The sequence below is a fragment of the Pseudomonas sp. Z1-12 genome, assembly GCF_051132015.1.
In the GTDB taxonomy this organism is placed as follows: domain Bacteria; phylum Pseudomonadota; class Gammaproteobacteria; order Pseudomonadales; family Pseudomonadaceae; genus Aquipseudomonas; species Aquipseudomonas zanjanensis.
Genome location: NZ_CP071647.1, coordinates 4080563 through 4138094, shown reverse-complemented (window position 1 = coordinate 4138094; position 57532 = coordinate 4080563). Strand labels below are relative to the sequence as shown.

Annotated in this window: 51 protein-coding genes and 3 pseudogenes (2 of these 54 cut by a window edge); 36 read left to right on the top strand and 18 right to left on the bottom strand. The window is 57.7% G+C overall.

Translation table 11 applies throughout. From position 1 onward, the window contains the following. Both J3P85_RS17480 and J3P85_RS17475 read left to right on the top strand, forming a co-directional pair. Window positions 1–31 carry the 3' portion of a diguanylate cyclase domain-containing protein gene (locus J3P85_RS17480; RefSeq protein WP_434702664.1) on the top strand. Its footprint begins 1247 nt before the window's first position, so only the last 31 of its 1278 coding nucleotides appear in the window; the start codon falls outside the window, past its left edge; its stop codon occupies window positions 29–31. A 207-nt stretch (window positions 32–238) separates the two neighbouring features. Continuing rightward, on the top strand, window positions 239–1873 hold the full coding sequence (locus tag J3P85_RS17475; RefSeq protein ID WP_434702663.1) for a methyl-accepting chemotaxis protein: 1635 nt from the start codon (window positions 239–241) through the stop codon (window positions 1871–1873). A gap of 98 nt (window positions 1874–1971) precedes the next feature. Here J3P85_RS17475 and J3P85_RS17470 read toward each other — a convergent pair whose 3' ends face one another. After that, window positions 1972–3138, bottom strand: coding sequence for a pectate lyase (locus J3P85_RS17470; protein WP_434702661.1), 1167 nt, complete (start codon window positions 3136–3138; stop codon window positions 1972–1974). A gap of 299 nt (window positions 3139–3437) precedes the next feature. Here J3P85_RS17470 and J3P85_RS17465 point away from each other — a divergent pair, with 299 nt between their 5' ends. Then, window positions 3438–3827 (top strand): type III secretion system chaperone, encoded by a 390-nt coding sequence (locus J3P85_RS17465; protein ID WP_434702660.1) that lies wholly within the window; start codon window positions 3438–3440, stop codon window positions 3825–3827. Window positions 3828–3870: 43 nt separating this feature from the next. Here the strand turns inward: J3P85_RS17465 and J3P85_RS17460 are convergent, their stop codons facing one another. Continuing rightward, the gene (locus J3P85_RS17460) at window positions 3871–8988 is read right to left on the bottom strand and encodes an AvrE-family type 3 secretion system effector (protein WP_434702658.1); all 5118 of its coding nucleotides are present in this window, start codon (window positions 8986–8988) and stop codon (window positions 3871–3873) included. A gap of 218 nt (window positions 8989–9206) precedes the next feature. Between J3P85_RS17460 and J3P85_RS17455 the strand changes: the two genes are divergently transcribed. The 14 genes and pseudogenes from J3P85_RS17455 to J3P85_RS17390 all read left to right on the top strand — a co-directional run bounded on the left by J3P85_RS17455 (window position 9207) and on the right by J3P85_RS17390 (window position 20631). Then, a complete protein-coding gene (locus J3P85_RS17455) occupies window positions 9207–10517 on the top strand; it encodes a transglycosylase SLT domain-containing protein (RefSeq protein WP_434702656.1) in 1311 nt (436 codons plus the stop codon). Window positions 10518–11557: 1040 nt separating this feature from the next. Further along, window positions 11558–12496, top strand: a complete 939-nt coding sequence (locus tag J3P85_RS17450; protein ID WP_434702655.1) for a sigma 54-interacting transcriptional regulator — start codon at window positions 11558–11560, stop codon at window positions 12494–12496. A gap of 50 nt (window positions 12497–12546) precedes the next feature. Continuing rightward, on the top strand, window positions 12547–13455 hold the full coding sequence (locus tag J3P85_RS17445; protein ID WP_434702653.1) for a sigma 54-interacting transcriptional regulator: 909 nt from the start codon (window positions 12547–12549) through the stop codon (window positions 13453–13455). Between the two features lie 169 nt (window positions 13456–13624). Then, window positions 13625–13813, top strand: a pseudogene (locus J3P85_RS17440) (hypothetical protein); the annotation flags it as partial. A 58-nt stretch (window positions 13814–13871) separates the two neighbouring features. After that, the gene (locus tag J3P85_RS17435; RefSeq protein ID WP_434702652.1) at window positions 13872–14903 is read left to right on the top strand and encodes a harpin HrpZ family protein; all 1032 of its coding nucleotides are present in this window, start codon (window positions 13872–13874) and stop codon (window positions 14901–14903) included. Between the two features lie 12 nt (window positions 14904–14915). Further along, a complete protein-coding gene (gene sctI, locus J3P85_RS17430; RefSeq protein WP_434702651.1) occupies window positions 14916–15290 on the top strand; it encodes a type III secretion system inner rod subunit SctI in 375 nt (124 codons plus the stop codon). 9 nt (window positions 15291–15299) lie between these two features. After that, complete coding sequence (gene sctJ, locus J3P85_RS17425) at window positions 15300–16106, top strand: type III secretion system inner membrane ring lipoprotein SctJ (RefSeq protein WP_434702650.1); 807 nt, start codon at window positions 15300–15302, stop codon at window positions 16104–16106. Continuing rightward, on the top strand, window positions 16103–16633 hold the full coding sequence (locus J3P85_RS17420; RefSeq protein WP_434702648.1) for a type III secretion protein: 531 nt from the start codon (window positions 16103–16105) through the stop codon (window positions 16631–16633). Before sctJ ends, J3P85_RS17420 begins: the two co-directional genes overlap by 4 nt. A 33-nt stretch (window positions 16634–16666) precedes the next feature. Continuing rightward, window positions 16667–17248, top strand: coding sequence for a type III secretion system stator protein SctL (sctL, locus tag J3P85_RS17415; protein ID WP_434702647.1), 582 nt, complete (start codon window positions 16667–16669; stop codon window positions 17246–17248). 80 nt (window positions 17249–17328) lie between these two features. Then, window positions 17329–17553: a type III secretion protein gene (locus tag J3P85_RS17410; protein ID WP_434702646.1), complete on the top strand. Its 225-nt coding sequence runs from the start codon at window positions 17329–17331 to the stop codon at window positions 17551–17553. Further along, window positions 17540–17968 carry a type III secretion protein gene (locus tag J3P85_RS17405; protein ID WP_434702644.1) on the top strand — a complete coding sequence of 143 codons (429 nt, stop codon included), beginning with the start codon at window positions 17540–17542 and terminating at the stop codon, window positions 17966–17968. Before J3P85_RS17410 ends, J3P85_RS17405 begins: the two co-directional genes overlap by 14 nt. A gap of 1 nt (window position 17969) precedes the next feature. After that, window positions 17970–20069: a type III secretion system outer membrane ring subunit SctC gene (gene sctC, locus J3P85_RS17400; RefSeq protein WP_434702642.1), complete on the top strand. Its 2100-nt coding sequence runs from the start codon at window positions 17970–17972 to the stop codon at window positions 20067–20069. Continuing rightward, entirely contained in the window at window positions 20066–20269 is a 204-nt protein-coding gene (gene hrpT, locus J3P85_RS17395; RefSeq protein WP_434702641.1) for an HrpT family type III secretion system protein, read from the top strand. The genes sctC and hrpT overlap by 4 nt, the downstream gene beginning before the upstream one ends. 2 nt (window positions 20270–20271) lie before the next feature. After that, window positions 20272–20631, top strand: a complete 360-nt coding sequence (locus J3P85_RS17390) for a type III secretion protein HrpV (protein WP_434702639.1) — start codon at window positions 20272–20274, stop codon at window positions 20629–20631. Window positions 20632–20824: 193 nt separating this feature from the next. On the opposite strand, the gene sctU is transcribed toward J3P85_RS17390, so the two are convergent. From sctU to sctW, 12 genes are read right to left on the bottom strand one after another with little or no spacing between them, the layout of a single operon-like run. After that, the gene (gene sctU, locus J3P85_RS17385) at window positions 20825–21904 is read right to left on the bottom strand and encodes a type III secretion system export apparatus subunit SctU (protein WP_434702638.1); all 1080 of its coding nucleotides are present in this window, start codon (window positions 21902–21904) and stop codon (window positions 20825–20827) included. Further along, window positions 21901–22695: a type III secretion system export apparatus subunit SctT gene (gene sctT, locus J3P85_RS17380; RefSeq protein ID WP_434702636.1), complete on the bottom strand. Its 795-nt coding sequence runs from the start codon at window positions 22693–22695 to the stop codon at window positions 21901–21903. Before sctT ends, sctU begins: the two co-directional genes overlap by 4 nt. After that, on the bottom strand, window positions 22696–22962 hold the full coding sequence (gene sctS, locus J3P85_RS17375) for a type III secretion system export apparatus subunit SctS (protein WP_434702634.1): 267 nt from the start codon (window positions 22960–22962) through the stop codon (window positions 22696–22698). Between the two features lie 7 nt (window positions 22963–22969). Continuing rightward, a complete protein-coding gene (gene sctR, locus J3P85_RS17370; protein ID WP_434702632.1) occupies window positions 22970–23623 on the bottom strand; it encodes a type III secretion system export apparatus subunit SctR in 654 nt (217 codons plus the stop codon). Continuing rightward, window positions 23620–24009 carry a FliM/FliN family flagellar motor switch protein gene (locus J3P85_RS17365; protein ID WP_434702630.1) on the bottom strand — a complete coding sequence of 130 codons (390 nt, stop codon included), beginning with the start codon at window positions 24007–24009 and terminating at the stop codon, window positions 23620–23622. The genes sctR and J3P85_RS17365 overlap by 4 nt, the downstream gene beginning before the upstream one ends. Beyond that, window positions 23999–24715 (bottom strand): type III secretion system protein, encoded by a 717-nt coding sequence (locus J3P85_RS17360; RefSeq protein WP_434702629.1) that lies wholly within the window; start codon window positions 24713–24715, stop codon window positions 23999–24001. Before J3P85_RS17360 ends, J3P85_RS17365 begins: the two co-directional genes overlap by 11 nt. Beyond that, window positions 24712–25269, bottom strand: a complete 558-nt coding sequence (locus J3P85_RS17355) for a type III secretion system HrpP C-terminal domain-containing protein (RefSeq protein WP_434702627.1) — start codon at window positions 25267–25269, stop codon at window positions 24712–24714. The genes J3P85_RS17360 and J3P85_RS17355 overlap by 4 nt, the downstream gene beginning before the upstream one ends. A gap of 6 nt (window positions 25270–25275) precedes the next feature. Beyond that, window positions 25276–25722 (bottom strand): type III secretion protein, encoded by a 447-nt coding sequence (locus tag J3P85_RS17350; protein ID WP_434702625.1) that lies wholly within the window; start codon window positions 25720–25722, stop codon window positions 25276–25278. Between the two features lie 2 nt (window positions 25723–25724). Continuing rightward, entirely contained in the window at window positions 25725–27074 is a 1350-nt protein-coding gene (locus J3P85_RS17345; RefSeq protein ID WP_434702623.1) for a FliI/YscN family ATPase, read from the bottom strand. Continuing rightward, entirely contained in the window at window positions 27071–28039 is a 969-nt protein-coding gene (sctD, locus tag J3P85_RS17340) for a type III secretion system inner membrane ring subunit SctD (RefSeq protein WP_434702622.1), read from the bottom strand. Before sctD ends, J3P85_RS17345 begins: the two co-directional genes overlap by 4 nt. Window positions 28040–28071: 32 nt before the next feature. Continuing rightward, window positions 28072–30171, bottom strand: coding sequence for a type III secretion system export apparatus subunit SctV (sctV, locus tag J3P85_RS17335; protein ID WP_434702620.1), 2100 nt, complete (start codon window positions 30169–30171; stop codon window positions 28072–28074). Further along, window positions 30171–31277, bottom strand: a complete 1107-nt coding sequence (sctW, locus tag J3P85_RS17330) for a type III secretion system gatekeeper subunit SctW (protein ID WP_434702618.1) — start codon at window positions 31275–31277, stop codon at window positions 30171–30173. The genes sctV and sctW overlap by 1 nt, the downstream gene beginning before the upstream one ends. A 240-nt stretch (window positions 31278–31517) precedes the next feature. Here sctW and J3P85_RS17325 point away from each other — a divergent pair, with 240 nt between their 5' ends. The 3 genes from J3P85_RS17325 to J3P85_RS17315 all read left to right on the top strand — a co-directional run bounded on the left by J3P85_RS17325 (window position 31518) and on the right by J3P85_RS17315 (window position 35834). Continuing rightward, window positions 31518–32072, top strand: a complete 555-nt coding sequence (locus J3P85_RS17325; protein WP_434702616.1) for an RNA polymerase sigma factor — start codon at window positions 31518–31520, stop codon at window positions 32070–32072. Between the two features lie 85 nt (window positions 32073–32157). Further along, window positions 32158–34446, top strand: coding sequence for a type III effector HrpK domain-containing protein (locus J3P85_RS17320; protein ID WP_434702615.1), 2289 nt, complete (start codon window positions 32158–32160; stop codon window positions 34444–34446). A gap of 20 nt (window positions 34447–34466) precedes the next feature. Next, a complete protein-coding gene (locus J3P85_RS17315; protein WP_434702614.1) occupies window positions 34467–35834 on the top strand; it encodes a membrane-targeted effector domain-containing toxin in 1368 nt (455 codons plus the stop codon). 106 nt (window positions 35835–35940) lie between these two features. Here J3P85_RS17315 and J3P85_RS17310 read toward each other — a convergent pair. After that, window positions 35941–36140, bottom strand: a pseudogene (locus J3P85_RS17310) (IS5/IS1182 family transposase); the annotation flags it as partial. 182 nt (window positions 36141–36322) lie between these two features. Between J3P85_RS17310 and J3P85_RS17305 the strand changes: the two are divergent. The 8 genes from J3P85_RS17305 (at window position 36323) to J3P85_RS17270 (ending at window position 44603) form a co-directional block, all read left to right on the top strand. Next, complete coding sequence (locus J3P85_RS17305; protein WP_434702612.1) at window positions 36323–37219, top strand: nitrilase family protein; 897 nt, start codon at window positions 36323–36325, stop codon at window positions 37217–37219. A gap of 39 nt (window positions 37220–37258) precedes the next feature. After that, window positions 37259–38419 carry a substrate-binding protein gene (locus J3P85_RS17300; protein WP_434702611.1) on the top strand — a complete coding sequence of 387 codons (1161 nt, stop codon included), beginning with the start codon at window positions 37259–37261 and terminating at the stop codon, window positions 38417–38419. A gap of 97 nt (window positions 38420–38516) precedes the next feature. Beyond that, window positions 38517–39314: a branched-chain amino acid ABC transporter permease gene (locus J3P85_RS17295; protein ID WP_434702609.1), complete on the top strand. Its 798-nt coding sequence runs from the start codon at window positions 38517–38519 to the stop codon at window positions 39312–39314. After that, complete coding sequence (locus J3P85_RS17290) at window positions 39307–41118, top strand: ABC transporter permease subunit (RefSeq protein ID WP_434702608.1); 1812 nt, start codon at window positions 39307–39309, stop codon at window positions 41116–41118. Before J3P85_RS17295 ends, J3P85_RS17290 begins: the two co-directional genes overlap by 8 nt. Continuing rightward, a complete protein-coding gene (locus J3P85_RS17285) occupies window positions 41115–41822 on the top strand; it encodes a branched-chain amino acid ABC transporter ATP-binding protein (protein ID WP_434702607.1) in 708 nt (235 codons plus the stop codon). The genes J3P85_RS17290 and J3P85_RS17285 overlap by 4 nt, the downstream gene beginning before the upstream one ends. A 5-nt stretch (window positions 41823–41827) precedes the next feature. Then, a complete protein-coding gene (locus tag J3P85_RS17280) occupies window positions 41828–42829 on the top strand; it encodes an asparaginase (protein ID WP_434702606.1) in 1002 nt (333 codons plus the stop codon). 9 nt (window positions 42830–42838) lie between these two features. Next, a complete protein-coding gene (locus J3P85_RS17275) occupies window positions 42839–43990 on the top strand; it encodes a transporter substrate-binding domain-containing protein (RefSeq protein ID WP_434702605.1) in 1152 nt (383 codons plus the stop codon). A gap of 4 nt (window positions 43991–43994) precedes the next feature. Further along, window positions 43995–44603: an ANTAR domain-containing response regulator gene (locus J3P85_RS17270; protein ID WP_092254720.1), complete on the top strand. Its 609-nt coding sequence runs from the start codon at window positions 43995–43997 to the stop codon at window positions 44601–44603. Window positions 44604–45342: 739 nt separating this feature from the next. On the opposite strand, the gene J3P85_RS17265 is transcribed toward J3P85_RS17270, so the two are convergent. Next, on the bottom strand, window positions 45343–45582 hold the full coding sequence (locus tag J3P85_RS17265; protein WP_434702604.1) for a hypothetical protein: 240 nt from the start codon (window positions 45580–45582) through the stop codon (window positions 45343–45345). 501 nt (window positions 45583–46083) lie between these two features. Between J3P85_RS17265 and J3P85_RS17260 the strand changes: the two genes are divergently transcribed. Both J3P85_RS17260 and J3P85_RS17255 read left to right on the top strand, forming a co-directional pair. After that, window positions 46084–47742 carry a bifunctional 3-(3-hydroxy-phenyl)propionate/3-hydroxycinnamic acid hydroxylase gene (locus J3P85_RS17260; RefSeq protein WP_434702603.1) on the top strand — a complete coding sequence of 553 codons (1659 nt, stop codon included), beginning with the start codon at window positions 46084–46086 and terminating at the stop codon, window positions 47740–47742. 2 nt (window positions 47743–47744) lie between these two features. After that, window positions 47745–48398 carry a TetR/AcrR family transcriptional regulator gene (locus J3P85_RS17255; protein ID WP_434577295.1) on the top strand — a complete coding sequence of 218 codons (654 nt, stop codon included), beginning with the start codon at window positions 47745–47747 and terminating at the stop codon, window positions 48396–48398. A gap of 16 nt (window positions 48399–48414) precedes the next feature. On the opposite strand, the pseudogene J3P85_RS17250 reads toward J3P85_RS17255, so the two are convergent. Continuing rightward, window positions 48415–49644, bottom strand: a pseudogene (locus J3P85_RS17250) (NADH:flavin oxidoreductase/NADH oxidase family protein). A 256-nt stretch (window positions 49645–49900) separates the two neighbouring features. Here J3P85_RS17250 and J3P85_RS17245 point away from each other — a divergent pair. From J3P85_RS17245 to J3P85_RS17225, 5 genes are all read left to right on the top strand, one after another. Then, the gene (locus J3P85_RS17245; protein WP_434575553.1) at window positions 49901–50515 is read left to right on the top strand and encodes a TetR/AcrR family transcriptional regulator; all 615 of its coding nucleotides are present in this window, start codon (window positions 49901–49903) and stop codon (window positions 50513–50515) included. Between the two features lie 83 nt (window positions 50516–50598). Beyond that, entirely contained in the window at window positions 50599–51690 is a 1092-nt protein-coding gene (locus J3P85_RS17240; protein ID WP_434702601.1) for a VOC family protein, read from the top strand. Between the two features lie 93 nt (window positions 51691–51783). Then, entirely contained in the window at window positions 51784–52740 is a 957-nt protein-coding gene (locus J3P85_RS17235; RefSeq protein ID WP_434702600.1) for a fumarylacetoacetate hydrolase family protein, read from the top strand. Next, entirely contained in the window at window positions 52740–54644 is a 1905-nt protein-coding gene (locus J3P85_RS17230; protein ID WP_434702598.1) for an acyl-CoA synthetase, read from the top strand. The genes J3P85_RS17235 and J3P85_RS17230 overlap by 1 nt, the downstream gene beginning before the upstream one ends. Window positions 54645–54819: 175 nt before the next feature. After that, on the top strand, window positions 54820–56127 hold the full coding sequence (locus tag J3P85_RS17225; protein WP_434702597.1) for an outer membrane protein transport protein: 1308 nt from the start codon (window positions 54820–54822) through the stop codon (window positions 56125–56127). A 177-nt stretch (window positions 56128–56304) separates the two neighbouring features. Here the strand turns inward: J3P85_RS17225 and J3P85_RS17220 are convergent, their stop codons facing one another. Then, complete coding sequence (locus J3P85_RS17220; RefSeq protein ID WP_434702595.1) at window positions 56305–57033, bottom strand: nitroreductase family protein; 729 nt, start codon at window positions 57031–57033, stop codon at window positions 56305–56307. 97 nt (window positions 57034–57130) lie between these two features. Between J3P85_RS17220 and J3P85_RS17215 the strand changes: the two genes are divergently transcribed. After that, a protein-coding gene (locus J3P85_RS17215; RefSeq protein ID WP_434702594.1) for a TetR/AcrR family transcriptional regulator crosses the window boundary here: on the top strand, window positions 57131–57532 show its 5' portion. 228 nt of this gene lie beyond the right edge of the window; 402 of the gene's 630 nt are visible here — the first part of the coding sequence; its start codon is at window positions 57131–57133; the stop codon falls past the right edge of the window.

Genomic DNA, 57532 nt, shown 5'->3' with positions numbered 1-57532 from the left:
GGAGATGGAGGGCGGCTCGGTCAGCCCATGAGCCTTGATCGCCACGAAACATAGGGCACGCCCTACCTGAAAATCAGGCCCCCCCGATGGAACTGAAAAGGGCTCACCCCCAAGCTGGACCGTGAATGAGCCAGTTCTTGTGGCCCCCCCTACACGGACGTAATCCACTGAGATTGAAGCCCTGCCCCTTCTCGATAGCGGGGTTGCATGGCTTGATGAATCATAAAGTCAGAACCCCATGATGAAACTCAATGTCAGCACCCGGCTAGGTTTTGGTTTCGCGTTTATCTTGGCGCTGTCGACCGCGCTAACGTGGCTAGCGACCTCTCAAGTAACCTATATCAAAAACACCCTTTCCGGTATCAACGACGTCAATAACGTCAAAGCCCGCTATGCGATTAACTTTCGCGGCAGTGTGCATGACCGAGCGATTGTGTTGCGCGATACATTGCTGATCGCAAACGACGCAGAGATACCACCAGAGCTGGCAAAGATAAAAAAGCTCTCGGAAGACTATGCTGCCTCGGCTGAAAAGCTCGATCAAATGTTCGCCAGTCGCAATGACATTACCTCTGAAGAGCGCAATGCACTGGCGAAGATCAAGGCCATTGAGGCGAAAACCCTGCCCCTGATCGAGCGCGTGGTGGAAATGCGCCTGAATGACCAGGGTGCCCAGGCCCTTGGGCTGTTGCTGACTCAAGCCCGTCCTGCGTTCGTGGAATGGTTGTATCTGATCAACCAATTGATCGATCTCGAAGAGGGCATGAGCAAACAGGCCGCCAGTCAAGCTTATGCGGTGGCCAGCGAATTCAGTCTTGTCATGTGGGGGGCGACCATTGCGCTCATCGTCTTGGGAGGCGGTGTGGCTTGGGTGTTGGCTCGCAGCTTCTTGAAACCGCTGGCCCGTGCGCTGGCAATGGCCGAGTCGGTCGCGGTGGGTAATCTTACCTCCACACAGGACATTGAAGGGTCGGACGAGCCGGCTCGTTTGCTCAAGGCCTTGGAGCGTATGCAGCAGAGCCTGCGTAACACGATCAACAGCATTTATGTGTCCGCCGACCATCTGTCGCATACCTCCGAAGATATGAAAACCCTTTCCGAGCAAAGCTCGGCGGGCTTGAACCGGCAGAACCAGGAAATCGAGCAGGCTGCCAGTGCGGTGACGCAAATGAGCGCAGCGGTGGAAGAAGTTGCCCGTAATGCACTCTTGGCCTCGCAGGCTTCAGGCACCGCCAGCAGCTCTTCGAAACAGGGCCGGGAGATGGTGGTAGCGACCGTCAACGCGATTCAGCAAATGATCGAAGAAGTACAAAAGACGTCGACTCAGGTCGGCGAGCTCGCCCGAAAGAGCCAGGATATCGAAAGGGTCCTGGAAGTCATCCGCTCCATCGCCGAGCAGACCAATCTGCTGGCTTTGAACGCTGCCATCGAAGCGGCTCGCGCGGGTGATGCGGGCCGCGGTTTTGCGGTGGTTGCCGACGAGGTGCGGGGCCTGGCTTATCGCACCCAGCAATCGACCTTGGAAATCGAAGAGATGGTCGCGGGGATCCGTGGCGATATTGAAGATTCCGTGCTGCTGATGAAAGGCTGCACGCTAAAAGCCGACGGTACGCTCGACGTTGCTCGTTCAGCAGGCGGGGCATTGGATGAAATTACCCTTGCCGTGGAGCAAATATTGGAACGCAATCACACCATTGCCAGTGCGATGCAGCAGCAAGCGGTGGTGGCTCGAGAGGTGGACCACAATTTGCTAAACATCAGAGACTTTTCCGTCGGGTCCCGGGAGGTCGCAGCCAAGGCATTCACCACCACTAACGAACTCAACCAAGTGGTCAGCGACTTGCGTGAAACGATGAAGAGCTTTGTTCTCTAGGTTTCTTACGCGCAGGGAGCGCTGTCGTCTCGTCGAAACTCCAAACGCGCGCGTCTAGAAAACCGCCGCCCGAGAATTGGCGGCGGTTTTTCAGGGCGCTAGCGCTCCGTGTGCTGGGTCGAGGCCTTGGTTTTGTCATAGTGATGCTGGACGTCGGTCAGGCGGATGTTGCTGGTGGTCAGTTTCAGGTTTTCGCTGTCGCTTTTGACAAAGGCAAATTTTCCGTGCTCGGCCTGCACGTTATTGAGCTCGAGTTCCATTTTGTCGAACTGCTTGCCGCCATTGGTGCGCATGAGTGTGCCGAAGTCGCTGGCCTGGAAATTATCGAGCTTGACGTGGGCATTGGCGTTGAGTTGGAAGATCTTGTCATTGGCCCCTTTGGCGCTGCTGTTGGTGATGTTCAGGTTGGTGACATCTGCACCACCCTCAGGCTTCACGGTGAGAGCATCTTCACCGACGTCCGTCCAGTGCACATTATCGACAGTGACCGGCTTTTCGTTGGCGGCGCGGACATGGATGCCATCCGCTTCGTTGTCACCCAGAATGACATTTTTCAGCGTTGCGCCTTCGGCCAGTTCGAACAAGGGCTTCTGGTCTTCGCTCTGGTCGCCATTGCCCAACTTGGAGCCGGCCGTGAAGGTCTGGTTGTGACCATCGAAAGTCTCGCCCGGGCCTACCTTGATGGTTTCATTCACAACCTTGGCACCGTTGGATGCCGTGGGGAACCTCGTCGGATCTGAAAGGGTGCCGGTATCCGCAGCGGTGTTGTGCTTGGCATTGGCCAGCGGCGTGGTGGCAGGCGGCGTTACGCCGTCGCTGTCGCGGTCACTGCCTGTTCCATTGTCTCTACTTGTTGCGTCGTACGTCGTGTCGGTGTTCCCGCTGTCGGCCAGTTGCGTTCCGAGCCCGTTGTTCTGATGCGAGTCCTGACCCTCGGTTTGCTCCTGGTTCGGGTTCTTATCCGCAGACTTCATGAGCATCTGCAGCAGAGCGATGATGAGCGCGCTGAGCAACTGAATCAGGTTGGACTGATTGTCACCCAAACGGCTCTTGTCTCCCGGCGGCTGTAGGGTGTTATCGGGCGGCCCGAAATTGATCTCTTTTTGTTTGTCGCTGCCGAACAGCAGTGCGCCGGGACTTACTGCTTGCTGAGTGGTTTGCTCGCCAAGTGCATGGCCGCTATAGGGACGGCTACCGTCCAACGCTGAAAAATCCAGGTTGGATGGGGTGTGCTGAATCGGTCGTTGGGTAATGCCGATGCTCATGGTGCTTTACCTCGTTGGATGACAGGACGTCGCGCCAGTTCCTAGGTTTCCCTACGGGCTGGACGCGGAATCGCTTTCGTTCGAAGACGAAATCAAGGGATGGGTTTGACGTTGTTCGAAGTGAGTGGCAACGGGAGCCGATGGGTTCCCGATTCCGCGTCCCAGATATTGCTGCTGCACTGGGGACGGATTGCTGGCGTTGCGGCCCCACCGCAGGATTTGTCGTCGGAACCGATGCTGTCCTGCGACCACCAAGTGCATGGCGAACCTAGGCTTTTTCCTGTTGAAGGACTACGACGATGAGAACCCCAGCACCTGATTTCACCCGTTTCCTGACTGCTCTGGGCGCACAGCTCGGCACTTCATTGTCCCTGCAGAACGGCGTGTGTGCCTTGTATGACAGCCAAGAAAATGAGGCTGCTGTGATCGAGTTGCCCGAGCACAGCGAGATGGTGATCCTTCATTGCAAGGTAGGCCGCTGTCCGGAGCGACCTGCCGACTTGCAGCGCCTGTTGAGCCTGAATTTTGATGTCGCACGTTTGCATGGCTGCTGGTTCGCCATTGACCAAGGGGATGTGCGCCTGTGTGCCCAGCGTGAGTTGTTGTCCCTCGATGAACCTGGATTCTGTAACACTGCTCGAGGTTTTATCGCCCAGGCACGCGAAGCTCGGACGTTTTTGCAGGCTTGAAGCGAGAAAGCGCCGCCTTGCACCGGCGCTTTCCCCTGGACTGTCAGGTCTTGAGTTCAAACCCCTCCTGTTTCAATAGCTCAGCCGCATTCTTAAGTGGCTCTGACGGCCGTGACAGCTCACCGTCAAAGCTATAGCCAATGGGCGTGTCCTGGTCTTCACCGTAAATGAAATTGATACGCCCGAGCGTTTTGGTGACGCTCAGCGTCGCCCCGCTGTTATAGCTGACCAGCGGCGTTGGAGACGTGAAGGGCTCTGCCTGGGTGACCGAATGGAAAACCGTCAGCCGCATGATCCGCATGTTTTTGCGATTTTCCAATTGGGTCGCGAGTTGGCCCTGGGTCATCGTGCCGTTGCGGCTCCCCTCATCAATTTCGTCGATCAGTGAGTCCTTCGGCTCCAGACGGACGCGGGCAAGCGTACCTTCACTCGCTTGCATTTCCTTGAGCATGGCCTTGAGTTTCGGATCCCGGTTCATCAGGTCGGCGACCTTCGAGGCATTACCGGGAGCGCTCAGGTTGCTTACCGAGCTGATGATTTTGGTGATCATGCTCGGCTGATCCAGGCCCGAGAGATCGGTTTTGCTCGTCTCAAAGCGAGCGTTGCTCAATACGCTGTGGTTGTTGGTCGATGCCTCCTGTCGCGCCGTTGCACGTTTCAGCTCCCGCAGGGCCTTGTATTGCGCATCGTTCTGCGAAGACTTACCGGCAAACAGCTCGTTAAGACCATCAAGCTGCGCCTGAATCGCTTCCTCAGGGCTCTTGCCGGTGTAGCGTGCATTGAGTGGGTCGGCCAATTCAGCCAGGCTGGTTTTCATGGCATTGTCCTTGAAGGCGTCCGCCAGTTTGGTCGACAGTTTTTCGAGGGTTTTCGAGGTCATCGGCGTCGCGACCTCATAGCGGAACTTGACCCGTTTGGTGGTTCTTGCCTCCACGGTCACCGATGCGGCCACGCCCAGGTTGTTGGTGGCCGATTGCGTGCCTGGCGTGGGCGCCGGTCCGGAGGCAGGGGTTATCGTCGGGTCGGTGTGGGTGCCGCCAAGCTGTCCGCGCAGCCCTCCACCGAGGGCCAGGCTGTTGAACAAGCGTGGGCGATTCTTCCCGCCCTCGCGCAATTGGACCTTGTCATTCTTCTGCTCCAGGGAATAATCGGTGTAGGTCAATAGATTGACCGTGACATTCGCGGCGATTCCCAGGCGCGCCACTGCCGAGAGTGGCTTGCTGTCGTTCTCGGACAGGCCGAAACCGACGCGCAGTTCGGCGCTACCGCCTGCGGTGATATCGAAGTTGAACCGCCGGGCTTCGTACGTTTCGTGGTCCACTGCTTTTTTCAGGACGTCCAGTGGATTGAGCTTTCCTTCGAACAGGTCGTCGACGAATTCGTCGATGTTTTCATCGGGAACGCTGAAGACCACCCCGGCGCGTTGGCTAGCCGCCGCGGTGGCGGTCACGTCCACCCCCAGGCGAAAGTTTGGCCTCATCGTGCGGTTGTTACCGATGTCGACACTGCGAGCCGGATCGTTCTCGTCGAAAAAGCCCGGCCAGAAATCCTTGCCACCGCCGGTGCCCGCGCTGATATTACCCGCAGCCTCGTTTATCAGGTAAAGGGTGATGCCAGCATCGCTACGTTCGGCATTGAGGATGTAGTTGCGGTTGCCAGTGGCGCCAGCGGTCAGCCAAGGCCCCATTGCTTTATCGGCGAAGGTGGTGAACGGGCTGGTGAGGTTCAGCCCATAGCTGCGTTGCAAGGCGATTTCATCGTCGCCATGTTCCAATTGCTTGAGAATGCCTTTGAACTTGTCAGCGAGTTCTGCCTGGTTCTTGCTGCCGGTCGCGGCCCGCATGTTGACGCTGACGGCATGGTCGGGTTTTTTGAACGACTTCAGGAATGTCTTGACCGCATCATAGGCACTTTCCAAAGCGGCATTATCGGTGAAGCCCATGTCGGTGACTTCTTTGACCGGGTTCTCCCCGTAGGTGGTATCGCGTAGCGTGGCCAGTTTCTGTTGTAGCGCGTCCATGTCGCTCTGCGGCGTGAGCATTTCGACCTGGTCCAGAAGCGAACCAAGGCTTTTCAAGGTCACCAGGTCCAGGGCCATGCGCGCTTTGCTCAAGCCATGATCGTCGCCGGCATCGCGACGTTGCCCCAAGGGAATATCGGCTTTTTGATGACTGAGTTTCAGGCCGTGGTCCTTGAGCGTGCCTAGCAATTGCGCGGTGCGATTTTGCTCCGAAGGGGCGATCTGGGTTAGCGCGTCCTGCAGCTCCTTGACCAAGTCATGACCGGAGCTTTTAAGGTTGAGGCGGGTGCCGAGGTCAGCGAGTTTTGTGCCGAATTGAGTGCGTATCGACGGCTTCGCCAGTTCGCCGTGCATATTGAGCAAACCGTCGCGCTGACGCATGTTCTTATATTGACCATAGCCCTGACCGATGGACATCAGTGCCGTGTAGCTGTGCTTTTCCAACTCGTCGCGAAAAGCCTCCAATTCCTTGATCAGTGTGGCGCCCGCGGGCCCCAGTTCCAGCCGGGCGATGCGTGCCTTGAGGTCGTTGCCCGGGAGCGGGGGCCTTCCTCCGGTTTCATGAATCAGCTCCAGTTGCTTGAACAGGATCGACTGGCTGTCATATACGTCTTTCAGGCCGTCCCGGCCGTGATAACGGTGTTGAATATAGTTGCCGACATTCTTTGTCCAGCGGGGCATTTCCAACGTGTTCTTGTACACGTTGGCGCGAATGAATTCACTTTTGCTGGCCCGGTTGCCTTTTTCCATGCCGCCACGCCCTAGTACATTGACATCGACTCTGGCGGTCAGCCCGGTGCCTGGAATACGCGCGGTCTTATGCGTTCGCTTGATTTGGGCGTACGTATCGTTCAGGCCATTCTCTTCAACGGGCCGCGGCGTGAACGGCTGCCACTGGCCGCCCTTGAGCTGCATCGGCACGGGCTCCTCTTCACCCTCAACCTGGGCGCTGAGCACATTGTTATCGTTGCTGTAGAGCGCACTGACCGGTTGCCCCCCTGGCGTGGGCACAGGTGTCCACCTGGCTCGGAGATGGTCAGCCAGATTCACCGCCTGCCAATCCTCCTTGGAGAGGCGGAAAAGCTCGCCGGTGCTGGTGAGTGCGTGCAGGTTATGCTTCTCGTCCAGCGACAGCGTCTTGATATCACCTTGCAGCCCGGGAAATTCCAGCGTGATGGGCTTGCCGTCCTTGCTGTGAGCGGTCAGGCAATGGGTGTCGTCGAGTGCGACGAATTGTGTGTCGCTGACCATGGCGAAGGCCGTGATCACCCGGTCTTCGAGCCCTTCGATTTCTTTGCCCATGGCGACCTTGGTCGAACGCGGCGTTTGAGCCAGCGCTGTGTTGGGGCTGAACGCGACGCTGGGGTGTTCGGGGGTTACATCAAGTTTGAGGAGCTTGCCGCCCTTGAGCACATAGGCGTTGCTGTCGGCCCCGCGTTGCAGGCGATCGATGTCCTTGATTCCTGCGTCCTTCCAGCACTGAGCAGTGGCTTCCCAGCGCTGGACGCGTCCGGCGCTGAGGCCTACCAATCCTGACCTGTCCAGGTTGAGCCGGTCAGCTGCCGGGGGCGTTGCAGGCACCGTCAGCCCCCGTACATTCTCCAGAACCAGCGCGCTGCTCAGATTCCAGCCGCTTTCCAGGCGGGAGCCCTGTTCATCGAGCGCGTGGGAGTGAGTTTCACCCTGACGATTCTTGACCAACGCATGGACACGCCCATCGTCACCGCTGATGAACCCGCTGACGCTGTGATGGCCGCCCATCGCCTGGTCGGCCAACCGATAATCTGCCTGTTCGGGCGTGAGCTGCAGCACGGGTTCGTCGTTCTCAAAGGCGCTGCGGTCTGCGCTGTAGAGCCGGCCCTGGGTGTCAGCGACAAATAACCGGTCGGCGCTCAGGCCAACGGCAGCCGCCTGGGCTTGACCGCCGTCGAGTTCCAGGGTTTTTGTTGTTGCCTTGCGCGGCCCATCGATTCCAGCGCGCATATCAGCCAGTAGGATCACCTGGGGTTGATCGCCGCTAAGCAGCGCAGCTGTACTGTCTGATGCAATCGAAAATGACTTGAGACCAGTGACCTCAATGTGTGGCATCAATGGGCTGGAGAGATCGACGACGACATCATCACTTTTGGCGTAGATCGAGCCGTTCCCGCCCGTTGCGAGACTGTTGAAGGCGAGGACTTCGGTGCCTTCAGGCGCCTTCCAACGGGCGGCCATCGGATCAAACTGATACAGCCGGTCTTCATGCACACGCAGGCGTTCGCCATCGTGCTGATGATGCACGCCGGTGAGATGGGCGATGTGTGCCTTGCCTGGCAATTCCTGGGTCTGACTGCCGTCCGAAGTATTGACGTGGACCTGGTTGGCTTCGCGTTGCAGGCTTACGGCCTGTGGGCCGTTACCAGTGACCTCGAGTGTTTCCTTGCTGCTGCGGATTAACGCCAGGGCACTGTCGTCATGCGTCAGATGTAACAAGTGTCCATTCTGCTCCAGCAATTGATGCCCTTGAACGCCTTGCTGACTCTGATGGGCCAGATAAGTTTGTCCTGGCTTGGCGAGGACATTACTCAGCAAGGGCGCCAGGCCAGAGGTGCTGAACGTGGAGAAATCCGCCTTTCCATGGGCATCGAGCGCGATAGCGCCCTGCGGTTGTGCATGGCTCGCTAGGGTGTCTGGCGTCAGGTCGAAACGTCCGCCACCGCTGCGCTGCAACACAGGCCCTGCCGGTGGCGGGAGGGGAGGCGATTGATTGGATTGTTCTACCGCGCCCCCAGAGCCGCCGGCCACGTTCGGATCGGGACGCAGCAGTGACTGGCGCGTGCCATCGGCACCTTGCAGCCGGCTCTGGGGTGAGCGCGCCATGCGCGCTGCCTGCGTTGCAACCTGTTCATTCGACAGCGGGCGAGGGGGCTGGGTGTTTCTCGGCTCGCGCGGCTGGACAGGTTTTTGCCGAGGATGTGTGATTTTCTGGAACAGCTTGCCGGCGTTTTTCAGCATTCGTTTTCCCACGCCGCTCAGAGAGTGGGAGGAGCCTTGGGTCGGTTGTTCGGTTCGTTGTAGCAGACCTGAGTGAGGGCGTGAGCCTTCTAGTGGCTCTGGTTGAACGATATTACTGGTGGTGCGGTTGACTGTTGGTGCCGGCATTTCGTATCTCCCCGTCCATGTCATGGTCTGACATCAGCTTCGGTTGCGTTCTGGAAAGCTCCCTTTGTCGTTGAGTGGTGCGCAACGCTGACAGGTTCCGTGCAGCGATAAGTACATCAGCTGTCTGCGAAGCGTGGGGGCTACCGGGAACGCCTTCTTTAAGGGAACCGGAACGGCACGCACGCCACGTAGGGGGACACCACTTGGACATCCTGCCAATGCCAACCGCCACCGCTAACGCCCCGAACCCACGCTCGCTTGCCCGTTCGATTCAAATTGCTATCTTGGCGTTGGGATCCCTGTGTGCAGGCTGCCAGACAGTTGAATATTCGCAGCCTCGCCTGGAGCGCACGCCGCGCCTGGCGGCTGGCCTGGCTTATAAGCCGGATGGCTCATTGAATGCGGAGCCTGAGGCCTTGTTCAGCGACTTGCCGCGCTACAACGGCGAAGATGTCTGGCTGCGGATCGCCCAGCGAAGCGGGTTGGCGCAGGGGCAGAGCATCAATAAGCGGATCGCCGGCCAGCGTGACTGGCTGCTAAGCCATCCAGGTTTTATGCACGAAGCCAGCCGCAGTGCCGGCCCTTACCTGCATTACATTGTCGAGCGTCTGGATGAGCGCCAGCTGCCGCTGGAGCTGGCGCTGTTACCGATGATCGAAAGCTCCTACAACCCGACGGCTTATTCCCCGCGCGCGGCGGCGGGGCTGTGGCAGTTCGTTCCCGCTACAGGGCGCGATTTCAATTTGCACCAGAGCGCCACGTACGACGCACGTCGCGATGTAGTCGCCTCGAGCAAGGCGGCGATGGATTACCTCACACGCCTGCATGATCAATTCAACAATGACTGGCTATTGGCACTGGCGGCCTACAACGCTGGCGAGGGCACCGTCGGGCGGGCCATCGAAGCCAATCGCCGGCGCGGCTTGCCGGTCGACTATTGGCACCTGACATTGCCCAGGGAAACCGAGGACTACGTGCCTCGGTTGCTGGCGCTGTCTCTGATCGTCCGAAGCCCTGAAATTTACGGTGTACAGCTCAATCCGGTGGCCAATGCGCCTTACTTCGACGTGGTTGAACTTAACCACGCCGTGGACCTTGACCAGCTCGCGAGCATGGCAGGGGTCGGCAATAGCCAGTTGTTGAAGCTGAACTCGGCTTTTTTGCGCAAAAAGACCCTGGATGGGCCGAGCCGATTGCTGATACCACGGGCTCAGAGTCAGGCGGTGAAGGCGGGCATTGAGCGACTCACCGGCGGCTTTGCGGTAACCCCCGTTGTTTTTAAGCGCAACGAAAGTCCAGTGGCTGAGCGCCGGCCAGTGCGCCCGACATTGAAGTCAGCCAAGGTGGTCGAGCCTGCGCTGCCAGTCCCTGTGGTCGACAGCTCAACCCTGTCTCAGACGGCACAAGCGACACAGCCGATCGAAGACCGTTCGTCGCCACGCAGACGTGAATTCACTGAGTATCACGTAGAGGACGAGAGGATGATCAGCCCGCGAGTGGTGGTTTACGCCAGTGACCCGCGCCAATAAAAATCTGATTTTCGCCCTTTCTTAGTGCGCTTTTCGCGCCTGCCATCCAGATGCGGCTTTTGTGACGGGCTCCACTGGCCGCGTGCGATCGGGTTTTTTTGCCCGGGAGCTGATCACCGCAGATTTTTTTTGAACGAAAAGCTTTTGAACTTTCCTCGGTTTTTGTGAGCGGATTTTTACTACATATTTAGTAATACTATTTTTTTGCGAATGACCCACGCCAGAATATTACAGCGCGTATCCGCGATGCCCAAAACCTCCCGCTACGAAAATTGATCCGATTGTCGGGGTCAGCTGATTCCTCGGATCCAATATTTTCAATGTCGTCAGAGGACTCCCGGGACCATTCGGATTCCCGACTCCGTGATGGCGCAAAGCTATCGTCGGCTCGGCCCCCAAAAACCGGAACACCTTAGGTGCTTAAAGCAAGTATCTCGGTTTTCGTTCGGAAAACCGAATGCTCTATCGTCCTTCATTTTCCGTATTTAACTTTTGATGGGAAGTTGGAGAGTTTTTATCTGGCATGATTATTTGAGTTAAAGTTTTGGCTAGTAAAGCATCCACACTCAAGGGCTATCGAGTTATGCCGCTTATATGTTGTCGGGTTGAAGTGACGGCGGGCGAGGGCCGGCAGTATCTTGAACTTTTCAGTGCTATTTTTCAATTAACTCGGCCTTTATTGGAGTGTGATGTAGCTCACGTTATGTGCGGGCGTTGTTGATTGAGCCTGAGCCCTGTGTTAGCTGGAGCGCCGAGTGCGAACTCTTCTCAGGAGTGCTCCGGAGCCTGCGGGGGTAGGGGGAATCCTACTCTTTGCCGATGTGGGCAGAAGTGCTTGACTGGACCGAGATAACGTTTATTTAATTACCTGTCTTGAAGATCTCTCAGGCCTTGGAGCGTTCATCGGCAAATGATATTGCGCTGGGTTTTTATAGGAGAGTCCAAGATTTTGCTTGTTGGTCCAGGGAACTAAATTTGTATATTTCTGCCTTGTAAGGCGTGCGATTAATATTCGCCTACATCCACAGAGAGAGTGTTCGATGGGCACCAAAAACGATGTCACTGGTTACGAGGGTTGGGGCAGTACCGCATTTTTACCCAGTCATAAAATTGAAATAAATGATGCTTTTCTGGACATGGATCTGTTGTTGTGCGGAGAGACGGGCTCCGGTAAGGACACGTTGGCCAGCCATCTCCATGAGCGGTCCAGCAGGTCCGGGCCATTTGTAGGCATGAACTGCGCCGCGATTCCAGAACAGCTCGCCGAAAGCCAGCTGTTTGGCGTGGTCAATGGGGCGTTTACCGGCGTTTGTCGCTCCCGCAAGGGCTACATCGAAGCGTCCGCAGGGGGCACGTTGTACCTGGACGAGATCGACAGCATGCCGTTGAGCTTGCAGGCAAAGTTGTTGCGTGTCCTGGAAACGCGGGGTGTTGAACGCCTCGGCTCCACGACCTTCATTCCCGTGGATCTACGGATCATTGCATCGGCCCAACGGCCGCTGGATAAACTGGTGGAACAAGGGCTTTTCCGTCGCGACCTGTTTTTTCGGCTTAACGTGCTGACGATCCACTTGCCGGCCTTGCGTAAGCGCCGCGAACAGATCCTGCCATTGTTCGACCAGTTCACCCAAAGCATCGCCGCAGATTTTGGTCGTCCCGCTCCCATTCTCGATAGCGCTCGGGTGCAACTTTTGCTCAGCCATGATTGGTCGGGCAACATTCGTGAACTTAAATCGGCCGCCAAGCGGTTTGTGTTGGGGCTTCCATTGCTGGACGCGGAGGCGGTAGCAGTCCGCAGCCCGGCACCCGATTTGCGCGCTCAGTTGCGCATGATCGAGAAAACGCTCATCCAGGATGCGCTGAAGCGGCACCGGCAAAATGTGGCTGCTGTGGTTCAAGAGTTGGAGATCCCCAGGCGCACCCTCTATCACCGCATGAAGGAGCTGGGGGTCGAGGCGCAGCTCACTGCTTGGGCTTGAAACTGCAACGCTGCTGTATTCGCGCAAACCTGATGGGCTAGAGGTCGTGGATGAGTCTTGATGATGGGTTCGAAGAAGATTTTGCCGAAGAATGCATTCCCAATCTGGATATCGTCGCCGAAAGTATTTCACAGCTGGGTATCGATGTGCTGTTGTGCGGGGAGACCGGCACGGGCAAAGACACGATCGCGCAACGCATCCACGTGATGTCAGGCCGCAAGGGGCCGCTGGTGGCGATGAACTGCGCGGCGATCCCCGAGTCATTGGCCGAGAGCGAGTTATTTGGTGTGGCCAGCGGCGCCTACACCGGGGCGGATCGTTCGCGGGTCGGTTATATCGAGGCGGCACAAGGCGGGATCCTGTACCTGGATGAAATCGACAGCATGCCGCTCAGCCTGCAGGCCAAGTTGCTACGCGTATTGGAAACCCGTGCGGTTGAGCGGCTGGGCTCAACGTCAACCATCAAGCTCGATATCCGGGTAATAGCCTCGGCACAACGTTCGCTGGGCGATGCGGTGGAGCAGGGGCACTTTCGCCGCGATCTGTACTTCCGCTTGAACGTGCTGACCCTCAAACTTGCGCCGCTGCGTATGCAGCGTGAGCGCATCGTGCCGTTGTTCAACCGTTTTGCTGCCGCAGTCGCCAACGATCTTGACTTGCTGTCGCCCCATGTCACCTCTCTGTTGCAACAGCAACTGCAGGCACACGACTGGCCCGGCAATATCCGTGAGCTCAAGGCTGCGGCGAAGCGATTCGTGCTCGGCTTTCCTGTGCTGAATGCCGGGCCGGTCGAAGAAGAAAACCCGGCCGGTGGGCTCAAGTCACAGCTGCGAGTGATCGAAAAAGCCTTGATTCAGCAATCGCTCAAGCGCCATCAAAACTGTGTCGATGCGGTCAGCACCGAACTGGGCATGCCACGCCGTACGCTCTACCGGCGCATCAAGGAACTGCGCATCTGATTTTTTTGCGCAGGGGCTGGAACCGATCCGCCGCTCGTTGCCACCTAGTCAGTACCAAGCAATCACGCTGGTGCATACCAAGGGGTAATTTACGATGTCTAGAGTTAATGGCAACGGCGGTGGTCAACAGTACAACCTGCCTCCGAGCTCCAGCAACAACAACCAGGCTCTCGATGCACAGACAAAAGCCAGTAAGGAACAGGATGCCAACCAGGCAAAACTGATCGCGTTGCAGTCGGCGGAAACCATCAAGAAGCAGACCCTGGACGTGTACAACGCCATTCAGTCGGGCAAGGACGATTCTTCCAACAAGAAGATCAGTGCCACGGCCCAGAGCGCGAAAGGCGTTAGTTACTAATTCTTTCTGATTGCCCCCCCTCGTCAGAGGGGGGGTGCTACTTGAGGATGGACGTTCCATGCACAGTCCCAACAGCGTTAATTCACTGCAAGGCTCGGCGTTGGTGCTCGTCTTGCCGCTCGACAACAGCGCGACCGCTGGCTCAAGCAAGTCCAGCAAGGCGCTACAGGATGTGATCGCCCAGTTGGTCAAGGCGCTGACGAAAGACGGCCAGTTGGACGAAAGTTCGCCCCTGGGCAAAATGCTCGCCAAGGTCATGGCCGCCCTGGGCAAGCACGGGAGTGGCGCCGAAAATATCGCGGCAGCGCTCGACAAACTGATTCACCAGAAACTGGGGGATAATTTCGGCGCTGGCGCAGACATGGTGTCCGGTGACGGCGGTTCGGGTGCCGGGCAGTCCGATTTGATGGCAAAGGTGTTGAACGGCCTCGGTAAAGCCTTGCTGGATGATCTGTTGACCAAGCTGGGCGACGGTGCAAAGTTCTCCCGGGACGACCTGCCGATACTGGCGAAGGTCGCGCAGTTCATGGATGACAACAAGGCTCAGTTCCCACGCCCGGACTCGGGCTCGTGGATGAAGGAACTCAAGGAAGACAACTTTCTGGACGCCGATGAAACCGCGAAATTCCGTTCGGCCCTTGACCTCATCAGTCAGCAGTTCGGCCAGCGACAGAATGATGCGAGCCCCGTTGACGGTGGTCTTGGCAGCCTTGTAGGCAACACTGAAAATTCGCCCGTTTCGCTGGGGGATTCTGACCTCGATACCCAACCCGTTTCCAACCTCAATGGCAACGGTGACGCCAACGAAGGTATCGCTCAGGCCTTGGGCGAACTGGTGGAGCGTGGCGTGCAGTCGCTGTTGTCTGGCGGAGGTTTGGGTACGCCGCTCAATAACTCGCCGCAGCTGCAGGCCACCACCCCGGGTGGCGATACATCGAAGCTCGATCTGGGACGGCTATTGGGTGGGTTGGTCGAAAAGGGCTTGGAAGTCTCCCTGAAAGGCAATGACGTGCAAGACAGTGCAGCGCAAGCCGCGGCCCAGATAATCAACGTATTGCTGCAAGGCAACAATAAACAGTCAGTGGCCTGACGGAGAACGCATGTGAGCATTTCCCACGTTACTCACCTGAAAAACATTTCGCCGGAGCTTGGGCAGGATGTGCAACAAGCGCTCGTCTCCGAGCCGGTCCAGGCAGATGTCGATCTGTTCAACGCGGCGGTACGTCCGGATAGCTCACAGGCGGGTTCCCATCTGTCCGATCAGGTAGCCGGGGCATTGTCCGAACGCCTCGGCGATACCGAAAAGCTTTCGCAGCAGGCGCTGCGAGCGGTGAAGAAAGTCGCTGGTACTGAAGACAGTGCGGACATTCTCCAGATGGGCCGTGCGCTGTCGCAATGTTCGTTGCAAATGGCGTTAACGACCAAGGTCGTGAGCAAGAGTGCCCAGGCGCTCGATAAGCTGACCAATCTGCAGTAGAGGTTTTCCGTGAGATTCTTGAGCGCAGGACTGCTGCTGTTGTGCATGCTGTTGCTCGGCGGCTGCAGCGACGAAACTGATCTGTTCACCGGCTTGTCCGAGCAGGATGCCAACGAGATCGTTGCTCGCCTGGCGGATCAGCACATAGATGCGCGAAAACGCTTGGAAAAAACCGGGGTGGTGATCACTGTCGCCACACGGGAAATGAATCGTGCCGTGCGTGTGCTGGACGCTGCGGGCTTGCCTCGGCGTTCGCGTACCAGTTTGGGGGAGATCTTCAAGAAAGAAGGCGTGATCTCGACGCCTCTCGAGGAGCGGGCCCGTTATATCTACGCCTTGTCCCAGGAGCTTGAAGCGACCCTGTCGCAGATCGACGGCGTGATCGTGGCCCGGGTGCATGTGGTGTTGCCTGAGCGTGTCGCACCGGGTGAGCCGATTCAACCTGCCTCCGCCGCGGTCTTTATCAAATATTCCGCCGCGCTCGATCCTGATAGCGTACGCGGGCGTATTCAGCAGATGGTCGCGAGCAGTATTCCGGGGATGTCCGGACAGTCTGTCGACGCCAAGAAGTTTGCCATCGTCTTTGTGCCCGCCGCGGAGTTCCAGGAAACCACCCAGTGGGCCAGCTTTGGCCCGTTCAAGATTGACAGTGCGAACCTGGCGTTCTGGGACCTGATGCTCTGGCTGATACCCGCGGGCGCGGTGTTTTTTCTGCTGATCGTCGCACTGCTGTTGCGCGGTGACTGGCGTGCCGCCTTGTTGAGTCGAATAGGGCTCGCTCGCCGCAATCATTCGAACCTACCGGCCCGCGCATGACGAGCCTGACCGCTGAGGATCAATGGGTCCGTTGGTGGTGCAACCCCTGGGACTGGGCCCACCCGGGCTGGCAGAGCCGGTTTGCCGATTCGGTGGGCTTATCGACCCGTGCCTGCGAAGCGCTCATGGCCAGCCGCCACGGGGCGTTTCTGCAAAGCCTCGGCATCGATCCCAGCCAACCACCGATGGCCCCCGAGCCGGTGTTGCGTTGGCTCCAACTATCGACGTCACAGCGCGATCGGGCGTTGGCGCTGGCGCAGTGCATCTGTTTTGCCCAGATAGAACGTGACGGGATCGATGGGCAGTGGTGTTGGGCGGTGACCAGGGCGCTGCGCCCCGGCACCTGGCTGGACCCCGAAAGTGACGATGTTCGGCCTTTGCTTGGCTCCTGGCTCGGGGCCGCGTGCTGGTCGCGATTGCGCCTGGCATGGGCGCCCGGTGACGTAGCCGAGCGCCCGGCGCAGGCCCCTGAAAACAAACTCCAGACGTTGTGGCAGGCCATCCTTTGGCGCGTCATGTCGAGCTGAGCCCCTTTTTCCCCCGCGCGCCAGGAGTTGTCCATGCTCGCTAAACGCAGTATTGCTCTGACGGACGCAGCGGTGTTGCCTGAGCCGATTTTACGCCATGAAGACATCGCGGGCAGCCTGCGTGCGTGCGAGGTTCTCGTTGATGCGCGCCGACAAGCGCAGCAGATCTTGGTGCGTCAGCAAGAACAGAGTGACCGCCTTCATGCCCAGGCATTGGCCGGTTTCTGGGAAACGGCCAACGCTTTTCTCGCAGAACTGAAGGTCCAGCGAGACGCATTCGAGCAACAAGCAATGGACGCTTTGGAAACGTTGCTGAACGAGGCGTTGCGGCATTTGCTCGACGACACAACCCTGGCGGAGCGAACGCGGGCACTGGTAAAAAATCTGGCCGCCAGCCAGCCCGATAAAACCGTCGCGACGCTCAGCGTTCACCCGGATATGGTTGATCCCCTGGCCGAGTGGCTGGCGCAGAGCCGGTTTTCCGAGCATTGGCAGTTGCGCGGCGATGCAGCCATGGCGCTGGGCACTCTGCGCCTGAGCGACGCCAACGGCGCGTTCGACATTGACTGGGCAAGCCTTCGCGACGGATTGCTGAATGTTGATCGAGCCGATTGAAGACTACTTGAGCGGGCTTTGGAACCGCTTGGCCGTTTGCTCCACTCAAGGGATGAACCCTTCAGCAGGAGTACCGGTGAGTGATCAACTTCAAGAGCTTGCAAAACCACCTCGACCACTCGATGAGTCGCGCCCAGTCCGACATGGATGATGCGGCGATGGACGCCTCGGAGAGTGGTTCCGTCGAAGACCTGCAGGCGTTCAACGATGCCCAGCGGGAAACTGATGTCGCCAGCATCGCCGTCAATGAAACCCTGCGAGCCAAGCACGGCATCACCAAAGCGATCATCGATGGAATTCAGTGACTTCGCCGACATCCTCGACCAGTGGTTCAAGCAGCTTGCGCCGACGCCGCTGGACTGCTGGATCGATGACGCCAACGCACGGCTGGCGTTGATCGGCGGTGGGGTGTGCTGCAGCATCGATTTACTCGATCCCTATGATGCCTGCGACCCACAAAGGATCGGAGCCTTGCTCAGCCAAGGTGGCGCCAGTCTGGCGTGTTCCTGTGAGGGCGCGCTGGCCATCGATCCGCAAACCCGCTGTGTAGTTCTGGTCAGCTGGCTGCCGGCCCCGTGCAACGTCGATCATTTGCTGGACCGTCTGGAAAGCCTGGCCAACCAGCGTGCGGCCATGCTCAGCCTGATGCACGTTGCCATCCACAATCAGGCGCCATTGTCCGGCCGCACCAACCTCAATCACCGGCAATCAGGAGTGTGAAATGCGCAAGGCCTTAATGTGGTTGCCTCTATTGTGGATCGGAGTGACCCCCGCCACTTGGGCAGCCATTCCCGAATCCTGGAAACATACGGCCTATGCCTATGACGCCCGCGAGACTGAACTGGCGACCGCGTTGGCGGACTTTGCCAAGGAGTTTGGCTTGGGGCTGGACATGAGCCCTATCGCCGGCAAACTCGATGGCCGCATCCGCAGCGAGAACCCCGAGGGCTTCCTGGAGCGGCTGGGCCAGGAATACCATTTCCAGTGGTTCGTTTATAACGACACGCTGTACATCAGCCCGTCCAGCGAGCATACCTCTGCGCGTATCGAGGTCTCATCCGACGCGGTGGATGACCTGCAAACCGCCTTGACCGATGTGGGCCTGCTGGATAAGCGTTTCGGCTGGGGCGCATTGCCGGACGAAGGCGTTGTGCTGGTTCGTGGTCCGGCCAAATATGTCGAGTTGGTGCGTGACTACAGCAAGAAAGTCGAGCCGCCGGAAAAGGCCGACAAACAGGACATCGTGGTGCTGCCCCTGAGGTATGCCAACGCAGCGGATCGCACCATCCGCTACCGCGATCAGGAACTGACAGTGGCCGGAGTCGCCAGCATTCTCCAGGACCTGTTGGAAAGCCGCTCGCGAGGCAACGACATCAGCAGTGTCAAGCTGCTGTCGGGGCCCGTTGGCAACAGCGGTTCGAGCGTCGGCGCGCAGGGCTCCGTAGGACTGCCTTACAACATCGGCTCCGGCGGGTTGGACACCGGCATCCTGCAACAAGGCCTCGACAGGGTCCTGAGCTACGGCAGTCGCAAACCTGGCAAGGGCAAGGAAGGTGGCCGTGCGAGCATTCGTGTCAGTGCCGATATACGCAACAATGCCGTGCTGATTTATGACTTGCCTGAGCGCAAGGCCGTGTACGAGACACTGGTCAAGCAGTTGGATGTCCCGCGCAATCTGATCGAAATCGATGCCGTTATCCTGGACATCGATCGCAATGAATTAGCCGAGTTGTCCAGCCGCTGGAATTTCAATGCGGGCAGTTTCAGTGGCGGCGCCAATCTGTTCGACGCCGGGACCAGTTCGACGTTATTCGTTCAGAACGCCAGCAAGTTTTCGGCGGAACTGCATGCCTTGGAGGGGAATGGGTCAGCATCGGTCATCGGTAATCCATCGATCCTCACGCTTGAGAACCAACCCGCGGTGATCGATTTGAGTCGCACGGAGTACCTCACCGCCACGTCTGAGCGGGCTGCCACTATCCTACCCATCACCGCCGGTACGAGCTTGCAAGTGATCCCGCGCTCGCTGGACCACGAGGGCAAGCCTCAGGTACAGATGATCGTCGACATCGAGGACGGTCAGATCGATGTATCGACCATCAATGACGCGCAGCCGAGTGTGCGCAGGGGCAACGTCAGCACTCAAGCGGTGATCGCCGAGCATGGCTCACTGGTGATTGGGGGCTTCCATGGACTTGAGGCCAATGACCGGCTCCACAAGATTCCCTTGCTGGGCGACATTCCCTACATCGGCAAGTTGCTGTTCCAGTCTCGCAATCGTGAGTTGAGCCAGCGCGAGCGGCTGTTCATCCTGACGCCGCGATTGATTGGCGATCAAGTCAACCCGGCGCGCTACGTGGAGAATGGCAATCCCCACGACATCGATGACCAGATGAAAAAAATCAAGGAGCGACGCGACGGAGGAGAGCTGCCGACCCGCGGCGACATCCAGAGAGTCTTTACCCAGATGGTCGACGGTGTCGCTCCCGTGGGTATGCGCACCGGCGAAACCTTGCCATTTGAAACCGACAGCCTGTGTGACCCGGGCGAAGGCCTGACGCTAGACCATCACCGTTCGCAGTGGTTCGTGCAGAAAGACTGGGGCGTTGCGGTGACCGTGGCACGCAACAATACCGACAAGCCGGTACGTATCGACGAAAGCCGATGCGGCGGTCGCTGGGTCATCGGCGTTTCCGCCTGGCCTCATGCCTGGCTGCAACCGGGCGAGGAAAGCGAGGTGTACATCGCCATGCGCCTGCCACAGATCTCAAAAATGGCCAAAGAGAGCCGACCGTCGCTGCTCCGGGGAGTGAAACCATGAAGACCGCCAGTGTTGCCCTCCTGTTCGTGCTGTTGGCTGCCCTGACCGGGTGCGCCACGCATGGTTGCTCCGGGTACGCCTGCAAGCGTCCGGACTCCAATGACCGCGAGCTGGTCATCTGGTGGCCAGCGGATATGCGCGAAGGCTTGCAGGAAAGTGACAAGGATCGCGATTACACCGTCGTGCAATTGAAGGATTAGAAATGATCGAGGTCACGGAAAAAGCGGCTTTCTACGCACGGGTGGCCGCCCGGCGCATGGCGGTCTGGCCGGTAGCGAAAGGGGTCGTGTTTGCCAGTCGCTGTGAACATCATGACTGGGGCATCGCGCTCCACATTGGAGGTCGTGCCCTACGCCCCGAGCAACTGAATGATGCGCTGCAACGGCGGTTCACCCAGGCCGAGCAATTCAATCATTACTACCTGTTCCTCGATGTCCGTAACGATTTGGTCGTGTGGCATGCGGTGAGTGACGCAGCCGCCACCGTCGCAAGCCTGGATGAGATCCGGGGCCATGCCTTGCAGCTGGCAGGGTTGGATCACCTGGGCGAATCCACCCACTGACCACAGCCATGTTGGCTAACCACCGAACGCGTGGCTTCACGTTAATGCAAGTCAGTTAAACCGTGGGAGCAAAGCTTGCTCGCGATAGCGGTGGAACAGCCAGTGCAGTTGTCGATTGACTTGCCCCATCGCGAGCAAGCTTTGCGCCCACGGATTTTGCACCTTTTGATCGTTGATTGACCGGCATAAGGCTTCACGGTGTGTCGTCGATGCGAATCACTTCGTCGGTGACTTCATCGAGCTGGCGGACCATCTTGTAGATATGAGCGACAGCCAGCAGTGTGGGCCGGGGGATGTATTTGCCAGGCTTGACCTTGTACAGGGTGCGTGCGAGCCAGATGTTCTGTACCACCGGGATCCCGGCTTGTTTGGCGCGTGCGATCAGCGCCAGTGCGTCTTCGTCTTCGCCTTTGCAATGAATCCTGGGCAGTGGTGTTTCCCCTGGGCGGTAGTAAAGAGCCACTGCGTAGTGGGTCGGATTGACCAGCAGCATGTCCGCTTCCTCCACCGGCTTTGGCGCCGCGCTGGGTTCCTGGTTGAGGATTTCATGGGCCAGGTGCCGACGATGGCCTTTCACGTGGGGATCGCCTTCGGACTGTTTGTATTCCTTCTTGATGTCTTCATGACTCATGCGCAGTTTCTTGGCGTGGAAGTACTTCTGCATGGCGAAGTCGATCATGGCGATCGCCAACAGCAGGCCCAGGGTTACCCGCAAAATGTGCCGAAACAGCTCCACCAGCGCATGCAAATACGTCGTCAGATCGCTGTTGGCCAGCAGGACTAGGGTTCCCAACGCAGGTTTGACCAGTGCATACATCGTTGCGCCGATGGCGGTGGCCTTGAGTACGCTGAGCAGCAGGTTGGTGATGTTTTGTCCCGAAAACATCTGCTTGGCGTGGGAGAAGGGGTTGATCTTGTTGATGTCGACTTTCAATGCTTTTGGCGCGAACAGAAAACCGATCTGGACCCAGGTGCCGAGCAGGCGCATCAGCATGGCCAGGCCGACGCTGCACAGCGTGAAATAAAGCAGCATGGCGAGGCCTTCGCTGGCGATCACCTCGACCGCCGATGTGAACGGGGAGCCGATACTTTTAAACGAAAGCGCCAGCAATGCCTGCAGGCGATCGATGCTTTCATCGGCCAGGCTGAAGGTGATTTCGCTGACGGCCACCAACGTCATCAGTTTCCCCAAGTCCTGACTTTGACCGACCTGGCCTTTTTCCCGGGCGTCACGTAACTGTTTGGGGGTGGCTTTTTCGGTTTTTTCGCTCACGGCACCTGCACCAGAAGGCTGAGCAGCGACTTCAGATCGGCCAGTTCCGCCAGTTGGCCGTTGCCCAGCTCCAGTAGCGTGGGCAAGTAAATCAACAGGAACGCCAAGCCGGCCATGCTCTTGGCCGGCATGGCCAACACCGAGACATTGAGCTGTTGCGCATACAATCCGATGATCGCCAGTGCTGCCTCGATCAATAGCAACAGGCCAATGAAGGGCGCGGCATATTGCAGCATATGGTGCAGGGTCTGGCTCAGTTGATCGAGAAACACATCCAATCCGTCCACTGTCATCCCCGGTAGCCAGGCCGTGGGCGGCCAGACCTCATAGCTGTCCCAGATGACCTGGGTGATCAGCGACAGGCCACCGGATAGAATCACCAGCATGATCAGGGTTTCCTGGAACAACTCACCCAATGGGGTCGCGTCCGGCCCCAGGGTCGGGTTCATCTGGCCGCCGCTGAGTGCGCCGCGCTGGCTGTCGAGCAGGGCGCCGACCGAGGCGAACATCCAGAACGGGGCATACAGCAGCAGCCCCAACAACGTACCGAGTACGGCTTCCTTGAGCAGTAGGCCGCCAATGGCCAGCCAATTCTCGTCGAGCGAGCTCAAGGCGCGGCTGATGCCCGGCGCCGGGATCATGGCGACGACCGCCACCACGGCATAACGCATCGGACCCTTCAGGTATTTGAAACAGAACGCCGGCACCAGCAGCATGCAGGGCAGCAAGCGCGCCATCGCCAGGCCCATGCCCAGCATCAGCTCGAAGGCGTCCTGCGCATTGAAGGGCATTTAGTGGGCGACTCCAGATTGTGCAATCAGATCAAAGGACATGTTGATGAACTGGATCAGCTCGACACCGATCCAGCGGCCGGTCATGGCCAGGGTCAGCCCGACCGCCCCCAGTTTGATACCAAATGGCAGGGTCTGATCCTGGATCTGCATCAGCGCCTGCAACAGCGAGGTGACCACGCCGACCAGCACCGCAACGCCGAGCGGCGGGGCGGTCAGGATGACCACCAGGAACATGCCTTGCTTGAACAACGCCAACGCTTCCATGGCTGCCTCACATGTACGAATAAAACAGGCTGTCGAGCAGGCGCGACCAACCCGAGACCAGCACGAACAACAACAGCTTGAGGGGCAGTGACAGGGTCATGGGCGAAACCATCTGCATGCCCAGGGCCAGCAACAGGTTGGAAACGATCAGGTCAATGACGATGAACGGGATGTAGATCAGAAAGCCGATCTCGAAACCGGCTTGCAGCTCCGACAGCACAAATGCAGGAATGGCCAGCAACAAGTCATTTTTGCTCGCTTGATCGGCCATTTCCTTGGGCCACATGCGCTGGGTGTTGTCGAGCAGATGGTTGATGACATCGGGATCGGTGTTACGTGTCATAAAGCGTTGCAGCGGCTCGATCACGGTTCTGACACTGGCCTGGAGCTTGTCGGTGTCGCCCAGTTCCAGCGGATGAGCCTGCACCCGTTGCTGGATTTCGTGGGCCACCGGGGCCATGACGAACATCGTGGCAGCCAGGGCGATGCCATACAACGCCATGTTTGGCGGGACCTGTTGGACACCAATGGCGTTGCGGGTGATCAGCAGGGTCATGGCGATCTTCAGAAACGCGGTACAGACGATCAACAGGAACGGAATCAGCGACAACGCTCCAAGAAACAGCGCCAGTAGGACCGGATTTATGCCCTCCATGATCATGATGGGGTCGCCAGCCGGGTGATCTGCAGGCCAAGCCGGCCATCGACATTGACCAGTTCGCCCTCCGCCACCACGTGCTCGCCGTGGCACAACGTGGCGTGGCCGGGCGCGATACCACTGACTTCGACGATGGTTCCGGTGCTCAACCTTTGCAGTTCGCCGAGGGTCAGCTTGAGTTCTCCGCAGCGCAGGGTCAGGTCCAGTGCCAGCGATTGAAGTCCAGGCGCGTCAATCCGTTCCGGCTGCTCGTGAGATGCGTAATGGTCATGCTCCTCGAACGGCTCGGACAGCGGCGGGACAATGTCCGCCTCATCGGTTTCGTCTGGCGCAACGTCATAGTCGTCGAGGGTTTCGACCTCGTCATGATAGAGATCTTCAGTGCTCATCGAGCGGGGGCTCCTCGTGATTTAGCTGCAAGAAAAGTTGCTGCGCCCGGTCGGTGGCCTGTACCGCCCAGCGTCGTCCAGCGAGGGCGAGATGACCTTGGCCGTGGCTGTCGAACTGGCAACGGGCGGGCAATACCACGTCACCCGGGCGCAATGAACTCAGTTGTTCCAAGGTCAATACCAACTCGCCAATCACCAGTGGCGTGGTCACTTGCAATGCTGGGTCCAGCGGTTGCTGGCGGGCTTGCCAGGGGGCTGAGCGCAACAGCCGAAGCAGGGTGTCGGGCGTCGTATGCAAATGGGCGTGGAGGGTCTGGCCGGCGCGGCGAACCTGGAGACGGCAGCCGACAGTCGCTGTCGCCGGGTTGTCGAGCAGCGGCTCAACCGGCGCGAGCAAGGCGGCGATGGCCGGGCTCAAGCGCTGATTGAAAAACTGCCAGTACCAGGCTTGGTGCTCGCCCGTCAGGGTCAACGGTGCATCGCCGAGCAGGCTCAGCAGTGCCTCGGCATCAGTGAGGCACAACGCACCGACTGCGCTGTTGAACCAAACGCCGGCGGCGGGGATGGCGGTCTCGGTCAGTGGTGGTAAAAGCGTCAGTTCGGCGTCCTGGTCCCGGGTGCGCAAACCCAGGCGTTGGCCCGCGCCAAACTCACGGCTGACTCGGCCCTGGAGCGCATTGACCTGGCGTAGCTTCAGCGTGTTCATGTCTCAAGGTCTTCGTGCAGGTCCAGTTCGACGTCCAGGCCCAACGCTTGCGAGAGTGAGTCCCGGCAGGCGCCAACATGTCCTTGCAGGCGCTTGAGCACGTCGCGGCGAGCAAAGCCGAGCTGGACGTTCCAGCGATTATCGATTTTGTGGGAGTGAACCCGCACGCAGCCGAGGTTGGGCATCATCAGGGTGAAACTGAGCGGACCTTCCGGCTGATCCGGCAGGCTTCGCGCCAACTCGTCGATCAATTGGCTTGGCACCTGCTCGGCTCGCACTGGGAACGTGACGCCGCCACCACCGGCGAAGCCTTGCTGGTCAGGCTCGGCGCCCACTGACAGCACCAGCAGTTGCGAAAAAAACAGGCCGTCGGTGCTCATTGGCATGTCCGGCGACTGTTTGTTCAAGGTTGTTCGATTGACGTGTGCATCGCTGCGGCCTAGGGAGCCAAGGACGGGCCGTTTTCCGCTCGAAGGGGGCGTCGATAACTCTGTGGGTGCAGGGTGCGGCGGCGCGGTCGGCGACTTTTGCGCCGGCTTGATCGGTGGAGTCATCGGCTTTTAACCTTCTTCACTGAGGGTCTCGCTCAGGCAGGAGAGTTTCTCGACTGCCCGTTGAAAAGCCTTGGCTTGCAGGCGTTTGCGTTCAAGCAAGGCCTGTTGCTCGGCGATCTGCAATTGCTGTTGCTGCACGTCCTGGCGGATCAAGGCGAGGCGGTCGAGCATGTTCTTCTCTTTCTCGTGCCAACGATCTACGTCCTTCAGACTGATGGTTTTTTCCAGATGAGCCGCCGACAGGCTTTGACGGCGCTGCCGATGGTTGTCGCGCTCCTGACTCAATACCAGCCTGGTTTCTGATAAGTGGTCGAGCATTGAATTCAGTTCCACCTGGGCCTGGCGTTGCGCCCGTTCGGCGCTGGCCTGGCGGTGTTGGCGCAGAGGGGTGATCAGGCTGATCACCTGTTCCAGGGCGACCCGCTGCGGATCTTCTTCCAGGGCTTCTTCCACGGTTAGGCCGGTAACCGCGAGGTGAGCTGCAGCAGTTCGTGCAGGGTTTGCTCCAGGGCAACCGGCTCGCGCAGGTCCTGGCGAAGGAAGGCGTTGATGGCGTCATTCAGTTCTACGGCGCAATCGGTGACTGGATCGGCGCCGGCCTGGTATTCACCCAGGCGCAGGAGCATCTCGACTTGCTTATAGGCGGCCATCAGTTGGCGTAAGCGGTTGTTTGCCCGTTGGTGGTCGCGGCTGCTGACGTTGCTGAGGATCCGACTGATGCTGGCGGACACATCGATGGCCGGATAATGTCCGCGCTCGGCCAGCTTGCGCGACAGCACGATGTGGCCGTCGAGCAGCGAGCGCACCTCGTCCGCCACCGGATCGTTCATCGAGTCCTGTTCGATCAGTACGGTATAGAGCGCAGTGATCGAGCCGTTTTCGCTCATGCCGGCGCGCTCCACCAGACGTGGCAGCAAGGTGTACACCGACGGCGGCAAGCCACCGCGGCCCAACGGTTCGCCGGAAGCGATGCCTATTTCACGCTGTGCGCGAGCGAACCGGGTCAACGAGTCGAGCAGCAGCAGTACCTTCTGGCCCCGAGCGCGAAACGCTTCGGCGATAGCCGTCGCGGTGAACGCGGCGCGGGCTCGCTCCATGCTGGACCGATCGGACGTAGCGCAGACCAGTACCGAGCGGCTGCGCAATGTTTCGTCCAGTTCATGATCGAGAAACTCGCGCAGTTCACGGCCCCGCTCGCCGATCAAGCCAAAGACAATGACGTCGCAGCCCATGTTGCGGGCCAGCTCCGCCATCAGGGTTGTCTTGCCGCAGCCAGCGCCCGCGAACAACCCGACACGCTGGCCTTCGCCCAGCAGAATGGCACTGTCGATGGCGCGCACACCGGTGGGCAGGGCGTTGCTGATACGCGGTCGCTGGGTCGGCGGTAGAGCGTCGGCGATGACCGGCAGGGTTGTGCGGCGATCGTCCGGACCTGCGAAGGCACCCAGGCAATCACCGAGCAGGGGCCGTCCGAAGCCATCCAGCACACAGCCGAGCAGGCTGTCATCCACGCCAATTCGGTGGGCCATGCCCAGCGGACGAATCGGTGCGCCCACCTGAATCCCGTCCGGGGCTCCAAGGGCGCTGAGTAAAGTGCAATCCTGAGTAAAACCGACGATTTCGGCGAGCAGCAGACTGCCGTCCGCCTTGCTCACTTCACACAAGTCACCGACCTTGGCGGCGGGAATCTTGCACTCCAGCAAAATGCCGCGCACCGCGCTTACCCGACCACTGACACGCACGGCGCAGTGGCGCGCAAGACGCTCCAGATGCCGGTGCTTCCATTGGTTCAGCGCCGCATTCACCAGTTCACCTCGATGTGCCGGTCACCGTCGAATTGCAGGCGCTGAGCATCGATACGGGTCAGGCGCAGGCCTTGTACCTCATCGCCTACGTACAGGCGACGTCCATCGGCTGTCACCAGATGGGCATGCGGTCCGGTCATGATTTGTACAATCACGAAGGGCAGGCCATTGTGCGCACTGGCAACGTTGTCGAGCACCGTCACTGGCGATTCGTAGCTGTCCTTGAAGCGTTGCAGCATGCGTTGGTACACCAGCAGCGCCTCGTCCTTGAGATTGCCATTGAGTACCAGCCCCTGCGGTGTTTCCTCAACGCTTACGTCAGTGAGCAAACGGTCGCTGAGCATTCTGTCGAGCGTACGTCGAGCCGCGTCCGTGCTGGCCAGACGGGTGCGTTTGTCGGCTACCTTGCGGGTGTCGTTTACTGAGGCCTGCGCAGGTTTTTCCGGCGCTGCCGGCTCTACCTGAGCGATGCTATCTGGTGGTGGCGTCGTGGCGGTCGGGCGGGTCAGGCTCCAGGCGCTGCCGATGATGCCAATCAACACGCCGGCAACGATTCCGGTGGTACGGTTGAGAAACTGCGAACGCGGTTTGACTTTTTCCAGGGGGGGCGTGCTGCGTAACGGTTCGGCCCCGACCTCTGGCTGCTTGGGGATGAGCGCCGGTACTGTTGGCCAGGTATCCTCGGCGGGCGAGACGCACAGCCACACCGAGCCCAGCATAAAGGCGTTGTTGGGGATCAGTTCGACGCTGGCCGTGACGTTTCCTTCTGCATCGCAGACTGAGCCCTGTTCGGCTTCCAGACTCCAACTGTCGTCCGACCGTTGCAGGCGGCAATGCAGGTCCGCAATGCCAGGGTCATCCAGGGACAGGTCCTGCTGTTCGGCAGCGCCAATCGACCACTGCTCGCCGATCAACGGCAGGGCGGCGCCTTGATGCTGGCCGTTCAGTACTCGTAATTCAAACATCAAAAAAACTCCCGATGCTGAGCAAGACCGGCTTAAGCGGCATGATCGCTATCCATTGCTTCGAGATCGTCTTCCAGATCGAAGCGGCCCATGACCTTGACCTTGGCCGCGTTGCTGATCTCGGCGAACGACAGCACGGGCACGTGATAAAACTCTTCCTTGAGCAGTGTGCGCAGCGGGCTGCGCAGGTCTTGCGCCACCAGCAAGACGGCCTGCTCGGGGGTTCGCACGGGAAAAGCCATGTGCAGCTGCTGCACGAGTGTCTGGCTGATCTCGCTGCTCAATGAAAAGAAGGTTTCGGTTTGCGTCTGACGCAGGCCATCGCGCAGCAAGCCTTCGCTTTCCGGTGTCAACAGCCACACCATCAGGCCGTCGACACCACAGTACTGGTGATAGATCTGCGTTTTGAGGGCGATACGCACGTAGTCCGTCAGCACGCTGATGTCACGTTCGTGCTGGCAATGTTCGATCAGGGTTTCGGCGATCAATCGGATCGCGCGTAGCGGCACGCACTCTGAGGCTAAACGTTGCAGGACCGCCGAAAAACGCGTCAAGGTGATCACCCGTTGCATTTCCTGGGCGAGTTCGGGTTGCTCGGATTCCAGCCAGTTGAGAATCGCCTTGGTTTCCTGCAGGCCTATGAATTGCGGTCCGCAGGACTGCAATGCACGCTCCATGCGTTCGATGATCAGTGTGCTGGCGTCGACCATGGCGAGCGCGCCGTCGTGCAGGTCCGGCGTGTTGGCCGGCAGCCAGACCCATTGCTCTTCCTGGCGGTCGGCGGTGCCGGGTATGGCTGTCGAAGGGGCCTCGCTGTCCAGCAAGCGTTCATCCACCGCGACATGGGTATGAGAAAAGGTCGCCTTGAGTAACGGTACGTCATACACGGTGAAGCGAAACTCATCCGGCGACAGGTGATCGACGTACTCGATGATGAACGAGGGCAGTGTCAGGCCGTACTGCACCACCAGGCGGTTACGTCGCTGGCGTATTTCGCTGACCAGCGCGTCGATTCGGCCAGAGTCCTGCCCAGGATGAAACTGGAGCACGAATTGCCGGCTGGGAGAGAACGTGCGCAGGTCCTCCTGGCCGTTCATTTCCGGAGCGACGACCACCGCGCTTTCCTGTTCCGCCTTGGGTTTGGCCCGCTGCAACTGCAACAGGCCGCCACAGCCACAGATGATGGCGATGGTGATGAACACCCCCGTCGGCATTCCCGGCAACATGGCAAAGCCGAACATGGCAACAGCGGCGATGATCCAGGCCTTCGGCTGGCTGGTGATCTGCTCGGCAATCTCCCGGCCGATGTTGGCTTCCACGCCGGCTTCGGTATTAGGCACACGGGTGATGATCATGCCGCAGGTGACGGAGATCAGCAGGGCCGGAATCTGCGCGATCAGGCCGTCGCCGATGGTCAGTACGGTGTAGAGCTGCAAGGCATCACCGGCGCTCATGCCGTGTTGCACCACGCCGATGGAGATCCCGCCGATCATGTTGATGGCAACGATGATCAGGCTGGCGATAGCGTCGCCGTTGACGAACTTCATCGCCCCGTCCATGGCACCGAACAATTGGCTTTCCTTGTTCAGCTCGGCGCGACGGTTGCGTGCTTCATACACGCTGATCAGATTGGCGCGCAGGTCGCTGTCGATCGACATCTGCTTGCCGGGCATGGCATCGAGGGTAAATCGCGCACCGACCTCGGCCACCCGTTCCGAACCCTTGGTAATCACCAGGAAGTTGACCACCGTCAGGATCAGGAAGATCACCAGGCCCACCGCCAGATTGCCACCGACCACAAATTCACCGAACGCTTCGACGATGTGCCCGGCATCCTGATTGAGCAAGATCAGCCGCGTGGTGGAAATCGACAGCGCCAGGCGAAACATGGTGGTCAACAGCAGTACGGCGGGGAACGTCGAGAACGCCAGGGGGCGGGGCAAGTGCATCGCCAGCATGATCAGCAGGCAGGAAATACAGATGTTGACCGCGATCAGTACGTCGACCAGCCCGGTGGGCAGCGGCGTGATCATCATGAACACCACGGCGATCACGAAAAGCGCGCCCACTATCTCGGAACGGCGCATCGCGGAGAGGGCAATCATGTTCAGCGCGTTGATGACTTGATGCATCAGGCAAGGCCCCCGTAAAGCTGTTTTTGTTCTTGCTGCGTGAGTTCGGCCATCAGCGTCAGTAGGTTGCCGAGTGCGTTCTGGCGGCTTTTCATGTCTCGCCAAAGCAGGATCGGCAACTGCAACAGCATCGGGCGCAGGCCGTTAAGGAATGCCAGTTGGTGCTTGAGTGGCTTGCCGGCGATGTGCTGGGTCAGTTGCAGGGTCTGGCTCAGATTCATGCCGTTGGCGGTGAGCGTCAGCAAGTGCTTGAGAAAGGCCGGCGGGTCGACATTCAGTTCGGGGTTCTTGGTGCGCATGCGGCCCAGCAGGTGTTCACAGCCATGCAATAGCGTCGTTACGTGTCGGGCGGTATTGAGGCCGTGCATCAAGGTGCGCAATTGTTCGTGGGACGCGGAGGGGGTCAAGGCCGACAGGTCGTCGGCGATCGCGCTGCGCATGTCGCGCAGGTTAAGGTCGAATTGCCCAGGCTCCTGCTGCTCGTCGAGCAGCGCTTCGATCAGCCCGGTGATATTCGGCTGTCCGGAAACCGCCACGCTGTAAAGGTTGCGCAAAGTCACTCGGCGTTTGCTGTCCAGGCTTGGGCGAGCGAACGCCTTGGCGGTATTGATCCCGGCCCGAGCCCGTGGTCCGTACTTGCGTCGCAACAGCTTCAAGTGCTGGGTCAGTACAACGTGCTCGCCCGTCGCGCCATCGGACTGGGCTTGCTTGCGGGCTGCTTGCAGCAGCACATGGGCCTTGGCTGCGTCGCCGTCGGTGTAGGCAAGGACCTGTGACAGATCCGCCGAATGCTCCATCTGCAGTTTCTTGCGCAACATTCTGGCGGCGTTATCCAGCCCGGTGTCCTGCGCGCCCATCAGCAACTGATAGAGCTCGCCCAGTTTGACCGCTCGCGACTGCAGGGCATTGATGCTGGCGATCAACTCGCGCTGACTCAGGATACGGCTGTGCTGCACCAGCGCTGCGGCGAAGCGCGAGACCTGTTGCGGCGAAGTCCCTGCGTTGTGCTGAACGACGTGTTGCAACGGCTGCGCAACGGGCACTGCCACCCGGGTGGGCGCGACAGCGGGTGGGGGCTGCAATAGAGGTGGCGCGACGATTTTCATAGGGCGATTCTGAACCTGGTCATACCCCGCTGAGTGGGCCGCACACCGAGTTCAGTTCCCTGCTGGAGCACCGCGCGTCTGTGCCAAATGTCGTCGAGCCAGAAAGGCAGTTGTGCAATATTTTGTATCTAAAAAAATATTGAAATTAAAATATCGTTAATTTTCAAAAGCTTGAGCTGTGGTTTTGGTTGGTATGGATATCGCTATAGGGATTGCCCACGGTAGAGAAGGGTAATTCCCATGTTGCAACGTATTGTAGTTCTTGATGGAGCATCCCCCCATTTGCAGGCGTCGCCCACCGGGATCCGTCAATTGAGCAGCGAACAGATAAAGATGCTCAGGGCGTTCATTCAGAAACGGGTAATGAACCCCGATGATGTCGATGATCTGCTGCAATGCGTTTTTCTCGAGGCCTTGCGCAGCGAGCATAAATTTCAACATGCCAGTAAACCGCAGACGTGGTTATGTGGCATTGCGCTGAACCTGATCCGTAACCACTTTCGCAAAATGTACCGGCAGCCGTTTCAGGAAAGCTGGGAAGATGAAATGCATTCCGAACAGGACGGGCGTGGGGACATCGGCCATCAGGTGGACGGCCATCGGCAATTGACGCGGGTGATCCAGGCGATTGATTGCTTGCCGCCGAACATGCAGAAGGTGCTGGAGGTCTGTCTGGAAATGGACGGCAACTATCAGGACACGGCCAGCAGCCTCGGCGTGCCCATTGGCACGGTGCGTTCGCGGCTTTCACGGGCGAGGGTGCAGCTCAAGCAACAAATAGATCCGTTTGCCTGAGCGAGTCTTTCGATCGTTTTTCGGGAACCAACTTTGTTCGCCAACCACACAGTTGCCATCCTTCATTCCCGGATGGCGACTTCCCATGCGAATTTCCAGTTCTCCCTACAGCGGTAACGTGCATCGACCCACCTCTGGTGAACTGGCGGGTGATATGCCAACTGCCCGGGCTCCACGTGACAATGGCGGCGCCCAGGTCGGGGTGCAGTTCGGCCTGGACACGGCGGACTCATTGGGCGTGACGCAAAATGCCACGCAGGCGGCAGGGTCGTTCCTGAATCAACTGTTCCAGGGCAAAGGGGATACCAAGACCCAGTCGCCGTCATGCGGTTCGCCAAAACAGGTCACCCCCAGCGCTCCGGTTGCGCCTGCCAAAGCTCCGAGCACCGATGCCTCCGACCCCGCCAACGCGCCGAAAGCGGCCGATGCGGCCTTTCTCGATAACTCCGAATTCTCGTCCCCTGAAACCTTGAAACGCTGGGAACCATTGGTGGCGCATTTGCCGCCCGAGGAGCGCCTGCAAGCAGAAAAGGAGCTCAACCGGCCGATTGCGGCCGCGCGAATGGCCAGGGGCGATGGGCCCGAAGCGGCCCAGGCGATGGCGTTCATCAACGCCAACCCGGCGCTGAAAACGGCGGTGGACGTCGCCCAGGGTGGCGGCAGCGCGGATGGCAAGATCACCAACAAAGACCTCAAGGTGTTCGCCAAGAATATGGAGAGGGCCGCCGACAAGGCAGACAAAGATCTGGCTAGGTATCAAAAGGATAATCCCAACGCCGATCCGCAATCTCTGGAAATGGTACGCAATGCCTCGTTGATGCAAGCGAACCTGCCACTGGTAACGGCTGCCGATCCCCACAACGCAGTGGGAGCCGCCAACAAGACCAAGGTAGACGGTAATATCAGCGCCGATGACTTGAACGGTTTGTCCAAAAACAACCCCGGGCTCTCGGGGGCGCTCAAGCAATCCTGCAACACGTGGGCACAGCCGGGCTTTCTCGGCCAGCTTGACGAGGCGGGGATGAGCGGGCGCGCCAAGGCCGCACACAGCCCCGACCTGTTGTTCAGCGCCAAGAACCTGAGTGAATGGATCAAGAAGAGTGCGCCCACCAACGGCGGGCAGTTCGCCGGGATGCTCAGCGATGCCGCGACCCTCAACGCGGTGGCCGGCATCGATATCAGCAAGCTCGATGAAAAAGTGTTCACGCAACCCAAATCCTATACAGGGGCGCAGAAGGCCGCCGTCATGGTCAAGTTGCAACAGACCCAGCAGAGCGTGATCGCCGGGCGCAGCTTGCGTAACACCGAGAAAACCGAGCAGGGGCTGGCCGACAAAATCGCTCAACTACAGGCCGATCCAGGCGTGCAGGCGTATCTTAACAAGAGCATCCCCGAGCAGGAGCGAGCCCTGGTGGGCAGCGATGCCGCACTGCAAAAGGCCGTCAAGGAACAGGCGAAGAACGTCAACAGCGGCAAGGCGCTGCAAATCGACATGGAGACCGCTGACAGGGCCGTCGACAAACATAACCCCATCGCCGACTACAGCGGTGCCATCAGCGGACTGTCCGCCCAGTTGGAATTGCAGAAAGACCTGTTCCCCGAAACCAAGGTGCCCAGCGCTGCCGACGTCCTGGACAAGCGTGTGGAGTTGCACGCACGAATCGGTGAGTCCTATGCGCGCAACTTCAGTGAAGGTGGGGCGCTGAAGCAATTGCTCGGACAGAAAAACGTCGATGCCAATCAGGCCCTGCAAACAGCGGATGCGCGCAAGGCCGCCTACGACAGTGTCATGCCCAGCGATCTCACCGAAGGCCAGCATGAGAACTACCTGGACGCCACGTTTGCGCAGCTACAGGACACAAAAAAGGGTCGCAAGCTGCTCGAAGGCAAGACCGATGACGGCGATAAGGGGCCTTCGATGGCGAGCCAGATCGCGGCACAAATGGGCCCCAAGGCGCTTCAGTCGGTCATGGGCTTCGCCTCGGTCTCCGACATGCTTGCCCACGGCGACAAGCTGGGCGCGACACAAACCATTTACGACAGCACCAAACTGGCTGGACAGGCGGCCAAGGAAAGCATCGAGGCGGGTGCCAAGCTGCTCGGTCGTGAGGCATCAGGTGGCCTCGGCCGCATGGCCGGTCAACTCGCCGGCCGTGCCGTCGCCATGGTCGCCGGCGAAGCCACCGGCCTCGCCGCTGGGGCTGCGCTGGGGGCGGCGATTCCGGTGATTGGCTGGGCCATCGACGGTGCCATGGCCCTGGGGCTCGGCATTTCGATGATTATCGACGCCGTCAAGAAGCACAAAGCGCAAAAGGCGTTCGACCATAACGTCGACCCGGTATTGAACCAGTTCGGCATCGCCAAGGCGCATTGACATCCTGCGGAGATTATTTGATGAGACCCATCGGTGGCCCTGCGCCGCGCTACCAACCACCTGAACCTTCAACGCAGGCCTCGGCCTCGCGATCCACTCAACAGCCGCAGGCTCCATCCAACGCTTCGGAAGAAGCGCCTGTGGCGCCGACGTTGGGCAATCTGCAGCGCTATCCCGGTGGGCGCTATGCCCATCTGGGCGAAGCGATCGTCCACATGAAGGTTGCCGACCCAGGCAAGAAGCGCCAGGGCGAACATGGAGCGAGTGCCGCTACCGCAACACCCGTGGCCACTCCTCAGAACGTTGCTTCATCCTCTCGGCAGATCGCCGGGGGAACGGTTGAAAGCGTTTTCTGCACAGACCTTGCAGAGTTGGCGAGCAGGAGCGAGAGAACGCATACCTATCTGGCTGATCCCGCCGTAGCTTATGGCCATGCCGCAAAAGTACCTCATGCGATAGGCCATAAGATTCTTGGTGATGCAAAACGGTATATCGAATCGAGACTTCAACCGCATGGGCTGAAACTGGACGATGTGTTGACGAAGGCCACCGACAAACGCCTTGAGATTAATCTCAATTACCTCGAAATGAGGGATTACGTGGGCCGGGAGGGTTTCTGGGTTCAAGCAGATGGCGATCGACTCAGAGAAAAGCTGATGGACAAAGCGGATGCTTACCTCAATCACTTCCTTGCCCTGGACCTGCCCGCGCTTGCTCCACTGCCTGGGTTAAAGAGCAAAAACAGCCTTGGCGTCATGCGCGAGCTGCTTCAGGACGCCCCCGGGCTGGTGATTGGCGAAGCGCACAGCTCCAAATCCAGCAAGCGTGTGGTGATCGACAACATCAAAGCGTTGAAGGCCGCCGGCGTGACCACGCTCTACCTTGAGCACCTGTGCGCAGATTCCCATGGCAAAGCTCTGGACGATTATCTGGCGGCGCCCAAAGGCAGCCCGATGCCTGCCAGGTTGAAGGTCTACCTCGACACGCTGACCATGGGCAATCTGCCTCCCAATGCAAAAAAACCTGCGCAGGGTTTCACCGAGCTGGTCCAGGCGGCGAAGGAGGGCGGGTTGAACATCATCCCACTCGATACCGCCGAAACCTATGCCACGTCAGAGGCCTCCGGCAATACGCGCACTAAAGTGATGAACTACTACGCCGCGGAAAAAATACGGTTGAGCAAACCCGAAGGCAAATGGATTGCTTTCGTTGGTTCTACACATGCCACCACCTTCAAGGAGGTGCCGGGGCTTGCGCAGTTGCATGGGGTCAGGAGTCTGATTGTGGATGATTTCGGCAGTAAGGCCCGGGGGGCGGAAATTGAGGTCAATGTGGAGGGCTATGGTGAGGAGATTAATCCGGATGTGGTGATGTCATATAAGGGTTGATGGACAGGTGCTGCTGACTATTGAAAACCTCCAGGTTGGGCTGGTTTAGCGAACGCCAGGGAGGTGAGTGAAGGGGGCCTGGCCAAGTCCCGGCACCGATCCCGTAAGAGCGGACATACGCGGGTATTGCTGCGATTCGTCGAGCCACATCACGCGCGGCTTATGGAGGCTGCGAGCAATCTTGCAGAACGCAGTGTTCGGGCAGCACTTGGTTTTCATCGGACAGGCAAGGCAGGCGGTCAGCCAGGATTGGAGGATGATGGTGATGACTTTAGTGAAGTGCGAACGGTCGTTTTTGAAGGTTCGGTTCTTTCGTTAGAAAATGTCGTTGACATAGATTGAAATGTCCGTATAACGTCGATACATAGGTCGCCTTTTCTTGTCAGAAATCGCAGACCCTCAGCAATAGTGCTGAGTACATATCGGCTATAGAAGCCCCTGATTTGCGTGAGTAGCGCATTCGGGGGCTTTTTTTTGGAAAAAATAAAATGTCGGCATTACGAACCTCTGACGAAACCCAAGAATTTCCGAGCATCACGGTGGCAGCCGTACAGATGGAGCCACGAGTGGGCTGCAAGGCTGAAAACCTGGAAGCGTCGCTGCGCCTGATAGCCGAAGCGGCCAGCGCCGGTGCGCAGATCGTTGTACTGCCCGAGTTGGTCAGCAGCGGTTATGTCTTTTCCAGTCGCGAAGAGGCCTTTGGACTGGCGGAATCCGTACCGGCGGGCATCAGCACCCAGGCGTGGGAAGACGCGGCCCGCCGGCACAACATTTACATCATCGGCGGCATTGCCGAACGAGTAGGGCACAAGCTTTACAACTGCGCCGTCATGGTCGGTCCCGAAGGTTACGTAGGGACTTATCGCAAGCTCCATCTGTGGGGTGACGAGCATCTGTATTTCGAGGTCGGCGATCTTGGTTTGCCGGTGTTCCATACGCCTTTAGGTCGCTTGGCGATGATCATCTGCTATGACGGCTGGTTCCCGGAGGTCTATCGGCTGTTGGCCATGCAAGGCGCAGATATCGTCTGCATGCCAACCAACTGGGTACCCATGCCGGGCCCGGGCAACAGCGCCATGATCATGGCCAATACACTGGCCATGGGCAATGCACACGTCAATGGTCTGAACATCATTTGCGCTAATCGCGTCGGCACCGAACGCGGTCAGCGCTTTGTGGGCAACAGCCTCATTGTCGGCGCCGACGGTTGGCCATTGGCGGCCCCAGGCAGTGCAGACCTCCAGCAAATACTCTACGCCGACATCAATCTGAAGGCGTCCCGCCAATCCCGGCACCTTACGACGTTCAACACGGTCCTGCGTGATCGCCGCACCGACATCTACGACCCCATGCTCGGCACCGGCTGGCAACTGCCTCGCTACTAACCCCCCTTATCTACAATAAAAACGATTGAGGACACTCACATGAAATCTACTTATCCCCTCATCCGCATCGCCGTTCTTGCTGCTACAGCACTCGTAGCCGCTCAGGGACATGCCGCTGAACCGATCAAGATTGGTGTCGCGGTGGGGTTGTCAGGCGCCAATAGCGTCGTGGCACCGGCTGTTGTCCAGTCCTCGGAACTCGCTGTGGAGCAAATCAACGCCGCCGGGGGAATCCTCGGTCGCCCGGTGCAGTTGGAGATAGTTGATGACGCGTCCGGCGCGATAGGTGCACAGAAAGCCTTTGATACGCTGGTGCTGGAAAAGAAAGTAAACGCCATCATCGCGATGGAAAGTAGCGCTGCACGCAATGCCGCCTTGCCGATTATTTCCCGAGGTCGCGTGCCCTATATCTACACCTCGTTCTACGAAGGCCGTTCTTGCAATAAATGGATGTATGTCAACGGCTGGGTACCAGAACAACAAGTTGCCCCTGTAGTGGACTACTTCAGCCAAAAGCTCGGCGCCAAAAACTACTTCCTTGTCGGCAGCGATTACGCCTTTGGCCGGGGCATGCTCAAATTTACTAAAGCGTACATTGAGCAACACGGTGGAAAGGTTATCGGTGAAGAGTACTTGCCGATGGACGGAAGTGACTGGACCTCGGTCATTTCAAAAATTCGCTCGACGCAACCTGATGCGCTTATCAGTGCCACAGCGGGGGGCGCACCTAACGTCTCATTGGCCAAACAGCTGAAAGCCGCGGCGTTGAAGCTGCCTTACGGCAACCTGGCCATCGACGAAGGCACCGGCAAGACCATGGGTGATGTCGCAACGGGTATGTACATGTCCGCCTCCTATCTGACCAGTATCGACACACCGGAAAATAAAAAATTCCTGAGTGACCTCGGTCAGAAGTTTGCCGGGAACCTGTCCACGCCAAACGAGCTTTCCGAACCGCAATATGAAGCCTTTTTTCTTTACAAGGCCGCGGTGGAAAAAGCCCACTCCATCGACGCCGCTGCGGTCGTAGAGGCGTTGAACGATGTCTCGATCGTCGGACCGCGCGGCGCTGTGCAGATGAATGCCAGCCGTCATACACCCTTGGCCATGCGCCTGGGCCAAATACAAAGCGATGGCTCTATTCGCATTCTTGAAACCCAGGAAGCCGTCAGCCCAGGTATTCAATGCCCGAATTTGTAAGGGTCCAATGTTTGATTTCTAAGTAACGCTTCACGCTGCATTCTCCCCGGAGGGAGACGTCATGGTGTTAATTCTAGATATAACAACAACAATAGCCATGCTGTTCATAGTGACCGCGGGACTGATGATGATTTTCGGCATCATGAAAATCGTCAACTTCGCCCACGGTGCCTTGCTGACCATGGGTGGGTACGCGGCGTTTGTCGTGACCCAACTGGGATGGAGTCCCTGGCTTGGGTGGCCGTTGGCGTTCGCGACCGGCATGATCGTTGGTGCGATCATCGAATATCTGATTGTCCGGCCGCTCTATAAGCGCCCCCTGGATGCCATCCTGGCAACCTGGGGGTTGGGTATCGTAATCGGTCAATTGATCATTCTCGTCTTTGGCCGGGACGTGAAGTTTGCAGACGTGCCGTTGGCCGGCACCTGGTCGTTGGGCGGAACGGATTACTCCGCTTATCGATTGCTGTTGGTTCCCTTGGCACTCGGCTTGTGTACGTTGCTGACGGTGCTACTCAATGGCACCCGCTTCGGTGTCAAAACCCGCGCTGTCATCATGAACGAGGAGTTGGCCAGTGGCCTGGGCATCCATGCCGGGCGCATACGCTTCATTACCTTCAGCCTGGGCGCGGGCCTGGGCACATTGGCCGGGGCGTTGATTAGCCCGCTCTCGAGCATTGACCCAGGCATGGGGATTATCTGGCTGGTTTCTGCCTTCATGCTCGTCATGGTCTCCGGACATTCGATGCCCAGCCTGATCGTGACTTGCGCGGTATTTGGTGCATGCCAAGTCATCGTGAGCACCTATGCGAGCCCGGTTCTTGGCGGTCTCACGATTGCCGTGTTGGCGGCGTTGACCCTGCGTATTCGTCCAAAGGGGTTCGCACATGACTAACTCTACGTTGCAGGCGGCGCCCCCCCAATCCACCCGCTACCGTCGTCACGGAGCATGGGGCCGTTCGGGCGTGCTGGCGCTGGTCGGCATCGCATTGCTGGTCGCAGGCCCATGGATTTTCGACAGCTATGTTCTCAACCTGCTGATCAAGGCCTTTCTGTTTGCGATCGTCGTTATCACGGTGGATGTGCTGTGGGGCTACACCGGATATCTGACCTTCGGGCAGTCGGCGTTTTTTGGTCTCGGTGCCTATGCCGCCGGCTTGGTTTTCACTCACTTTGGCCTGTCTCCCGGCTCCATTGCCATCGCCATCGGGCTCGCGATTATCGTCCCCATGGTGGTAGCCGGGCTGGTGGGCTGGCTGTCCTTCTACCGGGGCGCCTCGCCGTTTTTTGCGACGGTTATCTCGCTGGTGTTGCCCATTGTAATGACCCAGTTGCTGCTGTCCGGCGGCGAGTGGACGGGCTCCAGTTCGGGCCTGACCGGCTATGACACCTTCGACTTGTCGCTGGATGCCTGGTACTGGATCGCCGGGAGCGGTGTGGCATTGATAGGGCTTTTCGCCTGGATGTTCGTGCGCAGTGATGCCGGGCGTGTACTGGCGTCGATACGTGACAACGAGTCCAGATGTGCGTACCTGGGGATCAATGTCCCGAACATCAAAATCCTGCTGCTGATCGCCACTGCGGCGATTACAGGGATCGCAGGTTTTGGCTACGGCGCCTTCAGTGGTGTGGTGGCGCCCGAGTTATCCGGTTTCGTCTTGGGTACCGAGCTGATCATCTGGGTTGCCCTGGGTGGGCGCGGCACGTTGTGGGGACCCATGGCGGGGGCGATTCTGATTAACGTCGCCACGGCCTATCTCGGCAGCCGCATGCCGTTTTTGTGGCAACTGATCCTTGGCCTGTCTTTCGTGCTGGTCATCGTCTTGCTGCCGCAGGGGATTGTTCCGGCGCTGCTCAAGCCCTTTGGATTCGGCGCACGTTCGCGTCGAGTACCGGCGCTGGTTGAGCGCGAAGGAACAGCGGTTCCCGAATCGGATGGCGTGCCTGCGCTCCTCATGGAGGACGTCACCAAGCGTTATGGTTCGCTCAAGGTCTTGCAGGGGATCAACCTCAAGGCCGAGGCCGGTGACCTGGTTGGACTGATCGGCCCCAATGGTGCCGGTAAAACAACGCTGATGCGCTGCATGAGCGATGGAGCTGACCGTACATCCGGGACGGTGCATCTGTGCGGTCACGATATCCGTCGGCTTCCGGCCGAGGCCTGCGTTCGTTTTGGCCTTGGGCGCAAATTTCAGAATGCCAATATTTTCGAATCCCTGACCGTCGCCGAGTGTCTGCGTATGGCCGGAACCCTTCACGAACGGCCCTTGTTCTTCACTCGGGCGGATACGTTGGCCTTGCCATCCTACGCCTTGGACGTTCTGCGGGTTACCGGGCTGGATAGCATGCTGGACGTGGTCGCCCGAGACTTGTCCCACGGTGAACAGCAAGCGTTGGAACTGGCCATGGTGCTCGCCCTGGAGCCTCGTATCGTGCTGCTCGACGAACCTACCGCAGGGCTGACAAAGACCGAGCGCACGCAAATCGGTGTGGTGCTTTCCATGCTCGCAAACCGCTACAAGTTGTGCTGCCTGCTGGTTGAACACGATCTGGATTTTGTGGAACAGATCGCTACCCGAATCGTGGTATTACACCAGGGGACAATGGTCATGCAGGGCACGTTCGAAGAAGTCGTCAACTCGGATTTGGTCAAGACGATTTATGCCGGTTCTGCACTTGCTCCACGGGAGGTCGTATGAACGGTGCCACGTTGGAACTGAATTCGGTCACGAGCGGTTACAGGGCGTCTGTCGTCATACGGGAGATGTCGTTCAAAGTCGCGGCCGGCGAAGCGGTCGCTTTGCTGGGCAAGAACGGCATGGGCAAGACGACGTTGCTCAAGACCATCATGGGGTACCTGCCCAAGAAACAAGGCACTGTTCAAGTCAACGCCTGTGACATTACCCGACTGTCGCCTCATCGAGTCGCACAAGCGGGTATTGCTTATGCGGCTCAGGAAAAAGCGCTTTTCACCGAGCTGAGCATCCGGGACAACCTGCGTATGGGGCTCGAGAAAGACGCGTTGTTCGATGAGCGTTTCGCTGCCATAGAATCCGTGTTCCCGGTGTTCAAGGACCGCCTGAAGCAGTACGCCGGCACGCTGTCGGGAGGCGAGCAAAAAATGCTGCTGGTAGCGCGTGCGTTGATGATGCGCCCCTCCATCATTCTGCTGGACGAAATCACTGAGGGCTTGCAGCCCTCGGTGATTGACCGGATCGCTGTCGCACTGGTGCATGAGCGGCAACTCCACGGCACCACCATGCTGCTTATCGAACAAAATGTGCCGTTCGCATTGAAGGTGGCGGATCGGTACCTGGTGCTCAAGCAAGGCGAGATCGAAGAGGAAGGCGACGCCTGCGGGCCGGGTGCTACCGAAGCCATTTTCAACCATCTGAGGGTGTGACGCTCATGGTCCTGTCCCGTTCTGACGACCTGCCGTTGTGCCTGTTCATCGCAACAGGCGGAACGATTGCCATGCAAGTTGACCCTTCGACTTCAGCGCCGATACCTGCGTTGTCGGGCAGCGACTTGATCAAGGCCGTGCCCGCCATAGCGAAGATCGCGCGGCTCGAAATCAACAACCTGTCCAATGTCCCGTCAGTCGAGATGGGGCCGCAGCGCTGGGTACAGTTGCATCGGCTCATTGAAGCCGCGTTGGCCCGTGAGGACATCGCGGGTGTGTTGGTGTCCCACGGCACTGACACCCTTGAAGAGACCGCGTGGTTTCTCGACTTGACGCTGACGTCCCGCAAGCCTGTCGTGCTCATTGGTGCGCAGCGCAATGCATCCGAATCGGACTTCGATGGGCCACGCAACCTGATGAGCGGAGCCAGGGTCAGCGTTGAGCCTGAATCTTTGGGCAAGGGCGTGTTGGTGGTGATGAACGATCAGATCAACGCAGCACGGGAAGTCAGCAAAACACACACCTCGGACGTGGAGTCGTTCAACTCGGGCGACGCTGGTTTTCTCGGACGGGTGGACGGCGATAGGGTTATTTTTTATCGCTCATCCTGTCGTCGACAATACTTTTCACTGGGGCGAGACAGCTTGCCTCGCGTTGACATCGTGGCCCTCTACGCCGGCGCAGACGCTACCTCGCTGAAAGCCGCCGTACAGGCAGGCGCCAAGGGGATTGTCATCCAGGCGCTGGGGGCAGGGAATGTGAATGCCGAAATGCATACGGCCATATCGCAGGCCATCGGAGCCGGAATCACAGTGGTCATTGCCACCCGCGTATCCCGCGGTCGTGTCAGGCCCCTCTACGGCTTCACTGGCGGCGGCAGTACCTTGAAAGAGGCGGGTGTCCTCTTCGCCAATGACCTGAGTCCGCAGAAAGCGAGGATATTGTTGATGCTGGCTATCCAAAGCCCCAGGCCCGTAACCGAACTACAAGAATTTTTTGATCGATAGGTAAGTGTCATGCCAAGCACCAAGACAGCAGTCGCTAAAGATCAGGGGTGGCCTATCGGCGTCTTGTACTCGCGCTCGGGGGCTACCGGTGTCACCGAGGCCGAACATTTTTTCGGTACCGTGCTGGCGATCGAGGAAATAAACGCACTGGGTGGCGTCCTGAATCTGCCGTTGATCCCAACCGCTTATGACCCCAAGGGGTCTGCGGAAGAATATCGACGCTTGACCGGCAAGTTGTTGATCGAAGATGAGATCAACGTCATTTTTGGCTGTTCCCGATCTTCCAGCCGAAAAGCGGTGCTGCCGCTCATCGAACGCCATAACGCGTTGCTTTGGTATTGCTCGTTCTATGAAGGGTTCGAATATTCACCGAACATCATTTATACCGGCGCCGTACCCAATCAGAACAGCATTCAATTGGCCGCCTACCTGTTGCAGAACAAGGGCACACGGTTCTTTCTGGTGGGCGCGGACTACATCTATCCGCGTGAATCCAATCGCATCATGCGGGACGTCGTTGAACAATATGGTGGCGAAATCGTGGATGAGATCTACTTGCCCATCGATGCAGGCGTAGAGCAACTCAAGGACGTTTTGAATGAAATTCGCGAAGCCCAACCGGATGTAGTTTTCTCGACCCTGGTCGGACAGTCGGCGCGGTCGTTCTATCAGCTGTATGGCGAGCATGGGCTTGATCCTAAAAAAACGCCCATTGCCAGCCTCTCCATGACCGAAGAAGAAATCCGTTTGATCGGGCCGCGACTGTGTGAAGGCCATGTCACCGCCGCCACCTATTTCGGTTCACTGCCCAACGACAGCAATCAACGGTTCATTGAGCTTTGGCGCACACGCTTTGGTGACCGTCCAACCAGTACCTGGTCGGAAATGGCCTATTCCCAGGTTCACCTGTTTGCGCGTGCCCTGGAGCGGGTGGGCAGTCTGGACAGGCGCAAATTAGTCGACGCCGTACATAAGGTGAAGTTCGCTTCTCCAGAAGGGCCGATAGCGATTGATGCGGAAAACAACCATTGCGCCCTGACGCCCCGAATCGGCATCTGCCGCAGTGATGGGCAGTTCGACGTCGTATGGGAAGGTTCTGGGCCGGTCAAACCCGATCCTTACCTCTCCACTTTCGGGTTCTCTGAGTTTTGGTTGAGGTAACGCCATGAGTTCCAGCCTTCGCCGTCTCTATGAAGATTTGCGCAGCATTTGCGTTGCGTTTGTTTATCCTCCTGGGGATGACCGCGATATTGTCATGCAGCAGCTGAAAAGAATTGGCTGCCGGGTGAAGATCGTCTGGCCATTCCCCTCGGAGCCTCCAGCGGACGTCGACGTCATTCTCTTTCAGATTACCCAGGAGCTGGAAGGCAACAAGATCTGGTCGGGTGCCTCCGTCAACGCGGCACTCATTGCGCTTTCCGACTACGAAAGCCCGACCATCTTGAAGTTGTTGCTCGATACGCGGGCTCACGGGGTGATCTCAAAACCGTTTCGATCTTCCGGCATCCTTAGCACGCTGGTACTGGCCAGGGCCTCGTACAGTTATCAGGAACGCTTGCAAGGGAAGATCGATAAGCTGGAGTTGACCATAAAGTCCCGTCGGCAGATCGAAAAAGCCATCCGTGTGTTGGTCGAACGTCAAAACCTGACCGAGACTCAGGCTTACGAACACATGAGATCGCGGGCAACCAAGCTGCATGTAACCGTCGCCGAGGTGTCCGGGATGATCATCGAGGCTCATGAGGCCATGGAGCGGCTTGGCTTGAAACCCTAGTCTGGCTACATTCGTTTGTACGCGTTGTATGAGTGCCTACGGCTATGTGAGCGAGATAAAACGTGGAACACTCCCGTGGCCTCTTGAGATGCTTTGAAAACAAGTCCAGAATCAAGTCTTTTCCTGCTCCGGCAAGAAAAGAAACCCCTTAGATTTCAATGAGTCGGACACTAGATACCAGTCTCGTTTCCCGCTCCAATTATTTTTCTATAGGCTTCCATTGAAGTATGTAGAAACCAAAAAAAGAGACTTCGGTCTCTTTTTTCGTTCCAGTAAAATCCATTCTGACACATCAATATCCACGATTTTTTAGTACATTTTTTAGTGCATCAATTCGACGCTTGGTAAGTCAGTTTTTAGAGCTGCTTGGCACTCTGAATACTTTACAACACTCCTTCATTCATATGAGCGGAGTTAGCACGATGGTCCTTATCAATACGGCGGTCCGGCACGCTAAACCTCGCGCCAAAAACTATACCCTTCCTACTTTGATGGCCTTGCGCTTTTCGTGAATACGAAATGCACCGAGAGCTGGTACTTCTGCTTTTCTTGGGCGGGCAAGCAGCCCCGTATCAGCGTTTTCCGGTCAGCGACAGACCCGCTACACGGATTTGAGCGGTGCAAAAACTGATCAGGCTCGCCTAATCAGGTAGCCCTCTTTGAGCTTTGCTGGCTATTGCACGTTTTAACCATTGACTCACCAGGGTGTGGGGCGTGATCAATTGAGACGGAGCTTCAATCACTCTTCCGACTGTAGGTGAGTTTGTCTCTGCGTTATTCGCAGCGGGTGGAAGGGCACGGTCAAGAACTTGGATTGAATCTCACTCTTGATTGCAGGAGGTTTGGGTTTGCGTTGACGCTGCTTTTCCTGCTTTTCCTGCTTTTCCTGCTTTTCCTGCTTTTCCTGCTTTTCCTGCTTTTCCTGCTTTTCCTGCTTTTCCTGCTTTTCCTGGTGAAGCTCACTAATGTGTACATGCATTCCGCCACTCCCAATCTAGCGCGTGCTTAGGTCAACATGGTCGGAGCGGATGTTAGATTTCGGAGAATTTTAGGCATAACCAGTCCACTGGGCGAGCATGTCCGCAAAATGCTCAAAAGGAGTCGACGACTCGGTCGGTGCGTGCTCGCTCGTAGCGAGATGAGCCCTGCCGGCCTCCACGGGCAACACGACGCGTCATCATTACAATGGTTAATCATCGCCTATCTGCTCTTCGGAACAGGCGGCTAATAGCCGGTTAGGGGCGCCAACGACGCCTTCAGGTCCGAAGTTTTATTTCAGGCGTCCCCTAAAACGATGGCTCGTGACACCAGTTTGCAACGATCCTTGCTGCCGGCGAACCCTCCTTCGAGCGGAACGGGTTACTAGCCAGAAATGATTGATTTCTCAATATTGAGGATTTTGTCATTTGCGGATAACCTGTTCCTGCTTCACGACATGTCCTTCGGGCGGTCGGCCTCTCCCCAATAAGAAGAGCTCGAGATGAACAATAAGAACCCACCCAAGCAGCCCCCCCTTTTGGTTGATGTGTTAGTGGTTGGTAATGGCCCGGTTGGTGCAACACTTGCCGCGCTACTGGGGCGATATGGCGTCAGGACGCTGGTACTGGATAAGACCCACGACGTCGTACTCATGCCCAGAGCCATCGTCTTGGATAACGAGGCTCTGCGCATTCTGCAGTTGGCTGGCCTGGCCGAGGACGCCTTCGAGAAGGTCCTGATTCCTGAAGTCCGTATGCATTCACCGGTGCTTGGTCAGTTTTCTCGAGCCAATACCAGTGGCAGCCTCGACGGGCATCCGAAGCTTGTGACGTTCTACCAGCCAGATCTCGAGCACGCGATGCGAGCGCGATATGGCACTTTCGACTCAGTTAGCAGCATGGGAGGGATGGCGCTAGAAGGTTTCATTGAAGACGAGGAGGGTGTCACAGCTTCTGTGATCGGTGAGGACGGTCAAACCTACGCCATTCGAGCCAAGTATCTCGTAGGAGCAGATGGCGCCAGCTCCAAAGTTCGGACGCTGATAGGTCAAGATTTTCAGGGAAGCACCTATGCGGAGGATTGGCTCATTGTCGATGCCTGCAATCGGCATCACACGGCGATCAATCATGTTGAATTTCTATGCAATCCACAACGACCTACACCTCACATGCCTGGCCCAGGTGGACGGGAGCGATGGGAGTTCATGCTGCAACCCGGGGAAAAGCGTGAGGAAATGGAGAAACCCGAGAACGTTGCCAAGCTGCTGTTGCCTTGGTCATCCACCGAAGAAGTGCAAATCGAGCGCAAGGCTGTCTATCGCTTCCATGCGCGTTGCTGCAAGAGCTTCCAGAAAGGGCGGGCATTTCTCGTTGGCGATGCGGCTCACATCACGCCGCCTTTCGTTGGGCAAGGTCTGGTTACCGGTCTGCGCGATGCTGCCAACCTTGCGTGGAAGTTGGCCTGGGTGCTTCGCGGTCAGGCGTCCAGCGCTGTTCTGGCCTCCTACGACGCGGAACGTCGTCCCCATGCACAGCAAATGATCAACATGGCGAAACTGATGGCACGCCTGGTGATGCCTCGCAATAAGCTGGCCGCTTTCTTTATTCATGGTCTGATGCGATCGCTGTCATGGACGCCGCCGACCCGGCGTTTTTTTGAAGAGTTGGACATCAAACCAAAAAACATTTTCAAGACTGGCCTGTTCCAGTGCCATCGCCGTGGTGACAAGCTGATCCGTGGCGGACTATTTCCACAGGCCTGGGTTCGGGATGCGAACCGCCAGTTCCAATTAAGCGACGACAGTCTCGGGGATCAACTCACATTGGTTGGGTTTGGCGTTGACCCGCGCACCTTGCTGGACCAACGTCATGTTGATCTTTGGGCCTCGGTGGGAGGCGTTTTCCTGCATATTGGTTCCCATGGACAATCACGAGAACAGGGCTCAGCGTTCTTGGAGGACCTGAACAATGCCTTCCTGCCGCTGGCGAAGACCGGGACATTGGTGGCCGTGCGCCCTGACCGGATCATCATGCACCACAGCCCTGGGGATCAGGCTGCAAAGATGGTCGAAGAGTGCCTCGATGTGCTCGGGGTTGTTCGCGACTCCAACATCCAGGATCTTTCCACTAACATGCACATGTCCATCGGAATAAGAGCTTAGATATGGCGCCTTCCACCCAGCCCACTCCACCTACGGCCGAACCGCCTCTTTCCCGCGGCCACAAAAAGCGTGAGCGTACGCGTCGTGGGCTGGTGGATGCAGCACTGCGGCTGTTTTCTCGGAAAGAGTTGGGCGAGATCGCATTGCTTGAAGTTGCCGAAGAAGCAGACGTCTCTAACGGCACGATTTATAACTACTTCCGAACCCGCGACGAGATGGTTGAAGCAGTAGGTATCGCGATGGCGACTGAATTTTCAGACGCCGTCTCAAGCCTGAGTCAACACGTTCCTAGTGGCGCCGAGCGATTGGCAATTGGTGTCCGGATGTTCATTATCCGGGCGTCCAATGACCCTCAATGGGCCAGCGCGTTGTTGAGAGTCTTCCATTTCGACCGTGCTATGCGCTCTAGGCTGGCGATTCATGTGCAAACAGATTTAAGGGCCGGGCTGGCCGAGGGCGTGCTTGCTTATGAAGAAGAAAGCACGGCCTTTGACCTGGTATTGTCGTGCACAATCGGAGCAATGCGCGCGGTGGTGGAGGGCAGGGCCGTAGTCGGCCATGATGCCCGTGTTGCCGAGATGATTCTAAAGGCGCTGGGCGCCGCTTCCACTAAGGCCAAGGAGATTGCCGAGGCAGCGTTGCCTGCCCCGCCATGACATAGCGAGACCTTGGTCAGGCTCGGTCAACCCACTCCCGATAAACTCGGGTCTGCCGGCGAGCTTTTAACTGGCTGGAGAGCAGCGTCACGAGTGGGGATGCCTTGGGATCGGTTGACCTGCCTTGGCTCAACAGCCCCAACTGTTTTTTGACCAAAGCGGCCGTTGCCATGGATGCCAATGCCTTGTGTTTCCAGGGTACAACAATCGGAGAGACATCCAATTCTCGCCCCGCCGCCCACTGGCCCGGTAGCTCAGGCTCGACAGCCAACGCCGTGGCCATTCCTACCATCGAAACCGACCCGCTCACCACTCGCTCAGCGACGGCTTTTCTACGCACACCACCAGTCACCATCAACGGCATGCAAGCAACGTCACCTATGCGCTCGGCGAATTCCAGAAAGTAGGCCTCACGGGCGAGGGTGCTGCCGTCGCGTGTCTGGCCTTGCATGGCCGGACTTTCGTAACTGCCACCCGATAATTCAACCAAGTCTACCGCCATCTCGTTCAGCATCCGCACAACCTTGGCAGCATCGGTTGCACCGAAGCCGCCTCTCTGAAAGTCGGCTGAGTTGAGTTTGACGGCTATGCAGAATGCCGGTTTGACCCGGCTGCGTATTTGCTCAAGGGTTAGAAGCAGCATACGCGCCCGATTTTCCAGGCTGCCGCCCCACTGGTCGAGGCGTCGATTAGTAAGCGGCGATAGGAACTGGCTAAAAAGATAACCGTGGGCGGCGTGAACCTGGACACCAGTGAAGCCGGCTTTTTCGGCCAACACCGCGCTATTGGCATAGCGCTATATTTCTATTTGCAACTCGCTCAATGCCTCCGGCTGGGCAAAGGCCTTGGACAGTCCCGGGATGTTCAGTGCCACGGCAGAAGGGCCTCGCGCGGGTTGTCCCATCGCTGCGAGCAATTGGCGGCCGGGATGATTGATTTGCATCCAGGCTTGCGCACCACGGCTGCGACAGGTCTCGGCCCAATCCTTGAACCGACTCAGATAACGGTCATTTTCCAGCACCACACCTGCAGGACCCGTCAATGCGTACCGGTCGACCATTACGTTACCAGTGATGATCAATCCCGCGCCGCCTTGCGCCCAGCGCCGATATAGCGTCATCAACGCCTCCCCTGGCGCGTGGTCACTATCCGCTAGGTTCTCTTCCATTGCCGCCTTAGCAATCCGATTGGGTATCACAGCACCGTTGGGTAGCCGAAGCGGCTCGAACAGCTTTGAGCGAATCATGAGTAGCACCTTCGTCGATAAGTAGTCAGCCACCCCATGTCTTGAACTTTGTAAATTTTAGGGCAGAGCACCTTCAAATTGAACATGAGTGTTCAATTTAGTCAATCTGGGATTCACGCTGTCACGCGTTTATCTACGAGATGCGTGGAAATTTCACGGCAGTCTCGAATATCCGCAGCTGCAACTGGACGAAGAGGGGTTGACGAAAAATGAACACGAGTGTTCAATTGGCCCATCGGTGTACTGGAGATTGAATATGGAAACCCTGAATCCGACCCAACGTCGCATTCATCAAGCAGCCTTTCGCTTGTTTGCTGAAAGAGGCACCACGCAGATCAACATTCTTGATCTCGCACAAGAAGCGGGCGTGGCCCGCGGAACGGTGTACAGCAATATCAAAAACATCGAGAGCCTGTTCGAAGCGGTCGCCAGCCACCTTGGCCGAGAGATGCATGAGCGTATACGCAAATGCGTTCACAGCCTTGACGATCCGGCGCAGGCGCTTGCCTTTGGTATTCGTTTTTTTATTCGACGAGCCCACGAGGAGCCTCAGTGGGGAGCTTTCCTGCACCGCTTCGCCAGCAGCCATGCTTCCTTGCGTGAGATGTTTGCAAGCCAGGCGATGACAGACCTTCTCAGGGGTATGGCCGGTGGTCGCTACACCTTCCGGCAGGAGCAATTGGTGGGGGTCGTGACGCTGATTTCCAGCAGTGTCCTAGGCTCGATTTTCCTGGTGTTGGAAGGACACCGGACGTGGCGTGACGCCGGTGCCGATAACGCAGAGCTGGTGCTTCGGGCCTTAGGTCTGCCTCCCGAGGAGGCGCGAATGTTGGCAACTCAGGAGTTACCGGCGCTGCCCACGCTCGACTAGCGCTTTTCCCAATGAGTGACAGCCCTTCAGCAAGGGGTGACGGCAATGCTTTGCCCAAGAAAAGATTGTGGAGAATAAAAATAATGACCCGCACAGACGTCGTGCTCTTGTTGGCAACACCGCAGCCCGCCCGCCATCCAAACCCCACGGTGAAGGCGCAATGCCTGACGCATTTGATCTTTGAAAGACCGGCGTTGGACAAGACCGCGCGCTTTTTGACGGACTTCGGTTTGACTGTCCTTGAGCAAACCGAAGGCACGCTTTATCTGCGCGGGACTGAACCTACGGCTTATTGCTATCGCGTTCATCGAGCCAAACAGGAGCGCTTCATCGGCATCGGACTGAGCGTCCAAACCCTCGAAGACCTGAACCGCCTTGCGCTGGTTCCTGGCGCCTCGTCAGTCGAAAATGTCTCGCATCCCGGCGGGGGGAGATGCGTCAGACTGACGGACCCTTCCGGCTTCGTCGTTGAAGCGGTCCACGGCCAGACCTATGCCGATTCCCTCCCACACAGGGCCGCGCTACCGCTAAATCTGGCGCTGGAACACGCTCGTATCAACGCGACTCAACGGCCACCGATCGAGCCGCCACAAGTGCTCAGGCTGGGTCACATTGTCGTTGAGGTGGCCGATTACCAAGCAACCTGTGCCTGGTACACCAAGCATTTCGGACTCATCCCAAGCGATGTGCAAGTCTTATCCGACGGCTCGCCCGTTGTCAGCTTTCTGCGTCTAGACCTGGGCGAAACACCGGCCGACCATCACACGCTGGCAATAGCCCAGGGGTTTATGGCCGCCTACAGCCACAGCGCCTTTGAAGTTGTCGATGCCGATGCGGTCGGCATGGGGCAACGGGTGCTACAGGAGCGGGGCTGGAACCATTCCTGGGGCATTGGTCGCCATATCCTTGGCAGTCAGATCTTCGATTATTGGCAGGACCCCTGGGGCGACAAGCATGAGCATTACTGTGATGGGGATGTTTTTACCGTGACTCAACCTTGTGGGGTCCATGCCGTAAGCGCCAAAGCAATGGCCCAGTGGGGGCAACGCATGCCAAAGCGTTTTACGCGGCCGCGAATGAGTCTGCCCAACCTGCGCATGTTGTTCCGCAACCTCAGGCGTAGCCCGGATGTCACCTTGCGCAAGCTCGCCAGCCTATTGCGAATGTTTGCCTAGGGTAGTCGCCTAGCCGCCGGATTTCTCTCGAAGGCGAGTCAGCCTACACATGCCACAGCGCACCGACCTACCGAAGTCCCAGGAGTAACCCCAATGTCTGCTGTAAACGTTGTTCGCTTCCTATATCGCAATGGCATCCACTGGGGCGTGATACGCAAGGGTCGTATCACCGTGGTGCCGGGCCATTTTGAAACCACCGGCGATTTTATCCGGCATAACGACATTGATGATCTTGCCCGGCTGAGCACAACGGAGCTGGCTGAGTCAGAAGTAGAGTTGCTATCTCCCATCACCCGAAATCAACAATTCGTTTGCCAGGGCGCCAATTACCGGCAACACATGATCGAGTCCGGGATGGATCCCGACGTGAAGAAATTCAACATGATTTTCACCAAGGCGACCAGCTGCCTAGTGCCGGCGCACAGTGATCTTGTCAAACCACGCGAGGTGCGCTTTCTCGATTATGAGATCGAACTCGGGCTTGTCATGCGAAGCGACATCAGCGCCAGGGTCAAGGTAGATGAAAATAATCTGCACCAATTCGTCGCTGGCGTCGTGATCGTCAACGACTACTCTGCGCGGGATATCCAGATCCCCCAAATGCAGTTCTATAAAGGTAAAAGTTTCCGCACGTTCGGGCCTGTTGGTCCTTACCTCTGCCTGCTACGCGCCGAACAAATGGGTTACCTACGAAATCTGGAACTGCGCCTAACGGTAAACGATGAAGTCCGTCAGTGCGACTCCACGGCAAACCTGGTGTTTGGGCCGGCGGAAACCCTTAGCGAATTGTCAGGCGTTCAGGATTTTGCTGCAGGCGACCTGATAGCCACCGGAACGCCCGCGGGCTGCGCGTTAACCGTACCGTCGCCGGCCAAACAGCGTATCGCGGCCTTATTGCCCGAGGCGACCAAGTGGAAAATGTTTCTCAAGGCACAAGAAAGCCGAACTCAGTACCTCAAGGCTGGCGATATCGTCGAGGCACGCATTCGTAGCGCCGACGGTGTGATCGACCTGGGCATTCAGCGCAACCGTGTCGTGGAGCAAATCTGATGCCTATCCAAACCCTCGACGATATTCATGCATTGGAATCCGTACCGCTCGTTGAACGCGACCTAGCGCCGAACACGTATGAAGCGCTGCAGCGTTGTGCGCAACGTAATCCACAAGCCTCCGCATTAAGTTTTTTTGTCGACGCCGCTGACTTCGCCCATACCCATGAGTGGAATTACGCCCAGCTCTTCGCCGAGATCACCCGTGCGGCCAACGCCTTCCATGATCTGGGTATTGTCCCGGGCGAGGTGATAGCGTTTGTTCTGCCGAATCTGCCTGAAACTCATTTCACAATATGGGGAGGAGAGGCGGCGGGCGTCGTCATGGCAATCAATCCGCTGTTGGAAGCCTCGCAAATAGCCGATCTGTTGCGTGCCGCCAATGCCCGTGTAGTCGTGACGCTAGCGCCCATGCCAGGCAGTGACCTCTGGCCGAAAATCGCCGGTCAGCTCAGTCATCTTCCTGACCTCAGGCACGTTGTCTGGGTGAGCATGGAGCCTTACGTCAACCACCAGTTCGGTGCTGCCTTGCGCACCATGGCCATGCAGGAACGGGACCTACATAAACAGGTGCTCATCCACAACGATCTGCGCGCATTGATGATGTTTCAACCAGCCGACACGCTAAAAAGCGGCCGAAAAATCAGTGAGGACGAAATTTCTTCGTATTTTTGTACGGGAGGCACTACAGGCCTGCCGAAAATTGCCGCACGCACACACGGCTCGGAAGTTTTCAATGCTTGGGCAATGGCCGCCCAGATGCAACCACGAGAAAGTGGCCAAGTGCTTTTCTGCGGGTTGCCGCTGTTTCACGTCAATGGGCAACTCGTCACTGGTCTTATGCCATGGACCCAAGGGGATCACGTCATCCTAGGCACGCCCCAAGGATATCGGGGGCCGAAGGTCATCGAGCGATTCTGGAACATGGTCGAGCATTTTGGCGTGAATTTTTTCTCGGGCGTGCCAACCTTTTACGCCGCTCTACTGCAACAGGATCCAGGCGATAACGACCTGAGTAGCCTCAACTACGCCTTGTGTGGGGCGGCGCCGATGCCGGTCGAGCTTTTTCGTGAGTTCGAACGGCGGATTGGCGTTCGCCTACTTGAAGGATATGGCCTCACCGAGGGCGCTTGCGTGTCTTCTGTCAATCCACCCCAGGGCGAGCGACGTGTGGGCTCCATTGGGCTGCGTCTGGTCTATCAGGACATGCGCGCCGTCGTGCTGGACGCACAGGGTAAGTACCTGCGAGATGCCGATCTGGAAGAAGTAGGCGTCATCGCCATCCACGGACCCAACGTGTTCCATGGCTATCTGGAACCCAGTCATAACCTGGGTGTATGGATCGAGATCAATGGGCAGCGCTGGTTGAACACTGGAGACTTAGGTCGCCAGGATGTTGACGGCTATTTCTGGCTTACAGGCCGCAAGAAAGAATTGATTATTCGTGGGGGGCACAACATTGATCCCAAGAAAATCGAAGAGGTGTTGCAGGCACACTCTTCGGTCGAACTGGTGGCCGCCGTCGGCAGTCCCGACGCCTACGCTGGCGAGATACCGGTCGCCTATGTGCAACTGCGCCCAGGGCACTCCTGCACCGAAGATGACTTGATGCAGTTTGCCAACCTGCGTATCAGCGAACGTGCCGCGATGCCCAAGCGTATCGAACTGTTGGAGTCGCTGCCGTTGACACCGGTTGGCAAAATCTTCAAACCGGCGTTGCAACAGCGTGAGATCTCGCGAGTGATTTCTCAGGAGATCCAGACGGCCGGGTTGACCGAGGTCACGGTCCAAATCGTGCAGGACAGTCGCCGCGGGATTGTCGCTCGCATTTCCGCAGGTTTACAGCGCGAAGCCTTGGAACCGCGAATAGGCCGCTACAGCTTTCAAATTGAATGGACGAAGTAATCAGCTGTTCACAATAAAGCAGTGTCTTTTTTAGTTATTGATAGAAAATAACGAAGTTTTTTTAACTGGATATTTAGCTGCCTTAAAAAGGCTGGCGGGTGTCTTTATGTCTCAAAAATAAAAATCATGTGTGCGCTATTCCAAAAACAACAACTACAACAAGAGCAGTCCTCAAATGAACTATAAAAAGGTCGAAAAACGCTTAGCTCTATCCAATAAAACGTTCACGACAAGCACCTTGATACTTACGGTCATCGGTTTTTCCAACGGCATCTTGGCGAACGGCCTTACCGTGAACGAACAAAGCGCAAGTGGCGCCGGAACAGCTTATGCGGGTCGTTCATCCTCGGCTCTGGATGCCAGCACGATTTATGGAAATCCAGCCGGGTTGACGAAGCTTAAACGTAGCGAAGTCAGCGGCGGGGTCGCCGTGTTCGATGTTAAGAATGACATAAGCGATGCCCAGGGTGGCGCCCCCGGAACAAATAAGGGCGACTTCGTACCCATGGCGCCGGTGCCGTTTGGCTATCTTTCTACGCCCATTAGTGAAGACCTTTCCGTTGGCCTTGGCCTATATGTTCCGTTTGGTCTGGTCAATGATTCTGAAAGCACTTTCCAGGGTCGGTATCAGGGATCCTACAGCGACGTCAAAGTCGTCACCTTACAGCCGACCATTGCTTATCGGATCAATCAATATGTTTCGATTGGTGGCGGCCCCACCATCAATCGCTTTGATGCCGAGCTACAGAACGATTTGGCTACCGGCGCTTTCAACGCTGGCCAAGATACCACTATTAAAATCGACGGAACGGACACTGCGCTAGGTTATAACTTAGGATTATTGGTTGATCTAAATCCGGCAACGTCGTGGGGTATCACTTACCACTCCAAGGTCAACTACCACCTCAAGGGTCATACTACGGTCAGCGATTCACCTGGTTTCCTGGGCCTCAATGGTAAATACGACGCGAAGCTGGATATTACGCTTCCCGAATCAGTTGACACGTCCATAACCCACCATTTCAACGAACGCTGGACTGGTTACCTAGGGGCGACCTGGACGCGTTGGAGTCGAATACAACAAATCGAAACTGAAACCAACGTCTCGGGAGCAGGCAATGCTGGCAGCTTGGAGAGCTTGAGCGAACCATTGAACTGGCGAGACACCTGGTCCGCAGCAGTTGGCGGTTCCTACCAGCTCACACCGCAATGGGTATTGCGTGCCGGATATGCCTATGACCCTTCGCCTTCACATAACGCAGACAGAAGCGTGCGGCTGCCCGTCGGTAACCGTAAGTCGGTCACTTTGGGAGCAGGCTACTCACCGAACCCTAACGTCACGATTGATGTCGCCTATGGGTATGTGTGGGAAAGCACCGCATCAGTCAATAAAGCCAACGCTTCTGGAGTGCAGCCCGAATATTCAGCCAAATTCGACAATAGTGCGAATGGCTTGGTCACTCAGATGACCTATCGCTTTTAACGGGCCAACACCGCAAGCGCGAGAGCTGTTCTAGTCGAGGCACTCTATTAATCCGTAGAAGCGGTCGGCGCGAGCTATAGCGGCCTAGGCTGTTCAGCTTCTCGCTCCTTTGTATGAGGTCAGGGTTTGCGCCAATCAATTGCGAGCATTGTTGCGTCTGATGACGACTTGCTCTTCTTAGTGCACAACCACGATATCTGCAGTAGCGCGGCGCCACTGCTCTTCAACCCGCGCATCGTCCGCGCGATAGCCCAGTGCAATTACCAGAGGAACCACCGAACCCCGAGGGAGATTAAGCAATTTGGCAACTTGAGCGGCAGAAAAACCTTCCATCGGACAGGTATCTATTCCTTTTGCCGCGGCTCCGAGCATGAGCGTCTGAGCAGCAAAAATGGCGTTGCGCGCCGCCCATTGTCGACCACCGATATGACCTACAGGTACAAGGGATAAAGTGGGGCGAAACAATGCTGCGAGAAGCACAAGGGGCGTCCACAGAGATGACGCCCCAACACCGAGAATCTTCTTAAACATCCCTATCTGTTTGCGATAGTAAGCCTTCGAGTCCTGTCCCAGCGCCGATGAGCGCTCAACATGCTCCAACTGCGCTTTGGCGGTGCGCATACCCAATGCAGGACTTGCCACAATCACGATGAAGTCTGCTGCCGACGCAGCCGCTTTCTGCCCATTGCAGGAAGCAGCTAATCTAGCTTTCAGGACAGGGTCCCGAATCCAATGCAGCTCATAGGGCTGCATGTTCCCACTTGAGGGGGCATACGCGGCTTCAGCGAGCAGAGCATAAATTTCTGGTTCCGGAATTACCTTCGGTTTGAATTTACGAATCGCCCTGCGAAAGCGATTAGCCGCTTGAAAGGCGTCCCAAGGGGATACACGGTCTTTTGCGTTCATGTTCTAAAGGTCCCGAGAAGGTGGAAACGTTGTGTTTTCATGTTTCAAATCGTAAGTTAAAGCTTACGTTTTAAAAACTCACGTTCTGGAGCTTTCCATGAGCAGCAGGCAATCGGCTGTCAAACCCAGGAAAATCCCGGCTCAGGCGAGGTCCCGCGCGACCGTCGAGGCGATTATTCAAGCTGCTACTTACATTTTGACCAAGGTAGGCTGGGAAGGTCTGACGACGAACGCAATTGCAGAGCGCGCAGGCGTCAATATCGGTTCGCTGTACCAATTTTTTCCAAACAAGGAGGCGGTAATAGCTGAATTACAGCGCCGTCACGCTGCCGCGACCCGTACAGATTTACTAGATGTAATCAACTTGCTGCCGCAACAGCCATCCCTAAGAGATGCGCTTACCCTAATTGTGGAAATGATTGTTACCGAGCATCGAATCGCACCGGCCGTTCACAAAGCTATCCACGAGGAGTTGCCCCATACCGTACGGCACATGGCA

What these genes read in the sequence shown, in the direction of transcription:
- J3P85_RS17300 (WP_434702611.1), top strand. Translation starts at nt 37,259, where the DNA reads ATGAAATCTACTTATCCCCTCATCCGCATCGCCGTTCTTGCTGCTACA.
- J3P85_RS17465 (WP_434702660.1), top strand. Translation starts at nt 3,438, where the DNA reads ATGAGAACCCCAGCACCTGATTTCACCCGTTTCCTGACTGCTCTGGGC.
- J3P85_RS17225 (WP_434702597.1), top strand. Translation starts at nt 54,820, where the DNA reads ATGAACTATAAAAAGGTCGAAAAACGCTTAGCTCTATCCAATAAAACG.
- sctL (WP_434702647.1), top strand. Translation starts at nt 16,667, where the DNA reads ATGCTCGCTAAACGCAGTATTGCTCTGACGGACGCAGCGGTGTTGCCT.
- sctR (WP_434702632.1), bottom strand. Translation starts at nt 23,623, where the DNA reads ATGATCATGGAGGGCATAAATCCGGTCCTACTGGCGCTGTTTCTTGGA.
- J3P85_RS17355 (WP_434702627.1), bottom strand. Translation starts at nt 25,269, where the DNA reads ATGACTCCACCGATCAAGCCGGCGCAAAAGTCGCCGACCGCGCCGCCG.
- J3P85_RS17365 (WP_434702630.1), bottom strand. Translation starts at nt 24,009, where the DNA reads ATGAGCACTGAAGATCTCTATCATGACGAGGTCGAAACCCTCGACGAC.
- J3P85_RS17285 (WP_434702607.1), top strand. Translation starts at nt 41,115, where the DNA reads ATGAACGGTGCCACGTTGGAACTGAATTCGGTCACGAGCGGTTACAGG.
- J3P85_RS17275 (WP_434702605.1), top strand. Translation starts at nt 42,839, where the DNA reads ATGCCAAGCACCAAGACAGCAGTCGCTAAAGATCAGGGGTGGCCTATC.
- J3P85_RS17295 (WP_434702609.1), top strand. Translation starts at nt 38,517, where the DNA reads ATGCTGTTCATAGTGACCGCGGGACTGATGATGATTTTCGGCATCATG.
- J3P85_RS17240 (WP_434702601.1), top strand. Translation starts at nt 50,599, where the DNA reads ATGACCCGCACAGACGTCGTGCTCTTGTTGGCAACACCGCAGCCCGCC.
- J3P85_RS17435 (WP_434702652.1), top strand. Translation starts at nt 13,872, where the DNA reads ATGCACAGTCCCAACAGCGTTAATTCACTGCAAGGCTCGGCGTTGGTG.
- sctV (WP_434702620.1), bottom strand. Translation starts at nt 30,171, where the DNA reads ATGCATCAAGTCATCAACGCGCTGAACATGATTGCCCTCTCCGCGATG.
- J3P85_RS17455 (WP_434702656.1), top strand. Translation starts at nt 9,207, where the DNA reads ATGCCAACCGCCACCGCTAACGCCCCGAACCCACGCTCGCTTGCCCGT.
- hrpT (WP_434702641.1), top strand. Translation starts at nt 20,066, where the DNA reads ATGAAGACCGCCAGTGTTGCCCTCCTGTTCGTGCTGTTGGCTGCCCTG.
- sctC (WP_434702642.1), top strand. Translation starts at nt 17,970, where the DNA reads ATGCGCAAGGCCTTAATGTGGTTGCCTCTATTGTGGATCGGAGTGACC.
- sctD (WP_434702622.1), bottom strand. Translation starts at nt 28,039, where the DNA reads ATGTTTGAATTACGAGTACTGAACGGCCAGCATCAAGGCGCCGCCCTG.
- J3P85_RS17405 (WP_434702644.1), top strand. Translation starts at nt 17,540, where the DNA reads ATGGAATTCAGTGACTTCGCCGACATCCTCGACCAGTGGTTCAAGCAG.
- J3P85_RS17280 (WP_434702606.1), top strand. Translation starts at nt 41,828, where the DNA reads ATGGTCCTGTCCCGTTCTGACGACCTGCCGTTGTGCCTGTTCATCGCA.
- J3P85_RS17460 (WP_434702658.1), bottom strand. Translation starts at nt 8,988, where the DNA reads ATGCCGGCACCAACAGTCAACCGCACCACCAGTAATATCGTTCAACCA.
- J3P85_RS17470 (WP_434702661.1), bottom strand. Translation starts at nt 3,138, where the DNA reads ATGAGCATCGGCATTACCCAACGACCGATTCAGCACACCCCATCCAAC.
- J3P85_RS17255 (WP_434577295.1), top strand. Translation starts at nt 47,745, where the DNA reads ATGGCGCCTTCCACCCAGCCCACTCCACCTACGGCCGAACCGCCTCTT.
- sctT (WP_434702636.1), bottom strand. Translation starts at nt 22,695, where the DNA reads ATGCCCTTCAATGCGCAGGACGCCTTCGAGCTGATGCTGGGCATGGGC.
- J3P85_RS17230 (WP_434702598.1), top strand. Translation starts at nt 52,740, where the DNA reads ATGCCTATCCAAACCCTCGACGATATTCATGCATTGGAATCCGTACCG.
- J3P85_RS17445 (WP_434702653.1), top strand. Translation starts at nt 12,547, where the DNA reads ATGAGTCTTGATGATGGGTTCGAAGAAGATTTTGCCGAAGAATGCATT.
- J3P85_RS17325 (WP_434702616.1), top strand. Translation starts at nt 31,518, where the DNA reads ATGTTGCAACGTATTGTAGTTCTTGATGGAGCATCCCCCCATTTGCAG.
- J3P85_RS17220 (WP_434702595.1), bottom strand. Translation starts at nt 57,033, where the DNA reads ATGAACGCAAAAGACCGTGTATCCCCTTGGGACGCCTTTCAAGCGGCT.
- J3P85_RS17420 (WP_434702648.1), top strand. Translation starts at nt 16,103, where the DNA reads ATGACGAGCCTGACCGCTGAGGATCAATGGGTCCGTTGGTGGTGCAAC.
- J3P85_RS17450 (WP_434702655.1), top strand. Translation starts at nt 11,558, where the DNA reads ATGGGCACCAAAAACGATGTCACTGGTTACGAGGGTTGGGGCAGTACC.
- J3P85_RS17290 (WP_434702608.1), top strand. Translation starts at nt 39,307, where the DNA reads ATGACTAACTCTACGTTGCAGGCGGCGCCCCCCCAATCCACCCGCTAC.
- J3P85_RS17235 (WP_434702600.1), top strand. Translation starts at nt 51,784, where the DNA reads ATGTCTGCTGTAAACGTTGTTCGCTTCCTATATCGCAATGGCATCCAC.
- J3P85_RS17390 (WP_434702639.1), top strand. Translation starts at nt 20,272, where the DNA reads ATGATCGAGGTCACGGAAAAAGCGGCTTTCTACGCACGGGTGGCCGCC.
- J3P85_RS17315 (WP_434702614.1), top strand. Translation starts at nt 34,467, where the DNA reads ATGAGACCCATCGGTGGCCCTGCGCCGCGCTACCAACCACCTGAACCT.
- J3P85_RS17260 (WP_434702603.1), top strand. Translation starts at nt 46,084, where the DNA reads ATGAACAATAAGAACCCACCCAAGCAGCCCCCCCTTTTGGTTGATGTG.
- J3P85_RS17360 (WP_434702629.1), bottom strand. Translation starts at nt 24,715, where the DNA reads ATGAACACGCTGAAGCTACGCCAGGTCAATGCGCTCCAGGGCCGAGTC.
- J3P85_RS17475 (WP_434702663.1), top strand. Translation starts at nt 239, where the DNA reads ATGATGAAACTCAATGTCAGCACCCGGCTAGGTTTTGGTTTCGCGTTT.
- J3P85_RS17305 (WP_434702612.1), top strand. Translation starts at nt 36,323, where the DNA reads ATGTCGGCATTACGAACCTCTGACGAAACCCAAGAATTTCCGAGCATC.
- J3P85_RS17320 (WP_434702615.1), top strand. Translation starts at nt 32,158, where the DNA reads ATGCGAATTTCCAGTTCTCCCTACAGCGGTAACGTGCATCGACCCACC.
- sctS (WP_434702634.1), bottom strand. Translation starts at nt 22,962, where the DNA reads ATGGAAGCGTTGGCGTTGTTCAAGCAAGGCATGTTCCTGGTGGTCATC.
- J3P85_RS17265 (WP_434702604.1), bottom strand. Translation starts at nt 45,582, where the DNA reads ATGCATGTACACATTAGTGAGCTTCACCAGGAAAAGCAGGAAAAGCAG.
- J3P85_RS17270 (WP_092254720.1), top strand. Translation starts at nt 43,995, where the DNA reads ATGAGTTCCAGCCTTCGCCGTCTCTATGAAGATTTGCGCAGCATTTGC.
- sctW (WP_434702618.1), bottom strand. Translation starts at nt 31,277, where the DNA reads ATGAAAATCGTCGCGCCACCTCTATTGCAGCCCCCACCCGCTGTCGCG.
- J3P85_RS17245 (WP_434575553.1), top strand. Translation starts at nt 49,901, where the DNA reads ATGGAAACCCTGAATCCGACCCAACGTCGCATTCATCAAGCAGCCTTT.